The organism is Planctobacterium marinum (assembly GCF_020687805.1).
GTDB classification, from domain to species: domain Bacteria; phylum Pseudomonadota; class Gammaproteobacteria; order Enterobacterales; family Alteromonadaceae; genus Planctobacterium; species Planctobacterium marinum.
Genome location: NZ_JAJEWQ010000002.1, coordinates 757,590 through 815,260 on the forward strand (window position 1 = coordinate 757,590; position 57,671 = coordinate 815,260).

Genomic DNA, 57,671 nt, shown 5'->3' on the forward strand with positions numbered 1-57,671 from the left:
CGTTGCACGGCTGTAGAGGAGGTTGTCATGACTTTAAGGTGACATTTGTCATTTTCTGTCTAGACTTGAGTTCCAGAGATAAGCAAAGGAAAGGTTTTGTCAGAGATGCCCGGTAAAAGTGTTTGGTGTCTGATGTTGCTCTGTCTGTCAGCCGTCGCAATGGACAGCAAGCAGGTGCAGGATAAATCTGTGGTGATAGGCCTGGTGCAGGATGTGGATTACATTTTGCCCTATGAGGATATTATTGCCCGGGCCTGGCAAGATATCGGTTACGAGGTCCATTTTGAGCGATTACCGGGTGACCGCTCCCTGAGAATGAGCAATCGGGGGATACTGGATGGCGAACTGGTCAGAACCCAGATCATCGAAGCCTCGCACCCTAATCTGCTGAGGGTACCGGTGCTCATCGCCAAAGGCGAGTTGCTACTGTTTTGTCGCAAAACTGTGCCCTGCAACGGGGGCGCCTTACAAAACAAGCGCAATATCATTGGTGTGCGCAGTGGCAGTCTGACCGCTATAGAGTTTTTAAGCCAGCACGCCGCACAGTCCTTTTTGTTTTCGTCGCCTGATATAAAAAGTATGCTCAGTAACGATTCCCGGCTAAATTATGTGCTTACCGTAGGGGTGAGTGGCTATGGTAATTTAGATGGTATTACTGACCCGGTTAATCTCGCCAGTATCAGCCTTGTTGAATTTGACGCCTGGCATTATGTACACAAAAAACACGCTCACCTTACCGTCAGCCTGGCCGAATCCTTGAGACGGGCCAGGGCGACTTACCTGGTACCCAAATCCAGGCAGGATTTACCGGACTGATGCCCTAAAGACCGCCTAATTGCACGACATTGTCAGGTTGGGCTGGGCAGTGTGATTCTGTGTCTTCGGCTTCGGTTATAATGGTTTCTGGCATATAGCGCGCCCGCTTTTTGGCTTTGAGTTTCATCAGATCCACTAATATCAACCCGTCTACGCAATCGTTAAAATCAGGATCAACCCCAAATCCTAAAAACTGCGCCCCACCGGGCTCACACAGTTCAGAATATTGTTTATACAGGGTCGGGATTGCCATCCCCATGTTGGCGAGTAAGTGTTTCAGGGTCACGAAATCGGTTTTGTAGTCCGTTCCGGTAAAACTTCCCTGCAGATCTTTTGGCAGGCGATAGGGGTAATTGGAGCGGGCGATTTCTACTTCTGTACCAAAATGCAATTGGTAAAATTCAACCATCAGATCCTTTGCCGCTTGTGGAAAACTGTTGCTCAGACTAACCGGGCCAAACAGATAGCGGTACTGAGGGTAACGAGTCAAAAATGCACCGATACCATACCAAAGGTAGTCCAAAGAGCGTTTACCCCAATACTTGGGTTGCACAAAACTGCGACCTAATTCCAGACCCTGACGAAAATAAGGGTCCATGGCTTCGTTGTACTGAAACAAACTGGCGGAGTAGAGTCCCTTTAAACCTTTCTCTTGTTTGAGTTTTTGGGCATCGCCAAAGCGATAAGCTCCGACAATTTCCAGTTCGTCTTTGTCCCACAGTATCAGGTGGAAGTAATCGTTGTCATAATGGTCAGTGTCGCGGCGCTTATTACTGCCTTCACCAACTGCCCGAAAGGCAATTTCTCTCAGGCGTCCGACTTCCCTCAGGATGGGGGAACTGCCGGTATAACGGTACAGGTAGATCTCTTTGTGGTCTGCCGTGGTACCTAACAACTCGCATTCTTTTTTTATCGCTTTGGTTAACACCTGGCGATTTTCCGGGGCCGCAATTGCTTTTTGAGTTGCAAAAATTTCGGCCTTATTGGTGACCAGGCGATACAGGTGGCGCTTAAATAGTTTAGTGAGAATCCGGTTGTTCAGTCGTGCTTCACTGAATGATTCGTAGGGGATCAACTGGCCGATGCGCATAGGCAGGTGTTTATTGCGCTGTCGGAACATTTCATCCACTAACAGAAAGGTCGCTAATGGTTTGTATATCATGGATGTGGCGTAAAACAACCAGGAGTTCTTGCCTTCCAGGAAAATGGGCAAAACGGGGGCTTTAGCGGTTTTTGCCATGCGCACAAAACCGGTGTTCCATTTAGTATCCCGAATGCCCTGTGGACGTACTCGGGACACTTCGCCGGCAGGGAATACAATAATGGTTCCCTGATTTTTAAGATGCTCCTGAATGCGGGCTATGTTTTGTTTGGCGGTGCTTCCACCCATTACATTGACCGGAAACAACAATTCTTCCAGTGGTTTTACCGCCATTAACATCTCGTTGGCCAGTGCTTTAACGTCCGGGCGAATTTCACTCACCAGCTTAATCAATGCCAGACCGTCCAGAGAGCCGATCGGGTGGTTGGCGATTATCACCAACGGCCCGGAGCGGGGAATTCGCTCTTTTTCAGAATCCCGGGTGGAATAGGTAAAATTAAAGTGCTCAAGGGCCTGCTCAATGAACTCGATACCTTGTAAATGCGGATAGTTTACAGCAAATTCCTGGAATTCTTTTTCATGCATCAATCGTCTTAACAGGAAGCTGACAGGTTTAAATAGCAGGGGTTTCTGGGCCAGTTTAGGGGCGTGTTTATTCAGAATGTCATTAACCGAAAACATGTGATTGAGCGGGCCTCTTGGCGTTGATGTCATGAATCATTGCGGGTGATTGTATGACGGATTCATGAACAAAATACGAAGCAAAGATGGCCGTTTTGTTACAAACGGTTGAAAATGTGTAGCAGACAATCACCCGTTTAACGGGGCACTGTGGGGATTACCCCCGAACAGGCAGCTCAGGCCGCCTTTTGACCCTGGCGACCTTTCTGCAAATCTGAAATCGCATGCACGGTGGCTTCCTGGTTTGCGGTTTGAGTCCAGGTTATGAGTGCTATTTCGCCCTGTTTATTTTCTGTCAGAGCAGAGCAATTCTCTATCCAGTCACCATCGTTGTAGTAGGTTACGCCGTCCATTTCTACCACTTCAGGATGATGGATATGTCCACATACAACGCCATCCAGACCTAATTCCCGGGCGCGATTGGTACTGGCCACGCGGTAGCGTTCTATCGCTTCGTTGGCACCTGAAATTTTGGATTTGATATAGCCAGCTAAAGACCAGTACGGAAAACCCAACCAGGCTCTGGCTTTGTTGTACCAACGGTTTAAAAACAACAACAATTCGTAGCCCTTATCACCTATCCATGCGGTAACGGGCCCGAAACACACTTCGCTGTCGAAAATATCGCCATGCAGTAATAGCAGTTTTTTACCGTCGGCGGTGGTGTGAATGTATTCCCGGTGAATTTCAACATCACCGAAACACATACCATCATACTTTTGACAAGGCTCGTCGTGATTACCGGGAAGGTATATTACTTTCGTGCCGGAGCGGGACAGGTTTAACAGATAGTGAAACAACTCATTGTGAGCCTGCGGCCATAAAAACCGTTTGCTCATGGCCCACATATCAACAATGTCGCCCACCAGATACAGGGTTTCTATTTTACTGCGCTTCAGAAAGTCTAAGAGATAATCCGCTTTGCAGTCTTTGTATCCCAGGTGAATATCCGAGATCCAAACGGTTCTGAAGTGTTGTTGAGTGGTCATCTTGTCTCTGTCCCTTTGGCGCTATATTGGTAACCAATGGTAAAAAGCCGGAGTGACAGTTCGGTTAACGAGTAGTGAACATAGGATGACAGATTAGGGGGTATTATGACATTTACTTGAAGAATCGCAGTAGCGGCTGGTTAAGTAGTCCAAATGGCGATATTCTGAGCAAACCCCATGATGAAAAGCGCAAATTCTGGCGGCTAATCTTCTTCAAACCAGGATGAAATGTAACCGCCAAATCCGGTGTTTTTAATTACTTTGTAGCGCAGACAATTGTCATTTTCCCTGGCAAAACACACATGTAAGTGTTCGGTATCTTCATCCAGGCGGACAAATTTTGCATTGGAATCAAAAAGTACACCAGGCCCAAACAGACCATCCCAGTATGTTCCGACAGTCACCATATTGGCGTATTCATAAGTAATACGCTGTGGTTTGGGGAAGATAACCAGCAGAAACAGTATGATGCCTGCAACGATGAGCTTAACCTGCCTGGCATTGATACGAAATGCATTGTGTTGTGGTTTATTGATGTCTTTTTTCTTTTCCATCTGAAAAACGCCGGGATTTAAATACGCTTACAAGTCTTGAAGGGGCTAGGATACAACAACTTTGTGGCCTTTTGCGAAAGGATTTTAAGTCGAACCTGGTGCTGGTATTTTAAATTACCGGTATTGAGAAGTCCCTCGCAATACCGGTTTCTGTGATTATTTGAGCAATGCCGGGGCCGGGCGCGGGTCCACGTCACTGTTGGCCATCAGATAGGTAAATATCGCATAGGCCGTCTGGTTTTGTTGAATGTCTTCAGGCGCAATTTTGTCCAGCGTATCGTTGGGTGTGTGGTGGTAATCAAAATAGTGAGTACCATCCTGACGCAGAGACACAACCGGTACCCCTTTCGCAGGTAGCATGGAAATATCCGGGCCACCTGTAGCGGTATTAGTGCCTTCTTCGATACCCAGTGGCGCTAAATGCTGCATAAGCTCTTTCACAAAAGGCAGGGCTGCAGGAGCAAAGCGGGTGTCTAATTGATAAATCTGGCCGGCACCAAAATCAGATTCTGCGGCCACGATAATTTGCCCCAGTTCTTGTTCGTTGGCTTTGGCGTACTCTTTTGCACCAATCAGCCCAAATTCTTCATTGGCATAAAGCACTACTCTGATGGTGCGTTTCGTTGCCCCCAGGGTTTCTTTTATCAGGGTGGCCGCTGCAGTGACAATTCCCACACCTGCACCGTCGTCTAAAGCGCCGGTTCCTTCATCCCATGAGTCCAGGTGTGCGCCAATCAGTACTATTTCTTCTGGCTTTTCGGTACCGGTGATTTCCCCGATAACATTGTAGGAGGTCTGCCAACCGTGCTCTTTAGCCTGCACATTGAGGTGCATTTTAACAGGAGCTTCCTGGCTGAACATATACTCCAGTGTATCAGCATCGGCATTGGACAGGGCGCCTGCCGGAATTTTTTCCACATCCGGGCTGTACTGCATTGCTCCGGTGTGGGCAAAGCGACTTTGGTCGGTACCCACTGAACGGATAATCACCGCCTGAGCCTCTAACATGGCTGCTTCAATCGCGCCCCTGGAGCGACCAATCACGACCGGGCCGTAACCTTTACCCGCTCTATCTCGCTCCATGCGTTTGTTAATAAAAACGATATTGCCTTTTATCTCATCGACTGAGCGGGTTTTTAAATCTTCCAGCGAATCCACCATGATCACCTTAGCTGTGATGCCGGCTTCGGGAGTGGCAACAGACCCGCCTAAAGCGGTTACTACCAGTTTGTGTTCAAACGGCTTAATAATGTTGGCATCTGCGAGTCCTCGGGACCAGTTCCGCACCCGAACCGGTTGCTTGTAAACTTTGTCAAAGCCAAGGCTACGCAACTTATCTTCAGCCCAGAGCACGGCCTTTTTATCGCCTTCACTGCCCGCAATACGGGGGCCTACTTCACGTGTAAGAGAGGCGACAACTTCGTATGCCAGTTGGCTTTCCGAGGAGGCGTTTTTTAATGCTTCAATGTCGTTTTTGGTGTCAGCCCAGCAGGTAGCGCCGGACAATAAAATAGCGGTAGCTAACAGTTTTTTAAGCATAAGTATTTGATTTTTATAGTTCGCATTTGAGATTAACATCTTAACTGATTGCTATCAGGATGTCTTGAGAATACTTTGGGGGGAGAGGCGCAGAAAAAGGTGAATTGCAGATACAAAAAAAGCGTCTTGCGACGCCTTTTTTGTGAAACTTATGTGCTTACGCTAAAGCTTTGATCTGAGCAGTCAGACGGCTCTTAGTACGAGCTGCTTGATTCTTGTGGATCAAACCTTTAGTTGCCATACGGTCAAGAATAGGCGCAGCAGCAACAAATGCTTCCTGAGCGGCGTTCTTTTCACCTGCATCAATAGCAGCACGTACTCTTTTTATATAAGTACGCATCATAGAACGACGGCTTGCATTGTGCTGGCGGCTCTTTTCTGCCGTAATTGCACGTTTCTTAGCAGACTTGATGTTAGCCAAGATAACACTCCCAAAACGATTCAACTGTAAATTCGAGGGTGCGAATTCTGCCGAGTTTAGCCCCGAATGTCAAAGTATTTATTACATTTATTGTATAAAAAGTGAGTTTCGGGCTGCAGGCCCCGGTTTGTCCCAGGTTTTGCTCTGTAGATTAGCGATATATTCTGATGTCGGGCTTAATCTGGCTATTGCTTTTTGGATCGGTTGTTGTAAGTTTTAGCTGCATAAATTGCCAGTCTGTGGGCAAATTCGATGTTGACCGGACGGCACCCGTAGGCTGATTTAAGAAAACGGCCGGGTGGTGCGAGTCATTCCCAATTATTTTTAAAAAAATCCGGTACCTGTCAACCAAATAACCTGCGGTCCGTTTATCCTGATAGAGGCCGTAAAAAAGGAGTTCTGTAAGATGCGGAATGACAGCGTCGCTGGTTGTTTCGTCGTCTGAACAATCGCTATGACATCAGCTGCTACGATGTTCGACAATCACACAACAAGTGACCAGGAAGTGTTTGATTCGTTGGATGCTTTTCTCGCGTATATTGAAAAGCGGGCCTACCGGATGGCGTTACTGGCGGTTGGGCAGCATGCTGACGCCATTGATATATTGCAGGATGCCATGATGAAACTGGTGACCAATTACGGGGATCGTCCTGGCAATGAATGGCGACCACTGTTTTACCGGATCTTAAACAACCGCATCACTGACTGGCATCGCCAGCAAAAGTCCAGGAGCCGATTGTTTTTTTGGCGGACAACAAAAAATGAAGACGATAGCGATGAGCTCTGTGAGCAGGTGCCCGACGAAAAAATGGATGCACCGGCACAGGCGTTAAACAAAGTGATACAGCAACAAGATATGTTACAGACAATAGAAAAGTTACCTTTGAAGCAACAACAATGTTTTTTGTTACGCAGTTGGGAAGGTCTCTCTGTCGCGGAAACGGCCGATATCATGGGCTGTTCCCAGGGGAGTGTAAAAACACATTTTTTCAGAGCTGTGCAAAAGCTAAAAGCGGTACTGGAGGAGCAACATGACATCGTCATCTGAACAACAGATCAGCAAAAAGGCGGTAGCCGCGTTAGAGCAGGCCAATGAAACCCTGAGTGATGATGCGTTGGCGGATATCGCTCAGGCCCGGATGGCAGCCTTAAGTGCTGCCCGGTCCAGACAAGCCAGAGGCACGCGTTCCGCAGTTACAATACCTTTGTGGGAGCGTCTGCGTCGGGAAGTGCTGTTACACCAGTTTCGCTTTGTGGCGCCCGCAGCAGTTGCGGTCGTTGTGGCAGTACTAGTAAGCTATAACTCTTTTGATACCGTGCCCGTTCTGCCTGGCGATTTTCTGACAACAGATATGCCTTCCGAAGAACTGGCCATGCTGGAGGATTTGGAGTTTGCAAGCTGGTTGGCAGAACAACAGCAAGAGGGTCATCTTTAGTATGATGATGATGCTGCTGGCGGCCCCTTCATTGGCTGACAAAGATAAAACATCGGAAATCCCCGAGCTGTCGTTTCTGGAGTTTTTGGCAGAAATGGAAGTGCTGGAAGGCGAGCTTATGGCACCTGTTGATATGCTGACAAAAGGTGAAAACTCATTGCCCATAGGCGATATTAAAGCGGCGGATTATCACAGATTTATCAATCTGGTTGACGCCGAACTTAGCCAGCTAATGGAGGAGTCGGGCACTGAAACTACAACCAATACTGAACAGGAGGACAAGCCATGATGCGATTCACACTGTTAATTTGCCTGTTGTTTTGTCATTCGGTTAATGCGGTTGAGTGGCAGGACCTATCCAGACAGCAGCAGCAGGTACTGCAAAATGCGCAACAAAACTGGACTGATCTGTCTCAGGAGCACCGCCAAAAACTGATCTTGGGAGCGGATCGATGGCTGGCAATGGATAGTGGACAAAGGCAGCAAATCAAACAGCGTTTTGATACCTGGCAGGCGTTGAAGCCAGAACAACGCCAGCACCTGAAAGAGCAATTCCAGAAATTCAGACAATTGTCGCCGGAACAACGCCAGCAAATGCGGGGAGCTTTTGATAAATTTCAAAAATTGCCCAAAGAACAACGGGCTAAGATGCGGGAAAAATTTCAACAGGCGAAACAAAAAAATCAGAACCGGCGTGGCAACAAAGGTAAGCCCCGACGTAAACCTGATTAATGCATGACACCATACAGGCGAGTTTTAAATGGATAACCGAAATCAGATCAACTGGGGCATTATTGGCTGTGGCGAAGTCACCGAGGTGAAGAGTGGCCCGGCCTATAAGAAAACCCCCGGGTTTAAATTGGCAGCAGTGATGCGACGCAATGCCGAACTGGCAGAGGATTACGCCAAACGCCATCAGATTGAAAAGCACTATGCCTGCGCAGATGCATTAATCAATGACAGTGATATCGATGCTGTGTACATTGCCACGCCGCCGGACAGCCACAAACAATATGGGTTACAGGTCGCTGCTGCCGGTAAAATTTGCTGTATCGAAAAACCATTAGCCCCTTCTTATGCCGATTGTCAGACGATAGTTAGTGCCTTTGCTGCAGCAAAGCTGCCTTTGTTTGTGGCCTATTATCGTCGCACACTACCTCGTTTTAATCAGGTGAAAACCTTGCTCGACGATGGCGAAATTGGCCAGGTCAGGCATGTTAACTGGCATCTGAGTAAAGCCGCCAGCGAACTGGATCGCTCTGGTGGGTATAACTGGCGCACTGACAAACAGGTTGCACCCGGTGGCTATTTTGATGATTTGGCCAGCCATGGATTGGACCTGTTTGCTTACTTATTAGGAGAATATATCCAGGTCAAAGGTATCGCCAGAAATCAACAACAGTTCTATTCTGCATATGACGCTATATCAGCCTGTTGGTCACACGCTTCAGGTGCGACGGGTTCTGGTAGTTGGAATTTTGGCAGTGCGGCCCGCGAAGACAAGGTAACCCTGTATGGCAGTGCAGGTGAGATTCAGTTTTCAGTGTTTGACGAAGGGCCGGTTGTGTTGTTGAAAGGGGGCGAACGGCGGGAGTTTTGGATTGAACATCCGGAAAATATCCAGTTGCATCACGTTCAGAGTATGCAGCAGGCACTCGTCGGCGGTTTACCTCACCCTTCTACCGGAGAGTCGGCAGCCCATACCGGTTGGGTGATGGACCAGATTTTAGGAATCGAATAACCGAACCCCTATTTACTTTTGCGCTTACCGGGAAACAACTTAAACCAAAATGCCGCTGCAAGGGCAAAGCCGGGCAAAATAAACAGGCGCCAATAAACGGGGCATTACTGTTTCCCTGGTTAACACGATCTTCTCACAGGCAATAGCGCGGAATTTAGTTGTTTAGTTCAGTGATATGTAACAATTCGCCCACCGGTCCCCAAAGGAAAAATACCTTGCCCCATGACTCCTGAGAAATTTCAGATATTTGGGTTTTGTATGGCGTGTTGGCGCAAAGTGCGTAGGCCTGGTCGATATCGGAAACGCAAATTTGCAACATAAAATTGTCTGCCAGTTCGGCATTGTAAAAGCGCTGCAAAAAGAGCTGACATTCGCCGTTGCTTAAAAGGGTTAAGTCATCGCTGACATATTCTGACTGAAACCCAATGTCGGTATAAAAAGCCTGTGATTGCTCATAGTCTTTGCTGGGCACAAAAGCTTTAATATCAATTACCTGCATTGCGTTTCCTTGTTGTAATAATCAGTGTTTGGAAGGTGCACAGGCGCGGGTAATATCAGCAGGAGCCGTATCTAATTCAGATTTGGTGACTTTCAGATAACGGATAAAGCTGTATATAAACAGGCTAACCAATAGAACAACCTGCAGGTTGGACAGATTGAGATTGCCGAAGAATACCAGGTCATTAAGCAACAGGCCACAGATCAGTGACATGCTTGCAATAGCACCTGCTTTGGAGTTTCCGGACATTGCCATTTCCCTGGTTGATTTTATTACCTTGTCATATTATACCAATCCCACTAAATATTAAATCACTGAGTTGGTCAAATATGTAGCGGGATTGGTATTACCCTGGTAGCACGGCAGTTTTTAAGCGCAAGCGGTTTGTCGAACAGGCTCAGCGTAGCATCACATCAAACACCAAACCCAGGGAGCTCATATAAACAAAATAAATGGCCGCTGATTTTAGCAGTGTGTTCCGCCAGGACTCCTGAAACATAGTTTTAAATGCCTGCAAAACATACCAGACGAAATAGCCAGCCGGAAGTACTTGTAATAGCACAAAGATCAGGTGTCGTTGTTCTGCCGTTTCCAGCGTGGCTGTGATCAACAGTACGAGGTAGGCGACACAGTGCAGGTGGATAGCGAACACCAGGCAAGCCATGTAGTAACTATGGCGATACAACAGCTTTACATAAAGTGCGTAAATGGGCAGCAGCACAAACATAATACGGGAATAAAGTTCTGTGGTGGATTCCGGTCTGGCTTCCGTGCCACTATATAAGTGCAGAAACGACGAAAGCAACAAGAAGAACAGCAGACTGAACACCAGATACAGCCTTAATGGCGGGGTGTACTTCTGACGCTTACCCTGTTGATATTCATGAGCCGCCAGGCCCGGTTTAAGCAACAGGGTTTTCAGAGTAAGCATTAAACGGCCATCAATATCTAATAACTCGTGCAGTGATTCTCTCATGAACAACGGAAAGGGTTGACGATGGCTTTTAGTATTCTGGCCACACTCCGAACAAAAATTGTCGGTATCAGAAAGCGTTGTTTGGCAATTGGCGCAGGTTTTCATCGTTATTCTTATATTCTTAACTGAAAGCGTATACTGCTTATCTTAACGGTAGCGATGCCCGGTAAGCAAAATAATCACCAGGACTATCGCTTTGGACCCGAAGGATACAGAGTTTCAATGGTTGCCGGGATTCACTATGATAGCGAGCTCCCGGATTTAACAAGGTTTGATATGCACTGGATTGATTTAGAAAACTGGCCAAGAAAGCGACATTTTGAAATGTTTCAGGGGGTTGATATGCCCCATTTTAATGTTGTGGGGGAGTTAGATGTCAGCCACGCGCTGGCCTTTTGTAAAACTCACTCAATGTCCAGTTTCGCATTGATACTGTACTTAATTTCCCGCACTGCCAATGAAATGGACAACATGCGCTATCGCATTCGCGATGGCAAAGTCTGTTTGCACACCTCAGTGGACCCGGCGTTTACGGTGTTAGGCGATGATGAACTGTACTATCATTGTCGCACTCGCTATCGATCAGATTTGCTGGCTTTTTGTGAGGACGTCAGGCAGCAAATTGCGTTGTCAGTGAAAGATAAAGTGCTACATACTGAACCGGGTGTGGATGATGTGATATATCTTTCCTGTATTCCCTGGGTGGCGTTTAAAGGTATTAGTCATGCGATGCATATGAATCCGGTGGATTCGATTCCGCGCTATTATTGGGGCAAGTACGAATCTCACGGTGACAAAACCCTGATGCCTTTTGCTGTGCAGGTGCATCATGGTGTGGCTGATGGTTTGCACGTCGGTCGGCAGTTTCAGGCGATGCAGGCCTATCTGAATCAACCGGAACAACTTTTGACCTAACCGCCTGGCTATTCCCGCTGCGCAAATTGACAATCGGTGCTTATCTCTTAACCTTATGGATATGCACCATTATATTCATTGCCTATGATTCTCGGGCGTCGGGATTTCTGCAAGCGGCTTAGCCGTTGTGTTCAATCTATGGCACTTCCCGGTGTCAGCCTCTTTTCAGGCTTAAGCTTGTGGCTTTTATTGGCTGGCGTTTTGCTGCCTTTTAGCGCGCTTTCAGCATCAGTAATCTTGCCAACGGGGGAGCAGTATCGCTTAAACCTGGCCAACTACAGCGAATACAGGTTTGTGGATGACGCAGTCACCTACCCTGAAATGCAACAATCGGCAGCCTCTGGTTGGCAGGTACTACGGGGCAATTCCGCATCGTTTGGCTACAAACCCGGCAAAGCAGCATGGTTTCGTTTTAGTATTCAGTCCGATATCAGTGCCTTACCCTATCTGTTGTTTGATTATGCCATTCTGGATGATATTCAGGTGTTTATTGAACAGCCCGGGGATGCTCCGCCAGTCGTTAAATATTCTGGCGATCACCTGGCTCCGGCTTCACGGGAAGTGCAACATCGCAAACTGGTGGTGCCATTGACGCTCAATGCCGGACAAACCCAAATCTATGTGCGGGTAAAAACAGGCAGTAGTTACACCGTACCTATGTTGCTGACCGGCAAGGCGCATTTTAATGAAACGGAGTCCCTCAATAATATCCTGTTGTCCGGATTAACCAGGGGCGCTTTGTTTATGATCCTGCTGAATCTGTTTGGTGGGATCCGACTGCGGCACCCAGGTTATCTGTATTATGCGGCGTTTGCCACTGCATTTACCTTGTTTAACCTTACCATGCACGGCTATTTTCGCTACTACCTGTTGCCTGTCTGGCCGCACTTCAATGATATGTTGACGGTGGTCTGGGGGCAGCTGGGCGGAATGACCTATGCGTTGTTTCTGACCGTGTTTTTACCGCTGAAAAAGCGCTACCCGGTGGATTACAACATCTGTCAGGCCCACGCCGTATTGTGCGCTCTGTTAGTGCTGTTGTCTGTTGTCGGACTTTACAATCACATTCAGATAGTGACTCACTTACTGAACGCCACATTTGCTTTGTATTCTATGGTTTTAGCTATCAGGGCCTGGCGAGGTGGTGTAACGACCGCGGTGTATTTGGTATTGGGCTGGGTTTGTTTGATGGTGGGGGTCATTGCTAAAGCGATGACCGCGCTCGGTCTACTGGCTTACAGCGATATTCTGTTTCACAGTTTCGATGTGGGCATGACGCTCAACTTTACCTTGATAGCATTTGGCCTGGCATCACGCATTGTCGATATTCAGGAGCGTGAAAAAGTGGCCAGAGAGGAGGCCGACAGCGCGAAAACGCTGGCGATACTAAATATGGAACACTACCGTGCCTTATTTGAGTATGCGCCAATTCCCATGTTTAAAGTCAATGAACAGGATCATTTTATCGAAGCCAATAAGGCGTTTTTGAAGTTATTTGGTTACCCGTCACAACAGGCGCTGGTGACCGCCAAAGTGCAGAGCCGCTCGGTGTACTGCCGCCAGAAAGATTACCTGAAATTATTGTCAGATTTGCGCCATTACGGCGTGGCTGATGCTGAAATCAAAATTCGTTCAACTCAGGGAACCGAGCATTGGGTGCGGATCTCTGTGCGCAAAGTAACGGATTCTGATGTCATTATTTATGAAGGTGCCTGTATTGATGTTACCGCGCAGGTGGAACAGCAGGCATTTGAAATTGCCGCCCACAAGCGGGAGGTAAATCAACTGGAAGCGCTGGTGGCAGGTGTCGCCCATTATCTCAATACTCCGCTGGGTACAGCCAATACCGCTCAGTCAGTGGTGTCCGGTAAAACCACGGAAGTGGAACAGGACCTTTCTGCACAAAAACTCACCGCAGCCCGGTTGCGCAATTTTCTGGATGTTGTGCAACAAAGTGGTCAGGTGATTAAAAGCAGCCTGGATAAATCCATTAATGTGGTGGAGCGCTTTAAGGAACTGAACCCGGAAGAGCAGCAGGTGATCCGTACCCCCATTAAGGGAACTGAATTGCTAAAAACACTGAAAGCAACCTTACCGCAAGACATACAGGACAATGTGGCAATCCTGTTAGATGACACAACCGATAAGGTGCGTTTGTTACCGATAAAACCTCTGATAGACGTGCTTAAAAAACTCACGATCAATGCCTGGCATCACGGTGCTGCAACTGAAGTTTATATTGCAATCAATGAGGGCGCTGGTGGGCTGAATATCGTCGTTAAGGATAATGGCAAGGGTTTGTCAGAGGAAGTACGGGCGGAAGATTTGTTTGCCCCGTTTTATGCCAGAACACTGAGCCTGCAGGAGGTCAGTGGTCTGGATTTATTTGTGGTGAAAACCATAGTACAAAACCGTCTCAATGGTAAGGTGCAGGTGGACAAAGGGGCGTTGCCGGCACTGCATTTCCACCTTTGGTTGCCCGATCAAAGATAGACCCACTTATCATAGTAAAGCGCTTTCAGAATTGTTTCAGGCTCGCTATTATCATTGTGCTTTAAAACAACTAACTTAAATGGAATAACAATATGAAGCACATCAAATGCGGTTTTCCTGCGACTTTAAAGTTATGCGTATTTTCGTTGCTGGCCTTGTTTGTTAGTCTGGTCCAGGCGAGTTCAGAAGAGCTAAATTTCGCACTTTTAGAGAAAAAGGAAGACTTAAAGTCAGGCTATATTGATGTCTGGTATGATTCATCGAAGGACAAAACCTATTTAAAAGTCGCCAGGACGCTGGGGGATTTTATTTATCAAACCAGTTTACCTCATGGGCTTGGTTCCAATGATGTGGGACTGGACAGGGGGCAACTGGGACATACCCGCCTGGTGTCGCTGCAACCCTCGGGTAACAAAGTTCTGTTAATTCAGGAAAACACCGAATATCGCGCCACCTCTGACAATCCGGTTGAGGTTAAGGCTATCCAGGACTCGTTTGCCAATGCGATAATCTGGCAATTTCCGCTGGTGGATGAAAACCAAACTCACTGGTTATTGGACGCTTCTGAGTTTTTGTTGCGTGACACCCATGAAGTGGCTGACCGATTAAAGCAAACTAAACAAGGTAGTTTTAAGCTGGATGTATCGCGCTCCAGCGTTGACGCTGCCAGTTACAAATCATTTCCTCTGAATACCGAACTGGAAGCACGCCTGACATTCACCGGATCAGAACCAGGTGAATATGTCAGACAGGTGGCGATCGATGCCAAAAACGTTTCTTTGCGTATTCGTCACAGTTTCGTGGCGTTACCTGAGCCGGGTTATCAGCCTTTGCAGTATCATCCACAAAGTGGTTATTTCGCCTACTCATTCCAGGATTACGGTAAGCCTGTCAACGAGTCGCTGACACAACAATGGATACCGAGGCATCGCCTGGCGAAAAAGGACCCAGGCAGTGCTATGTCTGACGCTGTAAAACCAATTGTGTATTATCTGGATGCCGGGGTGCCGGAGCCGGTAAAAACCGCCTTGTTAGATGGCGCTCGTTGGTGGGCGGCCGCTTTTGAAGCCATCGGGTATAAAAATGCTTATCAGGTGAAGGTGTTGCCTGAAGACGCCGACCCAATGGATGTGCGCTATAACATTATTCAATGGGTTCACAGGGCCACCAGGGGCTGGTCTTATGGCGCCAGTATTATCGACCCCAGAACCGGTGAAATTATTAAAGGCCATGTGTCTCTGGGATCATTGCGCATTCGTCAGGATTACCTGATTGCGCAGGCCATGTTATCGCCCTTCGCGGGAGAAGCCACCGAAGATAGTCAGTTACAAAACCTGGCTATTAATCGCATCAAACAATTATCTGCTCACGAAGTTGGCCATACTCTGGGGTTAGCACACAATTTTGCCGCCAGTGCTTACGGGCGTGCGTCGGTGATGGATTACCCGCATCCGCTATTTGAATTGCGTGGTGGCACAATCCACGCGGAAAATGCATATACCGACTCTTTGGGTATCTGGGACAAACGGGCTATCGCCTACGCCTACACTGATTTTGGTTCCCGCGATGCTGCTCTGTTACGGGCGGCAATGTTGCAGGAGAATCAGCAAAAGGGATATTGGTTTATCTCTGATGCCGATTCACGTGATATCAGCGACGCTCATCCGCTGGCCAGTTTATGGGACAACGGCGACAATGCTGTGGAGGAACTGAATCGGGTTATCCGCTTGCGGGCGCAAGCACTAAAGAGGTTTGGCGAAGCGTCGCTCAGAGTGAATCGCGCCTATTCAGATTTAGAAGAGATATTAATTCCGCTGTATTATTTTCATCGCTATCAGACCATAGCGGCAGGGAAATATATTGGTGGCTATCAATATCACTACGCAATCAAAGGGCAGGGGCAACCTGGCAATTTACCCGCGAGTGCTGAACAACAAGAAAAGGCCATTGAGGCACTGTTAAAAACCCTGTCCCCTGACTTTCTGAATATCAGTGATGCTGCCGCAGCACTGATACTACCTAAAGTTCACAGTAGTTATCGCAGCAGAGAAAGTAATGATGGGGCGATGGGGGTGGTGTTCGACCGCTTTGCTCTGGCTCAAAAGGCGGTGCAACACACACTTAATATCTTGTTGGACGACGCTCGCCTGATGCGTCTGTCACAACAGGGCGCCGTTGATGGCAAGATACCTGCGGTACCGGAATTGCTGGTCGCAATCCACAAGAGTTTGTTTGATAAGCTGTACACGGGTATTAAAGCGGAGATTCAGGTGCAGAGTTTATCGCTGATCAACAGCAATTATCTCAATAAATTGCACAGTGCAAAAACGCCGCAAGTACTCAAAGAACAGTATTTTGTTGCACTGCAGCAAATTCAGCAGTCACTGCAACAATTACAGGGACGGCAGGATATCAGTAAGGCGCTGAAACGGCATATCGAGTTCGAATTATATCGGTTGCCAAAGGCAATTCATTCCGATAGCTGGCAACCTGCTGCCTTACCGGTAATGCCACCGGGATCGCCCATTTAAAATTGCAGCGGAAAACCGTTTGCCAGAGTTTTAACGATTGACAGTTTGGCTCTGGCTAACTATGGTTGGGCATATTAAAATAATTTACAACAAAGTGTTACAGAGGAATTCAGCGTGACAATTGAAATCAATCTGGAATTATCAGACGCAGATTTAGCTCATTTTAAACAGCTTATGCAGGAAGCTATCCAAAAAAATAGTGGCCTGTCGGAAGATGAAGTGCTTGAAAAAGCACAGGCAGTGGTCAGTCAAATGGAGCAGTCGAACCAGCCGGATTTTGTGAAGTCTCGTGTCAGTTCACTGGCGGATCTTATCGCCGCCGTGAAAGATGAAGAATGGCAAATGCCGGAAGACGAGAAGAAAGATATCTTAACGTCTTTAATTTACTTCAGCGAACCGCAGGATTTGGTACCAGATGATATTCCGGTACTGGGCTTTTTAGATGACGCCATCATGATCGAATTGGTCATTCAGGACATGTCATTGGATTTGCGTTCTTATCGCCAGTTCTGCAGCTTCAGAAGAACTGAAGAAAAGCGCCGTGGTGATGCAGCCAAAGTCGACAGAGATTCCTGGTTGGCAGGAACCCGTTCAGAAATTCGGGCTGCAATGCGCAAAGATCGCAAAGCGTCATCCAAACGCAGCTTCTTCCGACGCATTATGTAATAAAGAGCAAATTCTATTGAAAGGCGAGCTGTTGATGCTCGCCTTTTTTGTTGCTCATTTTGTTCGCCAACGCCTTTGCGGATCTTTGGTTTCCCGGATGACCGCTATTTTTTGATTTTTGCCACCGATGATTTGGATTTGACGCCAGGTTTCAGCAGCCAGTAAACGGCGGTCATTGTGATGCCAGGCCCGCTGATATAATTGTTTTATGTGGCTGATGGTGTCGGGATTGCGGTTGATTAATTCCCGGGCAAGAGTGTTTGCCTGACTCAACGGGTCGTCACTGACATGAGTCACCAAGCCGTGTTTCAGGGCATATTCACTGTCCACTTCTTTCGCCGTCATGGCCAGTTCCATGGCGTGATCAACTGCCATTATTTCGCGTAAAGCCAGGGTGCCGCCCATATCCGGAATAAGGCCCCATTTATTTTCCATGATGGCCAGGCTGGTTTCGGGGTGAGCAATTCTGAAATCACCGCCAAGAGCGATTTGCAGACCACCTCCCCAACAGCGGCCGTGTAACACCATAATTACCGGTACCGCTAAACGCCGCCAGTTGACACTGACTCGCTGAGCTAAGTTGGCTTGTCCGGGAAGCCATTTCCACAGCAACTTCATGGCGTTTTTCGGGTTTGCCAGCACACTCTTTACATCGATCCCACTGCAAAAATCAGCACCTGCACCTTGCACAATGATCACCCTGACGCCTTTGTTTTTGCGCAGTAATTTTGCGACTTTATCCAGCTCCTGAAACATGGCCATATCAATGGCATTTAGCTTGTCTGGCCGGTTTAGGGTGACTGTGGCTATCCCATCGTCAATTTGACAGGTTAGGCGGGTGTAATTTTCCATGGTGGTTTTCCTTAAAATATGTAGCCCAGATTCATGGACCAACTGTGGCTGTTGTCATCACTGCCAAAATCACGGCTGGCATCTACATCCAAAATCCAGTTTTCAGCAACACTCACAGCCACATAAACATTGATCAAACCGTAACTTTCTGACCCTGATGCTACCAGATTATTGCGATTGTGGTTGGGTTCTGAACGATTTCGACGGTTGGGTGCTCTTTGTTCGGTATTCTGGCTTTGCGTTTCTGAGTTGAATACCTGATTCCAACTCACATAGCTGCCATAACTGAGTTCGTAAACGTCATTTGGCCTGTTAAATCCGGTCAGGTTCAGTGCAATTGAGCCGATTGTGGCATTGCCAGGCGTGGTCGTGTGTGTCATTGCACGGTCCGGATCGTCAGGGCGGTCAGTTTGCTGTTGTTGCCAGTCACTGTAATGCAAACCGGCTGAACTGGTTAACTGCCAATTATCATTATTTACCCAGTGATAACTCACTCCCGAAGAGTGGGTTTTTGAGTGGATTTTTAGCGTAGAATCTGGACCTGGACCATTATCCAGGGTGGATTGTTTATCGTTGTATACACTGTATTGGTAATAGGCGCTCCATTGTTCCTGATAATAACTGACACCGGCTCCCCAGGCGTCTGCTTTGTAGCTGAGCCTGATAGGGGCATCAGGCTGTCGCGCGTCTTGCAACTGACCGATGTCCAGGCTGAGCGACCAGTCTTCGCTTAGGTCGTAATTGAGCAACAGGGAACCACCATCAGGTGACAGGAGATAACTGTTTTCGCCAACATATGCCCACTGTTCTTCTGAGTTGTAGCTCAGATAAAGGCTGCTGGCCTGAGACAAACAAGGCACAACAGAGAGTGCCCACAATAAGAGCGTATTTTGCTTGATGGTCATTATTGATGTTTTGTTTGTGTGACAAAGCGCGCTTGTTACTTACAGGTAAAAGAACCAAAACAGCGCACTGTGTCAGAAGCTTAACGGGTAATGAAACATAGTACTGGCGTGTTCTGATTGCAACCGGGTTTGTTCAGGAAAGAGAAGGGGATGGGCGGAAATGCTTACAAGCATTAAAATAAACAGGAGAGTGCAGAGGCACTCTCCACATTACTATAAAATAGCCTGGTTTAAACCACGGCATCTTCTTCCAGCTCTGCAATACAGGAGCGTATTGCCTGACGGGTGGCTTTGCGACTTTGTTGATGGGCTTCAAATTCATCTAAATTGATATCACCACTGCTGTCACTGTCCATATCGGTAAAGGACTCCGGCGCTTTTGACAGGGCATTATTCTGCGCTTCTTCCAGGGATATAAATCCATCTTCTGAAGTATCTGCCGCGTTAAAGCGATCTTGTGGTGAGTCAAAGCGACTTTCATCTGGTACGGTTATGGAGTCATCATCTTCGGCAAGTGTTGTCACACAGGCTACAATCTCAGCGGCGATATCAGAGTGATCCGGCGCTTCACCACGACGATTACTGGTGGCTTCTTCTAAGGACAGAAAACCATCTTCGTCACTATCTTTGCGATTAAATCGGTTTGCGACTCTTTCCTCCAGACTGGCGGTGAATTCATCCAGAGTCAGCAGTCCATCGCCGCTGCTATCCAGATGTTCAAAAACCTGCTCTGCTGAGCGTCCACGATCCCTGTCTCCGCCGTGAGGGCCGCGCTTTGCCTGAACAGCGGAGCTAAAAATGATAGATAACATAAGGCTTGTGGTGAAAATTGCCAATGGGCGTTTAATAACGAGTTTGGTCATTTCAGACTCCTTGAGTTTAATTAACTGCGATATGCATGCCTGATATTCAGGCAAATTTGCGTGTGTCATTACCTACAACGCAACCAGGGCTTTGACGTTGACACTGTCGAACAAAAAAATTTAAAACTTTTTCGCTGGCAATACTGAATAACCTGGCGAATAGGCGCATAATATGGTGAAAATCAGCCACTTAGCTTTCGTTCTCGCGTGTCAAAAAAGTTACTAAAATCCGGTGTTGTGGTCAGTGCCATGACCTTTATTTCCCGAGTCCTTGGTTTGCTCAGGGATATCGTGGTGGCCAACATCATGGGGGCGGGGTTGGCAGCGGATGTGTTTTTGTTCGCCAATAAGATACCGAACTTTTTACGCCGTTTGTTTGCTGAGGGAGCCTTTGCACAGGCGTTTGTGCCGGTACTGGCGGAAGTACAACATCAACAAGATTTAGATAAAACCCGGTTGTTTATCGCCCATATGGCAGGCACGCTGGGCACCATAGTGACCCTGGTAACCATTATTGGTGTTATTGCCTCGCCGGTCATTGTGGCATTGTTTGGTACCGGCTGGTTTCTGGATTATTACCACGACGGACCGGATGCCGCCAAATTTGAACTTGCTTCACAACTGTTAAAAATCACCTTTCCCTATCTCTGGTTTGTGACGCTGGTGGCCTTATCCGGTGCCGTACTCAATTCCCTGAATCGTTTTGCGGTGTCGGCGTTTACGCCGGTATTGTTAAACGTCGCCATCATAGCCTGTGCATTGTGGTTACATGATGGCTTTTCCCAACCGGCTTTTGCATTGGCCTGGGGGGTGTTTCTTGGCGGTGTGCTGCAGTTGTTATTTCAGTTGCCATTTCTGGCTAAAGCCGGTGTATTGGTGCGCCCTAAATGGGGCTGGCGAGATAATAGCGTGCAAAAGGTGCGTAAACTGATTATTCCCGCTTTATTTGGCGTATCCGTTGGGCAAATTAATTTGTTGCTGGATACCGTCATCGCCAGTTTTTTGGTAACCGGCTCTATCAGTTGGCTGTATTACTCTGACCGCCTGTTGGAATTTCCCCTGGGTTTATTTGGCATCGCCATCGCCACGGTGATCCTGCCAACCTTATCCCGCAATTTTGTGGCGGCTGAAAATCAGGCTTTCCAAAAGAATATGGATTGGGGAGTGCGTATGGTGTGTCTGCTGGGGCTTCCGGCTGCAGTCGGGCTGGCTGTATTAGCTGAGCCCATGTTAATGGTACTTTTTCAGCGAGGCGAGTTCACCGTAGAAGATGCCCATTTTGCTTCATTGAGCTTAACTGCCTATGCCACCGGACTGTTGAGTTTTATGCTGGTTAAGGTTTTGGCGCCTGGCTTTTATTCCCGGCAGGATACCAAAACACCGGTTAAATACGGTATCTGGTGTATGGTGGCCAATATGGCCTTTAATCTGGCCTTTGTACTGCCATTGGGGTACGAACTGGGCTTTATTGGACTGGCAATGGCCACATCGGCATCTGCGCTATTAAACGTTATTCTGCTGTATCAACGCTTACACAAAGACGCGGTGTTCCGAATATCTAAAAACACGCTCTGGTTTATTGTCAGGGTGGTGTTGGTGAGTGCCGTGATGGGATACAGCGTCTATCAACTGGATATTCCCATCAGTGAATGGGCGCTGTTAACCCTGGATGCCCGCATTCTGATGCTGACTCAATTACTGGCTGTTGCTGTTGCTGTTTATCTGGCAGGTTTGCTTTTGTTGGGCATCAGGCCGAAACACCTGATGCAGAAATAATAACAGTGCTTATTGTGGCTTTTTACGACGGGCTACGATGGCACGCACATCTTCCAGTAACTGCTGGCTGTCGAAAACAATGCCATCTTTGATGGTGTAACGAATGCCTTTAGTGCGAATGGGTTGATTTTCTCCGTTAAGTTTAAAATGCCCGGTGCCGTAAAGGACCTTGAAATTCTGTATCGGGTTTTCTTTTACGATGACCAGATCGGCCTTTTTGCCCACCACCACAGAGCCGATATCTTCCTCCATGCCCAGCGCCTGTGCACCATTCAAAGTGGCCGACTGAATAACCTCCAGTGGGTGAAAACCGGCTTCCTGCAACAGCTCTAACTCGCGAATATAACCAAAACCATAAATTTTGAAAATATACCCTGAGTCTGAACCGGTAGTCACCCGGCCTCCGTGGTTTTTGTAGTCGTTTAAAAACGTCATCCACAGGCGATAGTTATTTTTCCAGTTGATCTCGTTTTCTGTCGTCCAATCGAACCAGTAGGAGCCGTGCGCATAACGCGACGGTTGGAAGAATTCCCACAGGGTGGGCAACGTGTATTCGTCATGCCAGTCGGCATTCATTTCCCGCATCAGATCGCGGCTGGCTTCATAAATGGTCAGGGTAGGGTTTAAGGTGAAATCCAGTGCCAGCAGTTCATCTCTGACCTGATTCCAGGCGTCGCTGCCTGGTTCTGCTGCTTGCTGCCACAGTTGTCCGGCCTCTTCAAAGCGATGTTGTTCATTCTGGTAGTTATAGTCGTGAGGATAATGCTGAATAATTCGGTCTTTGAATAAGGCTTCGGGCAATCCATACCAATGCTCCATCGTGGTTAACCCCTGACGCGCCGAGTCTAATACATTGGTGCGCATAACATTGAGTTGCGCATGGTGCATAGCCGTGCCCAGTTCCTGTTGTTGGGCTTCTTCTAAGGCGGCCTGCATAATCTGTGGTGGTGCGCCAAAAAACTTGATGCCGGCCACGCCTTTACGTTTGGCGTTGATCACCCATTTTCGGGCATCTTCCGGGGTTTCGATGGCGCTGTCTGATTCCATGCCGAACCCCAGGTATGGCACGATACGGGGCGCGGTAATTTGATTCTTTTCAGCCTGCTTTACTTGCGGCATAACCCAGTCGAGACCATTGAATGAGCCAGGTTCGCGAATCGTGGTGATGCCGTGCGCCAGCCACAGTTTAAACACATATTCTGCTGGAATATCGTCGGCTGAACCACCAATATGGGCATGTAAATCAATAAAACCCGGCAAGACGTAGTAGCCTTCTAAATCCATTTCCTTGTCACCTGGTTGGGCGACGGGTCTTTTGGCGGAAACAATCGGTACATCCGGGTGACCAACTACCGCGATTTGCTTGATTCTGTCCTGTTCAATTACGATGTCCACCGGCCCGATAACCGGTGCGCCTTCGCCACTTACCAGATTTACACCGCGCAGAATTAATCGCTCCCAGGGGCCTTCGCCACGAACCCTGTCTGGTGCAGTTTCTCCCGGTGTACCGGCAGACAATTGCAGGCTTAAAACCAGGGATAGAGTAACGAATAAAAATGACTTAAAGTTCAGCATATTCTTGCCTGTTGCATACCTTTGAGACAAAGACTACCCGAACATTTTTGACAAATCATGAAAAATCGCGGATTTATCCGGTAAAACTGGCTGAAACTACCTGACAGGTTCGTTATAATCCGGTGATTTTTTGCATGAGCCGTGCTTAAACAAGGGGCTGGATTTGGAGTTTATCAGGGGCTTACACAATATACGTGAAGAACATCGCGGTTGTGTGCTCACAATAGGAAAGTTTGACGGCGTGCATTTGGGCCACGAAGCGGTCATCGGACAGCTGCTGGCGCGCTCACAGGAATTTCAACTTCCTTCTGTTGTGATGCTGTTTGAGCCTCAACCGGAAGAACTGTTTATGCCGGACAAAGCCCCGGCGAGACTGAGTCGATTACGGGACAAGTACCAGCGTCTGCAACAACTGGGGGTAGAACGCTTGCTTTGCATCAACTTTACCCCCATGTTTGCGGCACAAAGTGCTGAATATTTTGTAGAGCACTTACTGGTTAAGAAGCTGGGGGTTGCTTTTCTGGTGGTGGGTGATGATTTTCGCTTCGGCAAAGGCCGCACCGGAGACTTTGACTATCTGGTTCAGGCAGGCAAAACCTTTGGCTTTGATGTGATTAACACCGCGAGCCTTTGTCTGAATCAGGCCAGGGTCAGTTCTTCAGCCATCAGACAATTGCTCAGTGAAGATAAGCTGGACGAAGCCAAAGCCATGCTGGGACGCCCATTTTGCATTTCCGGGAAGGTAGTACACGGCGCTAAAAAAGGCCGCACCATCGGTTTTCCGACGGCAAATTTGTTATTGAAGCGTCATCGCTCGCCGGTACAGGGCGTTTATGCGGTTTCAGTGAGAATTAAAGGTGAGCGCTTTATGGGGGTTGCCAATGTTGGCAATCGACCCACGGTAAATGGTGAAAAACCACAGTTAGAAGTACATATATTTGACTATAAAGAGCAGCTTTATGGTCAGTTTATTGAGGTGGATCTGCACCATAAAATCAGACAAGAGCGAAAGTTTGCGTCATTTGACGATCTGAAAATTCAAATTCAGGCGGACGCAATCCAGGCCCGAGAGTGGCTGGAAAAACAGTGTTAATGGTTGCCGGACTGGCATAAACGAGTGGACTTAAGATTACATGACCGATTACAAACATACGCTTAATCTCCCTGATACGGAATTTCCGATGCGTGGTAACCTGGCTCAGCGCGAGCCAGTAATGTTAAAAGAATGGACCGAAAAGCAGCTGTATCACAAGATTCGCGCTGCTAAGAAGGGTAAGACGCCTTTTATTTTGCATGACGGTCCTCCCTATGCGAACGGCAACATTCATATCGGTCATGCCGTAAACAAAATTCTGAAAGACATCATCATTAAATCGAAAACCCTGTCGGATTTTGATTCGCCTTATGTACCAGGCTGGGATTGCCACGGTCTGCCCATTGAACTGATGGTTGAGAAAAAGGTAGGCAAGCCAGGTAAAAAAGTCTCGGCTGCTGAGTTTCGTGAAAAGTGCCGCGACTATGCCAATAAACAGGTGGAAGGTCAAAAAACGGATTTTGTGCGCATGGGCGTGCTGGGTGAGTGGGATAACCCCTATAAAACCATGGATTTTAAATCGGAAGCCGACATTATTCGCGTGTTGGCCAAAATCATCGAAGCTGGCCACCTGGAAAAAGGCTTTAAGCCAGTGCACTGGTGTACTGATTGTGGCTCCGCTTTAGCCGAGGCCGAAGTTGAGTATCAAAACAAAACATCACCCTCGATTGATGTGGCTTTTCCGGTAGTGGATGACGCTGCGTTTATTAAGCCGTTTGATTTAGCCGAAGGGCATCAGGGGGAAGGCGCCGTTTCAGTGGTTATCTGGACCACCACCCCATGGACCTTACCTGCCAACCAGGCAGTTTGCGTTAGCCCTAAACTGGAATACGAACTGGTTCAGATGGAAAAAGACGGTGTGAAACAGCGTTTACTGTTGGCCTCTGATCTGGTGAAAGACTGCATGGACCGTTTCGGTGCAGACAATTATCACGCATTGGGTTACTGCAAGGGTGCCAAGCTGGAGAATTTACAGCTACAACATCCGTTTTACGCGCGTCAGGTGCCGGTCATTTTGGGCGACCACGTCACCACAGATTCCGGTACCGGATGTGTGCACACAGCGCCTGGCCACGGTGTTGACGATTTTAATGTGGGTAAACACTACGACCTGGATGTGGTTAATCCGGTGGGTGCCAATGGCGTATATGTAGAAGGCACCGAAATCTTTGCCGGCGAACACGTATTTAAAGCCAACAGCCACGTGGTGGATGTGCTGACTGAGAAAGGCAATCTGTTGCACCATCACGCTTACGAGCACAGCTATCCGCATTGCTGGCGCCACAAGACACCGATTATATTCCGGGTCACACCTCAGTGGTTTGTTTCCATGGACAAAAATGGTTTGCGTCGCGACTCCTTGTCTGAAATCGCCAAAACCAAGTGGATCCCTGACTGGGGTCAGGGACGTATCGAAAGCATGGTGGAAGGACGTCCTGACTGGTGTATCTCCCGTCAGCGTACCTGGGGTGTACCCATCACACTGTTTATCCACAAAGATTCCGGCGAGTTGCACCCTGACTCTGTCGCGACCATCGAAAAAGTGGCGCTGGAAGTGGAAAAATCCGGTATCCAGGCCTGGTGGGATATCAAGTCTGAAGAGCTGATTGGTGTCGATGCCGAACAATACATTAAAGTGACAGACACGCTGGATGTCTGGTTTGACTCGGGGGTGACACATTACTTTGTCGTGGATCGTCGCGACGATATCCCGGCCTCTGCTGATTTATATCTGGAAGGTTCTGACCAACATCGCGGCTGGTTTATGTCTTCCCTGATGACTGGTGTTGCTGCCAAAGGTCAGGCACCTTATAAGGAAGTACTTACTCACGGTTTTACCGTTGATGAACAAGGCAGAAAGATGTCTAAATCATTGGGTAATACGGTGTCACCTCAGGATGTCATGAACAAGCTTGGCGCTGATATTCTGCGTTTGTGGGTGGCGTCCACCGATTACACCGGCGAGATTGCCGTATCGGATCAGATCTTAAAGCGCGCTGCTGACAGCTATCGCCGAATCCGTAATACCGCCCGTTTCTTACTGGCCAATATCAAAGGCTTTGAACCGGCAACAGATATGTTGCAGGCGGAAGAGATGGTGGCGTTGGACCGCTGGATCATCGAACGAGCTAAAACAGTACAAAAAGAAATTCTGGCAGCCTATGAAGAATATGATCTTATTGTCGTGTCGCAAAAGCTGATGCACTTCTGTTCAGTGGAACTGGGCAGCTTTTATCTGGATATCGTCAAAGACCGTCAATATACCGCGAAAGGTGATGGCGTTGCGCGTCGTTCCTGTCAGACGGCACTGTATCATATCGTGGAAGCGCTGGTGCGCTGGATGGCACCTATCATGAGTTTTACGGCTCAGGAAATCTGGCAAGCTCTGCCTGGCGAAAGAGACGAGTTTGTGCTGACGGATGTCTGGTATCAGGGCTTTGAAAATTACCAGGAGTCTGCTGAGTTTAACAACGCTTACTGGCAACAAATCCTGAAAATCAAAGCGGAAGTGAACCGTGCATTGGAACTGGCGAGAAAAGACAAAACCATTGGTAGTTCATTGGAAGCTAAGTTGACCTTGCACGTTACTGAAGCGCATTACGCGTCATTAAGTCGCCTGGAAAACGAGCTGCGTTTTGTTCTGATCACCTCATTGGCGGATGTGGTGCAGGTCAGCGAAAAACCAGAGGGCCTGAATGACAGTGAATTAGAAGGACTTTGGGTGAGTATCGAAGCTGCTCCCGGAACAAAGTGTGCCCGCTGCTGGCATATCCGGGAAGATGTGGGTAGTCATGAGGCTCATCCGGAGCTGTGTTCTCGCTGTGTTGATAACGTTGAAGGTGATGGTGAAGACAGACATTATGCCTAAGCTCTTTACCGAAACCGGATTGCGCTGGCTATGGGTGGCACTGGTCGCCCTGGCTTTGGATCAATTTACTAAACAGTGGGTGATCCGTGTATTTGATTTGTACGAATCAGTGCAGGTACTGCCCTTTTTCAATCTGACCTACGTACGTAATTACGGGGCGGCATTCAGTTTTTTAAGTGACGCAGGTGGCTGGCAACGATGGTTTTTTACGTTAATTGCACTGGTGGTGAGTTTAGTACTGCTGTGGTGGTTGATACAAAGTAAAAAACAGGAAGTGCTGTTACCGGTAGCCTATGCTTTGATATTGTCGGGCGCGATTGGCAATGTTGCTGATCGCCTGATTTATGGTTATGTCATCGACTTTTTAGATTTTTATTATCAGCAGTGGCATTACCCGGCGTTTAATATTGCCGATAGTGCGATTTTTATCGGCGCAGCTTTGCTGATTTATGATGCCTTTGGCAACAAAGAAAAATCGCAAAACACATCACAAGGTACGTTAAAAAATGACTGAGCAACAGGTGATTACAGATAACAGTGAAGTCATTTTGCATTTTGATCTGAAACTGGAAGATGGCTCGGCTGCCGACAGTACCAGAGTTAACAACAAACCTGCTAAACTGGTGATGGGCGATGGTAGCTTAACGCCTAACTTTGAATCTTGTCTGTTGGGGTTAAAAGCCGGTGATCAAAAAACCTTTACCTTACCCCCAGACGACGCCTTTGGCATGCCTAATCCGGATAACATCCATCATATGGATCGCAGTAAGTTTGGTCTGGATACACCGGCAGAAGAGGGCATGATTATTGGCTTTACTCAACCCGGTGGCATGGAAGTACCTGGTATTATTCGTTCAGTCGCCGGAGACTCAGTGACCGTGGACTTTAATCATCCATTGGCAGGTGAGACCGTGATTTTTTCGGTGGAAATTCTGGAGGTCAGGTAAATGCAAATCAAATTAGCTAATCCTCGGGGTTTTTGCGCCGGTGTTGACCGGGCGATAACGATAGTGGATAGGGCCCTGGAATTGTTTGAACCACCTATTTATGTGCGCCACGAAGTGGTTCACAACAAGTATGTGGTAAACAGTCTTCGCCAGCGTGGGGCGGTATTCGTGGATGAGTTGCATGAAGTACCGGATGATTGCATTGTGATTTTTTCCGCCCATGGCGTCTCACAACAAGTCAGACAAGAAGCAAACTCCCGAGGTCTGAAAGTATTTGATGCCACCTGTCCATTAGTGACGAAAGTACATCTGGAAGTCAGCCGGGCCAGTAAAAAGGGCACTGAATGTATACTGATTGGCCACCAGGGACACCCGGAGGTAGAGGGCACCATGGGCCAGTATGATAACCCGGAAGGCGGCATCTATCTGGTAGAGTCTGCCAAAGATGTGGCCAGTCTCAAGGTTAAAGATGAAGCAAATCTGTACTATTGTAGCCAGACGACCTTATCAGTAGACGATACTGCCGATGTGATAGATGCCCTGCGTGCCCGGTTTCCGAAAATTCATGGTCCGCGTAAAGATGACATTTGTTATGCTACGCAGAACCGTCAGGATGCGGTGAGAGAGTTAGCCAAAGACTGTGATTTGTTGCTGGTGGTGGGGGCTAAGAACAGCTCTAATTCTAACCGGCTGCGGGAATTGTCAGAAAAAATGGGCACCAAAGCCTTCTTAATTGATGATGCCGACGCTTTGCAGGAAGATTGGTTAAAAACCGCCTCCAACGTGGGAGTTACCGCGGGAGCCTCTGCGCCGGAGGTTTTGGTGCAGGGTGTCATTGAAAAAATCAAATCCTTAAGTTCCGCTTCTGTCACAGAAGTTTCCGGGCGGGAGGAAAATATTCAGTTTGCAGTACCCAAAGAACTGCAAATAAAACAGCTGTAACAAACTCTTCAGACTCTTCTTTCCAGGAGCGGTGTATGCCGCTCTGAATCGTTCAAATTCTAATCCATTACTGATAAATAGCTCACAAAAACAAGTGTTTCTTGTGGTTGAGGTGATTTTCTTGTGCTTTATTTATCATGGGGCAATAAACCTGAATTGATTTGGCGGTCAGCCCCGGCAAGGTTAACAACCAGGTCAGCAAAGTGATGACGATTAAATGAGAATGATTGAGTGTAGTAAGTCAAACCAGACAGGGGTCGGCATGGTGGAAGTGCTGGTCACGGTTTTTGTGCTGGCGATTGGCTTGTTGGGCATCGCCTCGCTGCAGTTTATTGGAACGTTTGCCAACAGTGATGCGCTGAACCGTTCTCAGGCTGTATTAATTACCCAACAACTGGCAGAGCGGTTGCGGGCAAACAGTAATATGTCGACGGTCAGCAACGGATTGGTGGTGGACGATACTTACTTTGAAGAAGAGATTTACAACTTCAATAATCTGTCCTGTTTACTGGAAGATACCTCTGAGTTTGATTGTTTTTGTTTGTCCATCCCGGACGCTATTCCCAACTGTAATGAAGACCAATGCAATGGCGCTGAATTTGCTCAGTTTGATGGTTATGAAATGAGTTGTGCCAGCGAGTCCAGCAATCCCAATATGGCGCTTGAACTCAGTTGTGAAGACAATGATGTCCTCGATGACGAAGCCTGTAGTGCCGGCTCCAGGCACAGCATTATACTGAAGTGGCCGGTACAAAACTGGTTGAATAAAGAAAGAAACACTAATGCGGACTGTAATGATGGCGAAAGCAGCAACTTTGATTGTGTGGTACTGGATTTGACCTTATGAGAGCCGTGTTTAGCCGCGCACAATCTGGTTTTTCCCTGGTGGAAGTGATGATTTCTTTGACCGTCGGATTGATTCTGACGGCAGGTGTGATCCAGATTGTAGTGAGCAGTCAGGTCACCGAGGGACTAAATAGGGCAATGGCGGAAGCGCAGGAGAATGGCCGCTATATCATGGGGCGATTGCGTAATGAACTGATCACTACAGGCCGATATGACACGCTCGATCCCGATTTAGATACCAGTGTTGATGTTGTGGAAGAAGCCGCTTTTTTGCAAAACCGGCCGGTGGTTTTAGCCGGTGATTTTAGCAATCGTGAAAGTCTGGGGTCTGTCCAGGGGAGCAGCGGTGGTAACGATACGCTGGTGATAGCAAAACAAGGATTGCGCGATTGTCGCGGGTATAAACTGGGATACGCAACAGATGCTGAATTTTTTGTGGTCAATGAGTATTTTGTCGAGGATGGCACCCTTAAGTGCAGAGGATTTGACGGACGGGTATTGCGTGGCCAGAAAGTGGCTTCGGGTAACAATGGCGATGCGGCCTTCACCTTACTGGATAACGTATTGAGTTTTCAGGTGGTGTATGGCATCAGCGCAAGCCCGGCAAATGGGGACGTTACAGGACAACCTTTGTCTTATATTACTGCAGACCAGCTGGATGCTCAGCGCACCGCCGGTGCTAATGTGGTTTCGTTGCGAATTGCCATCGTGGTTGAAGGGCAAGGCGACGTTAAGATTGATACTCCACCCACCTTTAAATTGTTAAACGAAGCATCTTTTACGCCCTCAGACCATGGCCTGTACAAGAAGTTTGAGGCGACGATTTCGTTGCGCAATATGAAGCATTATGTGAGGAATCGAAAAGCATGAATAACGCCGTTGGCAAACATCGCGGAGTGGCATTAGTGATCGCCCTGGTAATGCTGGTAAGCCTGACAATACTGGGGGTTACCGCCGTTACCAGCAGCCTGTTGCAAAGTAAAATGGCTGTCTCCATGGAATCGCAAAATATGGCGTTTGATGCGGCTGAGGCCGCCATCGCTGGCGTCGCTTTTGAATCTGAAGATGCCGTGTTATTGGGGGAAGATGTATTAACCGATCCAATTTCACAGGCACGACAAGGCACTGAATTTGATCCGGATGCTACCGATTTGAGTTGTTTTGACAATGAAAACTGGACCAACCGAATATTAACGGCAGACGGACTCACCGAAGGGGCGAATCACACCGCTTCGGGTAATTATAAGTCTTCCCCGGCAGTAGAAAGCTGGTCCAGAACCGCCTTTGTAACAGAACAATCCTGTCTGGGTTCCAGTAATGTTCAGGGGGGGAGGCAACATTAGTTGCCATGTATTTATTATTCGCGGATGTGGACAACTGAGCGGGGCAAGGTATGCGGTTGCCAACACTCAGATGGCCTCCACCTTCGCACCGGCAACTGAATAGTGGAGCTGTATTATGACTATTCGAAATTCTAAATGGTTTGCGTTTATTGGCTCAGCGATGTTGTCGCTATGTATTGGCTTTACAGCCTATTCCGACGATTTGGAAATCTACCTCGGAGTCGCTGATTCCCAGGTCACCTATAATCCAAACGTGTTGTTTATTATGGACACGTCCGGCAGCATGACAAGCAAGGATGGGGGCAGTGAAACCCGCATGCTGAGAGTGCAAAATGCACTGAGTGAAGTGCTCTCCTCTTCAACTAATGTCAATGCTGGCCTGATGCGCTTTTCTGACTGGGGTGGGCCGGTGCTTTATCCCATCAGAGATCTGGATGAGAGTGTCGAACCTGAATTGATATATAGCGTGCAAAGCTCCGGCGACGATGGCTACCAGTTCAATGGCTGGACAGATAGCACGGACGACAAGGTAAAACTGTCTGTCGGGACGGGAGATACCTTATCCGGTTTTCGCTTTACAGAAGTGCAATTACCGCAAGGCGCCACCATTACCTCTGCATATTTGAGTTTTACATCCGATGGCTATGATACCGAAACCACCGAATTTGAGATCAAAGGCGAATTAATCGCAGATTCACCGGCCATCCAGTCAGCTTCCAATAATTTATCGGATCGCACCCAAACCGCAGCCAGTGTTAGCTGGAACTTAGATAATGAATTCCCGGTGTCTGGGGAATCTGTTGATACCCCGGACATTACTTCTGTGATTCAGGAAATTGTAAACCAGGCAAGCTGGTGTGGTGGCAATGCACTGACCTTACTAATCGAAGGTACCAGTGCCGATGCGGGTAGTGCCCGGGATGTGGTTTCAGCCGATGAAGGGGATGGAACGGGCGCACAACTGATTATTGAATATGATTCTGATTCGGCAACCGGGTGCGTTGCCGGCTCATTGACCTACCAAATTCAGTCACAATCAGAAAATGCTGAAGAAGCAACTAACGGTTATCAGTCTACCGGAAGCGAATTAACCTTTAGTGCCAGCAGTAACAATTATATCGGCCTGAGATTCAATGAAGTGGCAATTCCTCAGGGAGCCACCATCACCAATGCCTATTTAAACTTTACCGCTTATCGCAATCGCTCGACCAATGGCTCCGGATTTACCATTAGTGCCGCCAATGAAGCGAACCCTGATGATTTTAGTAGTTATCCGCGTCATTTATTGCGAGATAAGTCAAAAACTACGGGTGTCAGTTGGAGCAATATTTCCAATTGGAGTAAAAACAGCACCTATCAGTCACCTGATATATCGTCTGTGGTGCAACAGGTGGTGGATCGCGGGGATTGGTCCTCGGGTAACAATATGATGCTCATTATGTCCAATATCTCCGGCAATCGGGGGGCCTATACCTATTCAGGCAAACCTTCAGGTGCACCGCAACTGGTTATTGAGTTTCAGGGCAATGCCGAACCCGGGTCGGCGGCGACAGTGCGCTCTCATTTATTAAACAAGGTGAGTGAGCTATCGGCCAATGGCTACACCCCAATAGTGGACACACTGTACGAAGCGGCTAACTATTATGGTGGACTGGATGTGTATTATGGCCTGGCCAGAGGTACATCCGGCGTCAGCAGTTCGGTGAGAAGAAGCACCAGGGTAAGTCACCGGTTATCCTATACCGGATCTGACTCGGTAAAACCTTATGGCTGCCCGGAAGACGATTTATCCGATTCTGATTGTATAAACGAATACATTCCGGATGATGCAACTTACATTTCGCCGGTTACAGATCTGCAATGCCAGACCAATAACCACATAGTTTTGCTGTCTGATGGTGAAGCAAATAATAATCATAGTGAAGACGAAATTGAGGCCCTGTTAGGCATCAATTGTTCAGGTAGCGGTGGCGAAAAGTGCGGTTTAGATTTGGTTCGCAATATCAGCGACTCTTCTGACTCTGTTATCAATACTAAAGTCACCACACACACGATTGGTTTTGCTGCTAATGCCACAGCTAATAGTTTTTTAAATCAATTGGCGGTGCAAAGTGGCGGTGGGTTTTACACGGCAGATAACTCTGATGATCTGGTGACGGCGTTTCAGACAATTATAAAATCAGTGAAAGATGTTAATGCCACCTTCGTCTCCCCTGGGGTCGCAGTGAATCAGCTAAACCGACTGACTCATAAAGACGAACTCTACTTTGCATTGTTTAAACCTTCCGAAGGTACGCTCTGGCCTGGAAACCTGAAAAAATACCGTCTCAGTGGTGATACCGTCTACGACAGCAATGGCGCTGTCGCGATTGATGAAGGTTCGGGCTTTTTTGACGAAAATGCACAGAGTTATTGGTCCACTACGGTTGATGGCAATGATGTACGTCAGGGGGGCGCGGCCAGTGCCCTTGATTTGGTGAGAAATGTCTACTTCTTTGAAGGGACTGGCAGCATTATCAGTACCACAAATCGTTTGCACGAAGATAACAGCAGTATCACCACGGCAAATCTGGCGATTGAATCCGAAGCTGACCCGGAAGGCCTGCGTGACATTGTATTGCAATGGGCCAGAGGCGTCGATTTAAAAGACGAGGATGGCGATGGTTCTACTTCAGACTCTCGTCAGCAAATGGGAGATCCGATTCATTCACAACCGGTTATCGTCAATTACAGTGCCACTGACAGTGCTGTATTTGTTGCCACTAATCACGGCTTTTTACACTCTTTTGATCCGGACACCGGGGAGCAAAATTTTGCAGTTATCCCCAAAGAACTGCTGGCAAACTTGCATGATATCTATGAAGACGCTTCCAGCTATACCCACATTTACGGATTAGACGGTGATATGGTGACAAGAACCGTCAATAGTTCCACTACTTATTTGTATGTTGGTATGCGTCGGGGCGGCAATAACTACTACGCTTTTGATGTATCCAGTAAAAATGCGCCTTCATTAGTGTTCAAGATTGAAGGCGGAAGCACGGGTTTTGAGAAACTGGGACAAAGCTGGTCGCGACCTGTTGTCAGCAAGGTGAAAATCGGTGCATCCACCAAAAATGTGCTGATTTTTGGCGGTGGCTATGATGAAGATCAGGACAGCAAACAGGTGCGCAGTGACGATAACACGGGGAATGCTGTATACATTGTGGATGCCGATACCGGGGCACTGCTCTGGACAGTCAGCAGCAGTGACGCCGATTTTGAATTAGCAGAAATGACTTACAGCATCCCTTCCAGGGTAGCGGTTATCGACAGAGATGGTGATGATCTGGCGGATCATTTATATGTCACCGATATGGGCGGTCAGGTATTCAGGCTGGACATCTATAACGGTGAGTCTGGCAATGATTTTATGAAAGGTAGTGTCATTGCCAATATCGGGGGCAATAGCGCTGCCGAAGCCAGACGCTTTTATTACAGTGCGGATGTGTCAGAAATCAGTTTAGCGAACGAGCACTATTACGCCGTCGCCTTTGGTACCGGCTACCGCGCGCACCCATTAGACACCACGATTCAGGACCGGTTTTATATGGTTAAGGACAAGGGCGTATTTCTCATCGGAGATGACGGTTTATTTACCTTCCCGGAAGCTGCGTATACGGAAGCCGACTTATACGATGCAACCGATCACCTGTTAACTTCAACCGATGATGCTGAGCGGGAAATAGAAGTAAGTGAATTTTCTGAAAAGCAAGGGTGGTTTATTCGCCTGGGTTCCGGTGGTGAGAAAGTACTGGCGGCACCACTGATTTTAAATTACCGCCTGTTTTTTACAACTTATTTGCCGGCCACCGTATCAGAAAGCGCCTGTGCGCCGCCAACCGGCACCAGCCGGGCTTATGTCGTGGAATTGACAACCGGCAATGCCATACTGGACAAAGATGGCGACGGCATCCTGGAACACGAAGACCGTTATGCGGATTTGGCGCAAACCGGTATTGCACCAGATTCTAAAATTCTGATTGAGGACGTCTTAACTCCGACAATTTGTCTTGGTACGGAATGTACGTCTATAGTTGATGATGAAGACAGTGATTGTGGCTCTGACTTTGAGTGTTTGGCTGAAAACATCTACGGCAGCTACGAGCGGTTGCGTCGGGGCAGCTGGAAGACGGAAAATGAGCAACAATAAATTACTGATACTATGGCGTTAACAGAGTGACATCATGTCGAAATTACGTGCCGGATTTTCATTAACTGAATTATTAATCACCATAGCGATAATGGGGATTTTGGTATCTGTAGGCTATCCGGCCTACACCAGTTATATTGCGTCAGCTGCCAGAGCCAGTGCACAGTCAGACTTAATGGCCGTAGCTGCGGGAATGGAACGCTTCAAAGCCTCCAATTTTACATACAGTGGCGCTGCCCAGGGCGGCGGAGATACAGGTTCGCCGGCCTTTTTTAACGACTGGTCACCGTCCAGTGAGCCGGAGGTTAATAAAAAGTACGAGTTAGATATTGCCTCTGTTTCTGCGTCGGGAACCAGTTATGTGTTAACAGCCACACCGGTAACAGGCACTGCCTCAGCGGGGGATGGCACTTTGTATTATTACAGTGATGGTCGCAAGGCCTGGGACAGCAACGCTAACGGCAGTATTTCCAGTTCTGAATATTGCTGGGTGTGCTAACGGGGTAGCAAGTTTAACGATATTATTAGTTACGAAGTGCAACTGAGCGCCGTACCACTGTTATCCTCATGTACGCCATTGTCGTCACTGTCTTCGCTTAGCTTAACCCGCCCTTGTAAACTAATAGTCAGTGCCCGGGCATATTCAGCTGCATTGTCCTGATGACACAATAACAAAGTCGCAGGTGAGGCCACTGAGCCATTACTTTGAAAACTGATGGTACCGTTGGGGCCTGTCAGGTTGAAATTTTCAAGAATGTTACCGGCACCGGCCAGGATATCTTCATCATTGCCTCTGGTGCCATTGCCGTCGTAATCCGGGAACACCATTTTCGGATCATCCCAGTCGGCAGAGCAACTGGAAAAGTTGCTGGTGGGGCATAAAATGGCGGTGGTTTGATCATTAATTGCTGCATGTCGGGCATAGCGAATCGCAGCGCTTAATTCATTTATTTGCGACGTTACCTGGGTTCTGATGAGCATGGCTTGCATTGAAGGCATGCCGACCGTCATGATCAAAAACAGAATCGCCATACTGATCATCAGTTCTATCAGTGTGATACCTGATTGTGATTTCGTGGTTGTGTAACGCCCGGACTTCAACGAAAACCTATTTACCCAGAACAGACATTTATCAATAATGGCAATCTTTTAGATGATCGCAACCTATATTTAGGATTGTTGTGATATGTTTAACATAATTAGCGTGTGTTGCCGTTCCCAGGAGAAAGTGGATGAAAAAAATTGAAGCGATAATCAAACCCTTTAAGTTAGATGATGTCCGTGAAGCTTTAGCTGAAACCGGCGTGGAAGGTCTGACCGTAACAGAGGTAAAAGGCTTTGGTCGTCAGAAAGGACACAGCGAACTCTATCGCGGCGCGGAGTACCAGGTGGATTTTATGCCAAAGGTTAAAATCGACGTAGTCGTGACGGATGATATTGTAGACCAGGCGGTAGAGGCGATTATCAATACTGCGCAAACCGGTAAGATTGGCGACGGCAAAATCTTTGTCTATGACGTTGAACGGGTTGTGCGCATCCGTACCAGTGAAGAAAATGAAGAAGCGATCTAGCTAAAAAGGTCAATGAGTTGTTGCTCAAATGTTAAGGGTTGCCCGAAAAAAATACGGATTGGTCTTACTTTGAGCAAACAAACCGAAATATAATAAAAAATTCATATTTACGGTTGCTAAGCGTTAATGCCTATGTATAATACGCACCACGTTGAAGCAGGGCACTACGCCAAGCTTTCAAAAGGTTTCAGGCGCGGGATGGAGCAGCCTGGTAGCTCGTCGGGCTCATAACCCGAAGGTCGGTGGTTCAAATCCGCCTCCCGCAACCAAATTTTAGGGTTGGATTATTGTTCAATCTTAAATAAAATAAAAGGACTTGGGTCCAAAAATAAAAAACCCCGCTAGACCGGGGTTTTTTATTATCTTCACTCAGGGAAATTCAGTTTGAACGGATTTTTTACAGCTGAATGAGTTAGTAATCAGGATTTTTTAGCGGGGCTTTAAGCCCTGTTTTCATTTTTGGAGAACAAATTGTCTCAATTTCAAGATAAATTGAATGCTTTAATAGAGCCGGCGGTAGAGGCTGCAGGTTTTGAACTAATAGGTGTTGAATTTGTTCGGGCTGGTAAACACTCTACATTAAGAGTGTATATCGACCATCCAGATGGAATTACAGTTGATGACTGTGCAGAGGTAAGTTATCAGGTTAGTTCAGTGATGGATGTTGAAGATCCTATCAGCACTGAATACAACCTCGAAGTATCTTCACCCGGCATGGACAGACCCTTGTTCAAACCCGCGCATTACCAGGCGGTGGTTGGACAAGTTGTTTCTCTCAGGTTACGTATCCCACAAGGTAACCGCAGAAACTTTAAAGGTGAAGTACTTGGCGTTGCCGATGATAAGTTGACCATTCAGGTTGATAATGAGCAGTTTGAATTAGTCATCAGCAATATTGAAAAAGGAAATTTGGTCCCTCAATTTTAAGTGGCTCAAATAACAATAATTAATCATTAGTGATAAGGCGGCGGAAATGAATAAAGAAATTCTGTTAGTGGCAGAGGCTGTATCGAATGAAAAACAGGTGCCAAGAGAGAAGATCTTTGAAGCGCTTGAGTTCGCGATTGCAAGTGCAACCAAGAAAAAGAATGAAGGTGAAATTGAAGTACGGGTTAGCATAAACCGTAGCACCGGTGATTTTGATACGTTTCGTAGATGGTTAGTTATTGAAGATGATCAGCCACAGGAAAACCCTTACGCAGAGATTACGGTTTCCGCAGCTCAAATTGATGAGCCAGAAATTAAAGTGGGTGATTTTGTTGAAGAACAAATAGAGTCCATTGCTTTTGACCGTATCACGACACAAACAGCTAAGCAGGTTATCGTACAAAAGGTACGCGAAGCTGAACGTGCACAAATGATTGATGAATATCGCGACCGGGTGGGTGATTTGATTACCGGTGCGGTGAAAAAAGTAAATCGCGACAATATTATTGTTGATTTGGGTAACAACGCTGAGGGTGTTATGTATCGCGAAGATATGTTGCCCAGAGAAACTTTCAGACCAGGCGATCGCGTTCGTGGTTTGTTGTACGACATTCGCCCTGAAGCAAAAGGCGCGCAGTTGTTTATCAGTCGTACTCATCCAGACATGCTGGTTGAACTTTTCCGCATTGAAGTACCTGAAATCGCTGAAGAAACCTTAGAAGTCCGCTCTGCAGCTCGCGATGCGGGTTCCAGAGCTAAAATCGCGGTTAAGACCAACGACAAGCGTTTAGATCCGGTTGGAGCCTGTGTTGGGATGCGCGGGTCCCGGGTACAGGCAGTGTCCGGCGAACTGGGTGGCGAGCGAGTTGATATCGTATTGTGGGATGAAAATCCGGCGCAGTTTGTAATCAATGCTATGGCACCTGCTGAAGTGGCATCGATTGTAGTTGATGAAGATGCCCATTCAATGGATGTCGCAGTAGAGAGCGATCACCTGGCGCAGGCCATTGGTAAAAATGGTCAGAACGTTCGTCTTGCCAGTCAGTTGACTGGTTGGGAACTGAATGTCATGACGACGGAAGAATTAGCAGCCAAACACGAAGAAGAAAACGCCGAAGTGCTTACCGTGTTTATGGAAGGGCTGGATATCGACGAAGAGTTTGCTTCTGTTCTGGTAGATGAAGGATTTACCTCGTTAGAAGAAGTGGCCTATGTTCCGGTTAGTGAACTGCTGGAAATTGATGGCCTGGATGAAGATATCGTTGAAGAGTTGCGCGAGCGTGCAAAGGCCGCGTTAACCACAAAAGCTTTGGCAAATGAAGAGTCACTGGAGAAGTCTGAACCAACAGAAGAATTGTTGAACCTGGAAGGAATGGACAGACATGTTGCATTTGTATTAGCCAGTCGGGGCATTACGGACCTGGAAGAACTGGCTGAGCAGGGTATCGATGATATCAGTGATATAGAAGAGTTGTCCGATGAAGATGCTGGAAAGCTCATCATGGCGGCCAGAAATATCGTTTGGTTCAACGAAGAATAAAATCAGCACAGGAGCACAAATCAACATGCCAGAAGTCCAGATAGAAAAATTAGCTGATGATGTCGGTATTTCGGTAGAGAAATTGCTGCAACAATTTGCTGATGCAGGTATTCCTAAGCAGCCACAAGACAATGTGACTGAATCAGAAAAAGCCGCGTTACTTGATCATTTAAGTAAACAACACGGTGGCTCAGCCAATGCTGCACCAAAGAAAATGACGTTGCAGCGCAAAACTACCAGTACTTTAACCGCCGGGAAATCCCGACAGGTTAAAGTGGAAGTGCGTAAAAAGCGCACCTACGTTAAACGCAGTGACGTTGAAGAAGCGCGCATTGCCGAAGAAGAAGCCCGTCTAAAAGCAGAGCAGGAAGAAAAGGCGCGTTTAGAAGCCGAAGAAGCCGCTCGTAAAGCCGCTGAAGAAAAAGCACGTTTAGAAACCGAGCGCAAAGCTGCTGAAGAAAAGCGCAAGGCGGAACAAAAAGCGGCGGAAGAAAAGCGTAAAGCGGAGCAGGCAGCAGCCGATGAGCAAGCCGATGCAGAGCTGTCTGATGAAGAAAAAGCAGAACGCGCCAAAGCCCGTGAAGAAGCTGAGAAGCTGAAAGCCCAACAGGAAGAAGAAGCCAAGCGTAAGCTTGAGCAGGAAGCTGCGAAAGCCGCTGAAGAAGCCAAAAAGTTAGCGGAACAGAACCGCAAACGTTGGGAAGAAGAAGAGCGTAAGCGCAAAGAAGAAGAAGCGGCAGAAGTGCATTTGCACAGTAACCGCTACGCGCAAGAAGCCGAAGATCAAGAAGACATGGCGCTTGAGAAAAGCTCCAGACGTCGGATGCATAAGAAGAAAAAAGCTTCTGACAAATTAAAACAAGGATTCAATATGCCCGCACAACCGGTTAACCGGGTTGTTCGTTTAGGTGAGACCATCACCGTTGGCGAACTGGCCAGTAAAATGGCTAAGAAAGCCACTGAAGTCATCAAAGTGATGATGAAAATGGGTGAGATGGTAACCATTAATCAGGTATTGGACCGAGACACTGCGGTTCTGGTACTTGAAGAACTTGAGCAAAAATATGAGTTGGTAAACGACAATGCATTAGAAGATGAATTGTTGGCCAACATCGCAGAAGGTGAAGTCGCAGGTCGCGCACCTGTTGTGACTATCATGGGACACGTTGACCATGGTAAAACCTCGCTTCTGGATTACATTCGCAAGGCTAAGATTGCCGAAGGCGAAGCAGGTGGTATTACCCAGCACATTGGTGCATATAGCGTAGAAACTGAAAACGGTGAGATCACCTTCCTGGATACACCGGGACACGCAGCATTTACAGCAATGCGTGCGCGTGGTGCTACAGCGACGGATATCGTAATCCTGGTTGTTGCTGCCGACGATGGTGTAATGCCTCAGACTAAAGAAGCTGTGCAGCACTCGCGCGCTGCAGGCGTACCGCTGATTGTTGCGGTAAACAAAATGGATAAAGAAGCGGCCGATCCGGACCGTGTGAAAACCGAACTGTCACAATTAGAAGTTATTTCTGAAGAGTGGGGTGGTGAGCACCAGTTCGTTAATGTCTCTGCCAAAACGGGTATGGGTGTTGATGAATTACTGGATGCAATACTGTTACAGGCCGAAGTACTGGATCTGAAAGCGATCCCCACGGGTGCAGCCAAGGGTATCGTTATTGAATCGCGTCTTGATAAAGGCCGTGGACCGGTAGCCTCAGTCTTGGTTCAGCAAGGTGAACTGCGTACCGGTGACATTCTGCTGTGTGGTAATGAGTACGGTCGTGTCAGAGCGATGCGTGACGAAAACGGCAATGAAGTTAAAGTTGCTGGTCCGTCTAAACCGGTTGAGATTCTGGGTCTGTCCGGAGTTCCGCAGGCTGGTGAAGATGCCATGGTGGTACCGGATGATCGCAAAGCGCGTGAAATTGCCAATAAGCGTCACACTAAACAGCGTGATTTAAAACTGGCCAAGCAACAAAAAGCGAAACTGGAAAACATGTTTGCCAACATGGAAGCCGGTGACGTTAAAGAACTAAATGTGGTTATGAAAGCTGACGTACAGGGTTCAGTGGAAGCGATTTCCGATTCCTTAACTAAGCTGTCTACCGATGAAGTTCGCGTTAACATTATCGGTAGTGGTGTCGGTGGTATCACGGAGACAGATGCCACACTGGCTGCTGCATCGAATGCAATCGTGGTTGGTTTTAACGTTCGTGCTGATTCAACTGCGCGCAAAGTGCTTGAAACCGAAGATGTTGACCTGCGTTATTACAGCGTTATTTATGACCTGATTGACGAAGTTAAAGCGGCGATGAGCGGCATGTTAGCCCCTGAGTTCAGACAGGAAATCATTGGTCTGGCTGAAGTACGTGACGTGTTTAAGTCACCAAAACTGGGTGCTATCGCAGGTTGTATGGTCGTTGAAGGTAACGTTAAGCGCAGTAACCCAATCCGTGTATTACGTGATAATGTTGTCATCTATGAAGGTGAGTTGGAGTCATTGCGTCGCTTTAAAGACGATGTGGCTGAAGTTCGTAACGGCATGGAATGTGGTATTGGTGTTAAGAACTACAACGACGTTAAAGTTGGCGACCAAATCGAAGTATTCGAAACAGTAGAGGTTAAGCGCGAGCTTTAATCTGCGCCAAATACAGGACGCTGAGCAAGGGCTTTTCATTGCTTGCTAACGTCAATGCACAACAATAATGAAAACGGAGGCGCTTGCCTCCGTTTGTGTCTGGATAATGAAATTATTATGGCAAAAGAATTTTCAAGAACCGACAGAGTGGGGCAACAAATCCATAAAGAGGTTGCCAGCATTCTGCAAAACGAGTTTAAAAATCGCGATCCCAGAGTCGGATTTATTACCGTTTCTGGCGCGGATGTTTCCCGTGACCTGGCGCACGCGAAAATCTTCGTAACCTTCTTCACTGATGATGAACAAAAGATCAAAGAAGATTTAGCGATCTTAGAAGAGAATAAAGGGTTTGTACGCAGTTTGCTGGCTAAACGCATACGCATGCGTTCGGTACCGGCACTGCACTTTATGCGCGATGTGTCTATTACCGAGGGGATGCGCATCTCTAACATTGTGACGCAAACCGTCAAAGCCGATGCCGAAAAGGCAAAGAATTCAGGTCGAGATCCTGAACAAGACGAAGAGCAATAAGCGCAATGGGTAGACGCAAATCAGGCCGTAAAATCGACGGCGTGATATTGGTGGATAAGCCTTTAGGGGCTTCTTCAAATCAAATATTGCAAAAAGTACGCTGGATCTTTAATGCCAACAAGGCCGGACATACCGGCGCCTTAGACCCATTGGCCAGTGGTATGTTGCCGGTTTGTTTTGGTAATTCTACAAAGTTTGCACAATATTCCCTGGACGCTGACAAAACCTATCAAGTTACGGCGAAATTGGGTATCAGAACCACGACCTCAGATGCTGACGGTGAAGTGGTTTCTGAACAACCGGTGGATGTCAGCAAGGCGCAACTGGACGAGGCGTTAAACCTGTTCAGAGGCGATATTAAGCAAGTACCTTCTATGTTTTCGGCGCTAAAACACGAAGGTAAACCGCTCTACTATTATGCCCGACAAGGCATCACGATAGAGCGCCCGGCCCGTGCTATTACAATATACAAGCTGACCTTGGACGAATTTACCGGCACTGAGGTGAGCATGACAGTGCACTGTAGTAAAGGCACCTATATACGTTCTTTAGTGGACGATTTGGGGCAGGAGCTGGGGTGCGGTGCGTATGTAACCCGGTTACACCGCACCGATGTGGCCGGTTATTCTGGTCTACCTATGTTTACACCTGAGTACCTTGAAAGCCTTAAAGGCGAGGATAACTTTGCCGCACTGGACGCGCTGAAACTGCCGGTGGATGCCCCCATTGTGCATTTACCTCAGGTGCAAATATCAGAAGCTGATGCTGCACGCTTTTTACATGGCCAACCGATAACCTGTGAGCAAGCTGAAACCTCGGATGTGCGGGTATACAACGAGAGTCAATTTCTCGGAGTTGCGCAGGTTGATAATGGAAAATTACAACCTAAGCGACTGGTTTCTTAGGTTCTGCAAGTTTATGCTGGGCGGGCCTTGCGTTGTGGCTGAAAATCGCTATAATCCCCGCTCTTTTCGACTTGACTGAATTAGTGATCGGCGAGTCTTAATCAATTGGAGAATATTATGTCACTAAGTAAAAATGAAACTGCGAACATTATCGCTGAATACGGTGTAAAAGAAGGTGATACTGGTTCACCAGAAGTACAGGTTGCGTTGTTAACTCACAACATCAACAAGCTACAATCTCACTTCAGCGATCACAAAAAAGACCACCACTCTCGTCGTGGTTTGTTGCGCATGGTTAGTCAGCGCCGTAAATTGCTTGACTACCTGAAAGGCAAAAATCAAGAGCGTTATAAGTCTCTGATCGGTCGTTTAGGTCTGCGTCGCTAATATCGATGTTTCCGAAGAAAAGCTGGTTTTTACCAGCTTTTTTTTCGTCCGCGGAAAGTGGGTCATTTCAGAAAAGCTGCAAAACGCTTGCGCAAATGTTCTATCCCCAATTGCTGCATCAGCTCAATATTTCGTTCCGGAATAGCTTCCGGATTGCGATAGGTTTTTAGTACCGCGTCAATGCTGGACTCTCTGATGATATGAATAATCGGAAAGGGGGCTTTGTTGGTGAAATTGCTGGCATCGTCCGGGTCTTCTCCGGCAAATACATATTCCGGATGAAAACTGGCCAATTGATAGGTGCCGCTATAACCTGCTTCTTCTAACTGAATTTCACAGTATTCAAGCGCATCCAGATAACGATTAAAGTCTCTTAAATCTTGTGGGAAAACCAGTAACGTGGTTTCTATAGTCTCATTACTATCAAGCTGTTTGCAGGCTTGCAACACCTCATTGGCTATTTTCGGCAGTTTATTACCTGAAACACCCAGAAGCGCAACTTTGTTGGCGATATAAGGTTTTTTAGCAAATGGACATAAATTGAGGCCGATAATGATGTCTTCAATCCAGCGCAACACTGCGCCGGATTCCGCTTCTGATAATGGGGTGAGCATTATTCGGTGCGATAGTTTACGTAGGCTTCCAGAGTATTTTCAATCAAACTGGCTACCGTCATGGGACCAACACCGCCCGGTACCGGTGTAATCCAGCCCGCCCGTTCTCTGGCACTGTCAAATTCAACATCACCCACCAAACGGCCGTCGTCAACGCGGTTAATGCCCACGTCGATAACGATGGCACCAGGTTTAATCCAGCTACCAGGAATAAATTCGGGTTTGCCGACAGCGACCACTAAAATATCCGCCGTAGCGACATGGCTTTTTAAGTCTTTGGTAAACTTGTGACACACAGTAGTGGTGCATCCAGCCAGCAACAATTCCAGCGACATGGGACGGCCAACAATATTTGATGCACCCACGATAACGGCATTTAAACCCTTTACCGGCTTTTTGGTGGAATCAATCAGCGACATAATGCCTTTGGGGGTACATGGGCGCAGCGCTGGCATACGTTGCGCCAGACGACCGATATTGTATGGGTGAAAACCATCCACGTCTTTATTGGGATGGATGCGCTCCAGAATCAGATTTGCGTCTAAGCCTGCTGGCAAGGGAAGTTGCACTAAAATGCCGTCAACGTCTTTGTCTTCGTTCAGTTTATCAATGGTATTGAGCAGTTCTTCCTGCGTGGTATCTGACGGCAAATCATATGACTTCTCAACAAAGCCCACTTCGGCACAGGCTTTGCGTTTATTCTGAACATATACTTGTGAGGCTGGATCTGCACCTACCAGCACTACTGCAAGGCCAGGTGCACGTTTGTTTGCCGAAACTATGGCATCAACCTGGGTGGCGACTTTCTGTCGAATGTGTTTTGCGTGAAGTTTTCCATCGATTAATTGAGCGGACATATTTTTTGATATACTAATGAGATTGCAATGCAGTTTATTTTCTCATGATCGCTTGCTGTTAAGCAATCTTTCATCCGGGCAAAAATCAATTGGGCCTAAGTGTGGGGCCAACCTGAATCAGTAAGGGAACAAGGTGGATATTAATTACGCTGAAATATTTGGCTATTGCGCTTCTGCGGTTATTGCGTTTTCATTGACCCGCAGTTCCATTGTGCAATTGCGTTGGATCAATCTGTTCGGCGCATCCTCAATGTGTTTGTACGGGGTAATCATCAACGCTTACCCGGTGGTAGTGCTGAACGCGTTTATCACACTGACCAATATTTTTTATATACGCAAATTTGTGTATCACACAAATCACGACTTCACGATTTTAAGAACACAATCCAGATCCCACTACATGAGCTTTTTTCTGGATTATCATCGCAATGAAATTAATCAGTTTTTCCCCAAGTTCTTTAAACGCCTGGAAGACGATAATCGCGAGTTTTATGTCTTACTGGACGGAACTCAGGTGGTGGGAGTACTCTCCGGCATTAAAAATCAGGCACAGGCACCCACCGGTATTGTTGTTGATTTTGATTTTGTTGTGCCACAATATCGGGATTGTCGGTTAGGAGTGTTTGCTTTAGGTGCCGAACAGGGCCTCAAAAAACTCACCGGATATGAGTTAATCGGGGCAAAGGCAGACAGTGTCGAACACGAACGATATTTAGAAACGCTCAATTTTAAACCTGCCGGAAAAGGGATCTGGACCTACGAGGGAATGATTCACTAGGTTGAATATGCAACCTGGTTTGTGCGGGATTTGTCCGAAATGACGCTTTTTTCAGCATGTAAAAAAAACCTGATAAAAAGTGTTTGACTGGTGGGGGGCAAATCAGTAATATGCGCCCCCCGTAGCAAGGCAGATATTGCTGGCTACGTCAGGATACGGTGAGTAGCGCAGCTTGGTAGCGCACTTGGTTTGGGTCCAAGGGGTCGCAGGTTCAAATCCTGTCTCACCGACCACTCCTGAGAAGTGACCGTGCGTCCGTAGCTCAGCTGGATAGAGCAACGGCCTTCTAAGCCGTGGGTCGCAGGTTCGAATCCTGCCGGACGCGCCATTCAGTGTTGCTTCGGCGAAATAGTAAAAGTCCAAATGGTGGGCGTAGCTCAGTTGGTAGAGCCCCGGATTGTGATTCCGGTTGTCGTGGGTTCAAGTCCCATCGTCCACCCCATTTGGCTTCCTGTCGTCTGTTAAAAATTCCTAATATTTCGGTGAGTAGCGCAGCTTGGTAGCGCACTTGGTTTGGGTCCAAGGGGTCGCAGGTTCAAATCCTGTCTCACCGACCATTTCCAAAACGGAAACCCGCACGCTTAAGTCAGATTTAGACACCACTGGATGGTCGAATCCGCAGCAATAAAGTCTCAGCTTTATAATTTCTCCTGTTTAGTCTCGACTATCAACCAGACTGCCGCTATAATATCGCGTCTTTTTTATCAGGTGACGCGCCAGATCGTGTAAAAGCTAACTCGGGAGCCCGTTTCCCAAGCGACTTACCTTCACTTAAACGGTTATTCGTAAAGTTGAGTTATCTGGCCTAAATTACAATTAAATGTGCGTTCAGGCACTATAGAGGTAGAAGAATGCAAGTATCAGTCGAGGCAAAGGAAGGTTTAGAACGCCGTCTCACTATTACTGTTCCTGCAGATACAATCGATTCTGCAGTTAAATCCCGTTTGCAACAATTAGCAAAGACTCAAAGAATTAATGGCTTCCGTCCTGGTAAAGTGCCGGTTTCTGTTATTAAAAAGCGTTTTGGCACGGCTGTTCGTCAGGAAATCGCTGGCGAAGTGATGCAGCGCAATTTTTATCAGGCAGTTATGCAGGAAAAATTGAATCCTGCCGGCATGCCTGCTTTTGAAATGAAGTCCGACAAAGACGGTGAAGATCTGGAATTTGTGGCTTCTTTTGAAGTTTACCCGGAATTCGAAGTAAAGAATCTTGATGCCATCAAAGTTGAGAAAACGGTTGTTGAAATCAACGATGAAGACGTTGACACTATGATGGACACGCTGCGCAAGCAACATGCTAATTGGGTTGAATCTCAGGATGCTGCTGCGGCTGACTCTCGCGTAGTTGTTGACTTTGTTGGTACGATTGACGGCGAAGAATTTGAAGGTGGCAAGTCTGAAGATTTCGTCCTGGAGATGGGCAAATCTCGCATGATTCCTGGTTTCGAAGACCCAATCGTTGGCAAAAAAGCCGGTGAAGAATTGGTTGCAGAAGTGACGTTCCCTGAAGAATATCACGCTGAAAACCTGAAAGGTAAAGACGCTAAATTTGCGATTACTGTGAAAAAAGTTGAAGTTCAGGAATTACCTGAGATTAATGAAGAATTCGCTAAATTATTCGGTGTAGAAGACGGTAGTGTTGACGCTTTGCGTGCTGAAGTTACCCGCAACATGAAGCGTGAACTGGACCAAACTTTGCGCTCTCAATTAAAAGAGCAGGTGATCACCGGTTTGATTGAAAACAATCAGGTGGATTTACCTGAAGCATTGATCAAGCAGGAAATTGGCGCACTTAAGCAGCAAGCAATGCAACGCTTTGGTAATAATGGTAACGCGCAGAACATGCCTGAACTACCTGATGACCTGTTTGCAGACAACGCGAAGAAGCGCGTATCTGTGGGTCTGATTCTGGGTGAAGTGATCAAGTCTAAAGAGTTAAAAGTTGACCAGGCTAAAGTTGACGCCCTGATTGAAACCAATGCTTCTGCGTATGAAGATCCGCAAGAAGTAATTGAGTATTACAAAACCAATCAGGAATTAATGCAACAAATGCAGAATCTGGCACTTGAAGATCAGGCAATTGACATTATCTTAGAAGAAGCGAATGTCACCGAAGTTGCTAAAAAGTTTGACGAAGTGATGAATAAAACAGCATAACCGTTTTATTGTTTGACTTTCTGTTTAGCAAACTGCATAAATGCTCGGTACTTACCGAGCATTTTTATTTTGAGAACCAAAAAAAATATGATCTATACTCCGCAAAATTCATTAAATCTACAAAACTCCTCTGTCGACAATGCACTTGTTCCCATGGTAGTTGAGCAAACTGCTAAAGGTGAGCGTTCTTACGATATCTATTCTCGACTGCTTAAAGAAAACGTCATCTTCCTGGTGGGTCAGGTAGAAGACCACATGGCAAATTTAATCGTAGCGCAGTTGTTGTTCCTGGAAGCGGAGAATCCGGAAAAAGATATTTATCTATACATTAATTCTCCGGGTGGCTCTGTCACTGCCGGTATGGCAATTTACGACACCATGAATTTTATTAAACCCGATGTGAGCACTGTTTGTATTGGACAGGCCGCGAGCATGGGCGCATTTTTGTTATCGGGTGGTGCTAAGGGTAAGCGTTATTGCCTGAATAACTCCCGGGTAATGATTCATCAACCGTTGAGCGGTTTCCAGGGCCAGGCTTCTGACATTGAAATACATGCCAAAGAAACACTGTCCATCAAAGAGAAGTTAAACCGCTTATTGGCTGATCATACCGGCCAGGACTATGAAACGGTTGTGAGAGATACCGATCGCGATAATTTTATGTCCGCCAAACAAGCCAAGGATTATGGTATTGTTGACCAGGTATTATCCAGTCGTGATGATGTATTAAAAACCAAAGAATAAGCTAAACTTTAGGTGGGGATGAATCATAATTGTAAATAATCCCCCATTTGTGGTAAATGTTAGGAATTAGACTCTAATACACTAGAGGCGTGGTAAATGAGTGATCAACAAAGTGGTGAAGGCGACAATAAATTACTTTATTGCTCCTTTTGTGGCAAAAGTCAGCATGAAGTAAGAAAGTTAATTGCCGGACCATCTGTTTTTATATGTGATGAATGCGTTGAGCTTTGCAATGATATTATTCGGGAAGAAATAAAAGAGATTTCACCCAAGAAAAAGCAAGACGCTTTACCCAAACCTCAGGAAATTCACAGTCACCTTGATGACTATGTGATTGGGCAGGAATACGCGAAAAAGGTCCTGTCTGTTGCTGTTTACAATCACTACAAACGATTGAGAAATGGCGATGTTCACGATGGGGTTGAACTGGGTAAAAGTAATATTTTGCTGATCGGTCCTACTGGTAGCGGTAAAACACTGCTGGCAGAGACCTTGGCGAGATTGTTAGATGTACCATTTACAATGGCCGACGCCACCACACTAACCGAGGCTGGTTATGTGGGGGAGGATGTGGAAAACATCATTCAAAAGCTATTGCAGAAATGTGATTATGACGTAGAAAAGGCGCAACGCGGTATTGTGTATATCGATGAAATCGACAAGATTTCTCGTAAATCAGATAATCCGTCGATTACCCGCGATGTATCCGGTGAAGGTGTGCAACAGGCGTTGCTGAAACTGATTGAAGGTACGGTTGCCTCGGTGCCGCCACAAGGCGGGCGCAAGCACCCACAACAAGAGTTTTTGCAGGTTGATACCTCAAAGATCCTGTTTATATGTGGTGGTGCGTTTGCAGGCCTGGATAAAATCATCGAACAGCGAGCCAATACCGGAACAGGCATTGGATTTGGTGCGCAGGTAAAAAGTGCTGACAACAGCCGCTCAGTGAGTGATTTGTTTCAGCAGGTAGAGCCTGAAGATTTGGTTAAATATGGGTTAATTCCTGAGTTTATCGGTCGTCTGCCGGTGGTGACCAGCCTGGAAGAATTAAACGAAGAAGCTTTAATTCAAATCCTTAAAGAACCTAAAAATGCTCTGACTAAGCAGTATGGCGCTTTATTCTCTCTGGAGAATGTTGAATTAGAGTTCAGGGATGATGCACTGAACGCTATTGCCAAAAAAGCCATGGTGCGCAAAACAGGTGCCCGAGGTTTACGCTCTATTGTCGAGGGCGTTTTACTGGATACGATGTACGAACTGCCATCGTTAAAAGATGTCAGCAAAGTGGTAATCGACGACAGTGTCATAAAAGGAGAATCGAAACCGATACTGATTTATGACAACACCGCCGATAAAAAGGCCGCTTCAGAATAATAAAAAGGCTCTTAAGAGCCTTTATTATTTTTATTCGAGGGCTCCACAAATCAGTATTTGATCTTTCTCTTTCGAGCCCCATATTCATACAAAAATGTAAACGAGTTAATCAGCATGAGTGAACAGCGAGAAAATCGCATTGAAATGCCGGTACTGGCGTTGCGAGATGTGGTGGTCTACCCCCACATGGTTATTCCCCTATTTGTCGGCAGAGAAATGTCGATCCGTTGTTTAGAAGCGGCAATGGATAATGATAAGCAAATCTTTCTGGTGGCGCAAAAAGATGCCGCAGTAGATGACCCTAAAGAAGAGGATATCTATTCGGTTGGTACCATTGCTACCATTTTACAGCTTTTAAAGTTACCAGACGGTACCGTGAAGGTTCTGGTAGAAGGAACAGTACGGGGCAAAATCGCTGAGTATCTGCAAACTGACGATTATTTCGTAGCCAGTGTGGAAACCGCGCACAGTGCGTCTTTGTCTGAATCCGAGCAGGAAGTATTGATACGTTCCGCGGTGTCGCAGTTTGAAGGCTATGTCAAACTCAACAAGAAGATCCCACCTGAAGTACTGACTTCGCTGAACGGCATTGAAGATGCCGCGCGTCTGGCTGACACCATGGCGGCTCACATGCCACTTAAACTGGCCGAAAAGCAAAAAGTGCTGGAGATGAACGATGTCGCAGAGCGGCTCGAATATCTGATGGCGCTGATGGAAGGTGAGATCGACCTGTTGCAGGTGGAAAAGAAGATCCGCACCCGGGTTAAAAAGCAGATGGAAAAAAGCCAGCGTGAGTACTATCTGAATGAGCAAATGAAAGCCATTCAGAAAGAACTGGGTGAGCTGGATGAAGCACCTGATGAATTTGAAGCGCTAAACAAAAAAATCGCTGACGCCAAAATGCCGGAAGAGGCCAAAGAAAAAGCAACATCTGAGTTGAATAAACTGAAGATGATGTCACCCATGTCAGCGGAAGCTACTGTGGTCAGAAGTTACATTGACTGGTTGATCAATGTCCCTTGGTATAAACGCAGTAAAGTGAAAAAAGATTTAAACAATGCGCAAAAGATTCTGGATGAGGACCATTATGGTCTGGGGAAAGTAAAAGAGCGCATCATCGAATATTTAGCCGTGCAACAACGGGTCCGTAAGCTCAAGGGGCCTATTTTGTGCTTAGTGGGACCTCCCGGTGTAGGTAAAACCTCCCTGGGGCAATCTATCGCTAAAGCAGCGGGGCGGAAGTACGTACGCATGGCCTTAGGTGGGGTCAGAGACGAAGCAGAAATTCGCGGCCATCGCCGAACTTACATCGGCTCCTTACCTGGCAAACTGATTCAGAAAATGGCCAAGGTGGAAGTTAAAAACCCGCTATTTTTGTTGGATGAGATTGACAAAATGTCATCTGACATGCGCGGTGACCCGGCGTCAGCGCTGTTGGAGGTACTGGATCCGGAACAGAACAACAGTTTCAGTGATCACTACCTTGAAGTGGATTACGACTTATCCGACGTTATGTTTGTTGCCACGTCAAACAGTATGAATATACCTGGTCCATTGCTGGACCGGATGGAAGTGATTCGTCTGTCGGGCTACACCGAAGATGAAAAACTTAACATTGCGCAGCGGCACTTAGTGAAAAAACAAATGTCTCGCAATGGCCTAAAACAGGGCGAGCTGGAAATCGAAGAGTCAGCGATCATTGGTGTCATTCGCTATTACACCCGCGAGGCTGGTGTCAGGGCGCTGGAGCGTGAAATATCCAAGATTTGCCGCAAAGCAGTTAAACAGATCTTATTGAACAAAAAAGCCGATAAAGTTGTGGTGAATCAGGACAACCTGAAAGAGTACCTGGGTGTACAACGCCACGATTATGGCAAAGCGGACAAAAATAATCAGATTGGCCAGGTTACCGGATTGGCCTGGACACAGGTCGGCGGGGACTTGCTTACGATTGAAGCAACCTCAGTACCTGGAAAAGGTAAAACAACCTTTACCGGCTCGCTGGGCGATGTCATGCAGGAATCGATACAAACTGCCATGACGGTAGTGCGCAGCCGCGCTGATAAATTGCGCATTAATCCAGAGTTTCACGAAAAAAGAGATATCCATGTGCATGTGCCTGAAGGCGCTACGCCTAAAGATGGTCCAAGTGCGGGTATTGCTATGTGCACGGCACTGGTATCCAGTCTGACCGGTAACCCGGTGAAATGCGACGTTGCCATGACCGGGGAAATCACATTGCGTGGTGAAGTGCTGGCAATTGGCGGACTCAAGGAAAAATTATTAGCCGCACACCGCGGTGGAATCAAGGTCGTAGTTATACCTAAGGATAACGAGCGAGACTTGGAAGAGATCCCTGAGAATGTTAAAAGAGACCTGTCAATTCATCCTGTACAGTGGATTGACGAAGTTTTGAACCTTGCTCTGGAAGAGAACCCGCAAGGTTTTGAACCTGTTCAGGCTAATATTGCTTAAAAAATAAACACATATGCAATTTTTTGAGATAAAAGCACATTTAAGGCTTCCCAATCCGTAAACTGGTGGTAGCCTTTTGATGTGTCCCGCTAGAACCCTTGCCACGCAAGGGGTGGCGGTAAATCGTTAATTTTGAAAAAATTGTTAAACATCGCTTGAAGTTCGTGTTCAAGCTTGTTATAACGGTTCCGCAACAACAAATGCGGAACAATAAATAATAACAATTGAAGGGGATGATATTGTGAACAAGTCTCAACTTATCGACGCGATTGCAGAGAACGCTGACATTTCTAAAGCCGCTGCTGGCAGAGCTTTAGACGCTTTCACTGACGCTGTAACAGAGGCTCTTAAAAACGACGACCAGGTTGCTTTAGTTGGCTTTGGTACTTTCTCAGTTCGTGAACGCTCTGCTCGCAGTGGCCGTAACCCACAAACTGGTGAGACTATTCAAATCTCTGCTGCTAAGGTTCCTTCTTTCAAAGCTGGTAAAGCATTGAAAGATGCATGTAACTAAGAGCAACTTATTTGAATAATTAAAAAGGGCGATAACTCGCCCTTTTTTGATCCTAAAATTGAATCTTCTTTCGTCCGTGAACTCACTCTGTAACTCCTGCCTGTCAAAAGTCCAAAATTAATCCTATTTCTGGTGTGCAAATCGGCCTGGTGTTGCGGTATAATCCCGCGCGAAATTGATTTTGAGGTGATGAAGAGAAAGCCTAATGTTGGAAAAAATAAGAGAAGGGGCCACGGGAATAACGGCCAAAATTATTCTCGGTATTATCATTCTGAGTTTTATATTTGCAGGTGTTGGTGGCTACATCAACTCCAGCGCGGATAGTGCAGCGGCAACGGTCAATGGCGAAGAGATTAGTGCTTCTACCTTTGAGAAAGCCTATCAGTCTGAACGTGGCAGAATGGAAGCTCAGTTGGGTGACACATTCACGCAACTGACGGCCAATAGTGAATATTTAAAATCGTTTCGGGAAGGTGTTTTACAACGCCTGATAAACGATAAACTGATGGATCAGAAAGTCAGAGAGCTGGGCATTCGTATCAGTGATGCCGAACTGCGTGAAACGATTGTCAGTATGCCTGAATTTGCCGTGGGTGGTGAGTTCAACAACGATCGCTATCAGGCATTGCTTATACAAGCAGGGTACACTCCCGCTGATTTCAGAGACTATTTACGCGGTCAAATGGCGCGTCAGCAATTAGGCATCGCATTAGGTCAGTCTGATTTTGCGTTAGGCTCTGAAGCAGAAATGTTTTTGAAAATTCAAAACGAAACCCGAGACACGCGATTTTTTGAAGTGGACGCCACCTTGTTCGAATCTGAAGTTACGGTGACGGATCAGGATATCAATGACCATTATCAGGCAAACATTGCCCAGTATGATACCGAAGAAAAGGTGGACCTGGCTTACGTAGAAGTACAGGTTAGTGATTTTCTGGCAGAAGCCGTGGTAGATGACGCAGATGTAGCGCTGTATTACGAAGAAAACCTGAACAATTATAAAACCGAAGAAGAGCGCCGTGCTTCTCATATTCTGGTGGAATTTGGTGAAGATGAACAAGCCAGCGAAGAGCGCGCCAATGCGCTACTAACAAGACTGAACGACGGTGAAGACTTTGCAGAGCTGGCAAAAGCAGAGTCCGATGACAGTTTCAGCGGTGAAAACGGCGGTGACCTGGACTGGATTAGTCGTGGTGATACAGATGAAGCTTTCGAAACCGCAGTGTTTGAACTGGCCGCAGAAGGCGATATTACCGGGGTTGTGCGCAGTGAATTTGGTTTTCACATCATCAAACTTACCGGTCTGAAAGCGGAATCAGTGGAAGAACTGGAAAACGTACGGGCTGAAATAGAAGCACAATTAAAGCAAGAAGCCGCTCTGGGGCAATATTTAGCAGTACAACAAACTATGTCGCAATTGGCATTTGAAATGCCTGATTCTCTTGAAGAGGTGGCAGCTGCCGGAAATGTTGAAGTTAAGCGATTGACAGGCGTTACTCGCGACCAGGCACCAGTACCTTTTGATAATGCGCTGTTACAAAGCAAAGCGTTTTCTGATGAGATGCTGGAAGATCGTTTAAACAGCGACATTATTGAATTGAATGACGAGCACTTTGTGGTCTTTCGGGTTACCGGACACGAGACGGAGAGAACGTTGCCACTGGCAGAGGTGCGTGACGATATCGTTGCGACATTGACGGCTCAGAAGGCTCAGGAACTGGCAATGCAGTGGGCAGATTCGGTTATTGAAAGCCTCAGCTCCGAGCAAGACGTTGATGCGCTGTTAGCTGAGAAAAGTGTCAGCTGGTCAGAAGAGCAGGCAGTGGAACGTTATTCTGGCTCGCTAAATAGCTCGCTGAGTTCAGAGTTGTTTAAACTGGGTGAAATTGGCGCCGCCAGAGCTGTTGAACTGAACAACGGCAATGTCGGTGTGGTGCAATTGCGCGCAATTAATCAGCCGGAAGCCTTGGATAGTGCCGAGCTGCAGGCGATTCAACAGCGATTGAGTTCTGACTACGGGCAGTCCGGATTTACCGCTTTGATGGATGCACTAAATGCTAACGCAGAAGTGAAAACTGTTACGCAATAAGTCTTGCCTTGGGGAAGCTGTGCAATTCAGCTTCCCTAATCCTCTTCGTTTACTTTCGCTAATCTAAAAGCTTACTGAGTACCAATGATTGATGGGCGGTGAGTAATTTTTTCATGTAATCACTTTTCGGCCAGTTGAATACCACATCGGTTTTCCCGGATTCGATTACCTTGCCATTTTGTAATACCAGCACGCGATCACTGATATGGCGCACAATCCCTAAATTGTGGGATATAAAGATGTAGCTCAGGCCCAGCTCCCGTTGCAAGCGCATAAGCAGGTTTACCATTTGTGACCGTACTGAAGGATCTAACGCGGCAAAAGGCTCGTCTGCTACAATGACTTGTGGGTTTAGGATTAAGGCTCGTGCCAGAACAACCCGTTGTCGTTGACCGTCTGAGAGCATATGGCGATAGAAGTGTGCATGTTCTCGGAGTAAGCCCACCTGTCGCAATGTGGTTGAGATTTTCTCTTTTCTCTCCCTGGCATCCAGGTTGGTATTCAACTTTAGTGGCTCGTCCAGAATTGTGCCCACGGTCAATGCCGGATTTAATGATTCTTTGGAATGCTGAAATATCATCCGGATATTCAGGCTGCGTTGTTTTAGATTTCTGTGTCTTAGTTTTTGCCCATTTAGCAATAATTGACCTGAGCTGGGGGTAACAACACCCGCGAGCAGATTCGCCAGCGTGCTTTTCCCTGAACCGTTGTCGCCGATAATGGCCAGTGTTTCTCCGGCATTTAATTCGAAGTTGATGGGACCGATGACAAACTTCTCAGCTTTTTGCCACCAATTTTTCCTTACTTTACGTTTGAACTTTAAGTTCTTTACGGTTAATAGCGCGGTCATTTTAATGGCCTGTGCAATGGAAAGTGGCAACTGTAATAATGATTGTGTATGTGTCGCGGAGCCGGGATCTTGACGCACTCTTTTTGCGCTCTTGGACAACGTGGCCCCAATCTGCATCCTATTGGTAAGTGTTGTAAGGTGGGAATTGTGCCATCCAGCGCTGACAGGTTTGATTTGGGTAGTAAGTCTTTACTAAAACTTGGCGCGCTATCCAGCAGGGCCTTGGTATAGGGATGCAAAGGCCTTTTGCGCAAGTTAGTCATTCGGCCACTTTCCACAGTCTGTCCGCAGTACAATACCGTCATAGAGTGGCACATAGAAGAAATCGCCAGTAGATCGTGACTGACAAACAAGATGCTGAGGTTGCGGTTTTGATTTAGCCGGGACAGTAGTTTCAGGATCTGGCTTTTAATTGTTGTTTCCATACCCATGGTGGGTTCATCGGCGATCAGTAGCTTAGGTTCTGACACCAGCGCCATTGCTATCATAAACTTCTGGCAAACATCATCTGAAATCTGATGTGGGAAACTGGACAAGCACAGCTCATGGTTTTTAATACCCACCTTATGTAGTTGTCTGGACACTATCTGTTTGCGTTTTTCCTGACGTTGCCAGAACCAGCCTTTGCCCACTAAATGATCCGGAATGTTCTCTTCCAGTTGTTCCCCTAAAGAAGCGGTTGGGTCTAACGAACTCACCGGGTTTTGAAAGATAACGGCAATATCATCTTTGGTGATCTTGCGGCGCTGCTCTTTAGACATTGCGAGCAGATCCGAGCCTTTCCAGTTCAGCCGGTCGGCCGTCAGAGTCCAGCTGTCATTGATTGCGCCAACGATTGATTTAACAATCAGGCTTTTTCCTGAGCCGGATTCTCCCACTAAAGCGCGAATTTCACTTTCATCAATGGTCAGGTTGACCTTATCAAGCGCTTTTACCCGGCCACCCGCGGTATCAATTTCCAGGGTAAGGTTTTTGATGTCTAACAGCGGCATTAGTATTTCAACCTGTTTCTGAGGGCTGAGCGCAAGCCATCACCCACAACATTGATGGAGATTATGGCAATAAATATTGCGGCACCGGGTGCTGCGATACTCCAGGGAGCGATATAGGCGATATCCAGTCCCTCAGAGAGCATGGCACCCAATTCTGCGTAGGGGGA

52 protein-coding genes, 5 tRNA genes and 1 pseudogene (1 of these 58 only partly in view) are annotated in these 57,671 nt (G+C 47.1%); 40 read left to right on the plus strand and 18 right to left on the minus strand.

Annotation, left to right across the window (positions count from 1 at the left end; translation table 11 throughout):
- Positions 1-96: 96 nt before the first annotated feature.
- Positions 97-816 carry a hypothetical protein gene (locus LJ740_RS08705; protein WP_229528683.1) on the plus strand — a complete coding sequence of 240 codons (720 nt, stop codon included), beginning with the start codon at positions 97-99 and terminating at the stop codon, positions 814-816.
- A gap of 4 nt (positions 817-820) precedes the next feature.
- Here LJ740_RS08705 and LJ740_RS08710 read toward each other — a convergent pair whose 3' ends face one another.
- From LJ740_RS08710 to rpsT, 5 genes are all read right to left on the minus strand, one after another.
- A complete protein-coding gene (locus tag LJ740_RS08710; protein ID WP_229528904.1) occupies positions 821-2,599 on the minus strand; it encodes a GNAT family N-acyltransferase in 1,779 nt (592 codons plus the stop codon).
- A gap of 176 nt (positions 2,600-2,775) precedes the next feature.
- Positions 2,776-3,588 (minus strand): UDP-2,3-diacylglucosamine diphosphatase, encoded by an 813-nt coding sequence (locus tag LJ740_RS08715; protein ID WP_229528684.1) that lies wholly within the window; start codon positions 3,586-3,588, stop codon positions 2,776-2,778.
- A gap of 203 nt (positions 3,589-3,791) precedes the next feature.
- Positions 3,792-4,142 (minus strand): hypothetical protein, encoded by a 351-nt coding sequence (locus tag LJ740_RS08720; RefSeq protein WP_229528685.1) that lies wholly within the window; start codon positions 4,140-4,142, stop codon positions 3,792-3,794.
- Between the two features lie 156 nt (positions 4,143-4,298).
- Positions 4,299-5,681: a M20/M25/M40 family metallo-hydrolase gene (locus LJ740_RS08725; RefSeq protein ID WP_229528686.1), complete on the minus strand. Its 1,383-nt coding sequence runs from the start codon at positions 5,679-5,681 to the stop codon at positions 4,299-4,301.
- A 157-nt stretch (positions 5,682-5,838) separates the two neighbouring features.
- Positions 5,839-6,102: a 30S ribosomal protein S20 gene (gene rpsT, locus LJ740_RS08730; RefSeq protein ID WP_229528687.1), complete on the minus strand. Its 264-nt coding sequence runs from the start codon at positions 6,100-6,102 to the stop codon at positions 5,839-5,841.
- Between the two features lie 454 nt (positions 6,103-6,556).
- Between rpsT and LJ740_RS08735 the strand changes: the two genes are divergently transcribed.
- Genes LJ740_RS08735 through LJ740_RS08755 form a run of 5 tightly spaced genes read left to right on the plus strand, consistent with a single transcriptional unit; the run spans position 6,557 to position 9,279 of the window.
- Positions 6,557-7,150: an RNA polymerase sigma factor gene (locus LJ740_RS08735; protein ID WP_229528688.1), complete on the plus strand. Its 594-nt coding sequence runs from the start codon at positions 6,557-6,559 to the stop codon at positions 7,148-7,150.
- Positions 7,134-7,538: a hypothetical protein gene (locus LJ740_RS08740; protein ID WP_229528689.1), complete on the plus strand. Its 405-nt coding sequence runs from the start codon at positions 7,134-7,136 to the stop codon at positions 7,536-7,538. The genes LJ740_RS08735 and LJ740_RS08740 overlap by 17 nt, the downstream gene beginning before the upstream one ends.
- Before the next feature lies 1 nt (position 7,539).
- A complete protein-coding gene (locus LJ740_RS08745) occupies positions 7,540-7,827 on the plus strand; it encodes a hypothetical protein (protein WP_229528690.1) in 288 nt (95 codons plus the stop codon).
- Positions 7,824-8,270: a DUF3106 domain-containing protein gene (locus LJ740_RS08750; RefSeq protein WP_229528691.1), complete on the plus strand. Its 447-nt coding sequence runs from the start codon at positions 7,824-7,826 to the stop codon at positions 8,268-8,270. Before LJ740_RS08745 ends, LJ740_RS08750 begins: the two co-directional genes overlap by 4 nt.
- Before the next feature lie 28 nt (positions 8,271-8,298).
- Positions 8,299-9,279: a Gfo/Idh/MocA family protein gene (locus LJ740_RS08755; protein ID WP_229528692.1), complete on the plus strand. Its 981-nt coding sequence runs from the start codon at positions 8,299-8,301 to the stop codon at positions 9,277-9,279.
- 154 nt (positions 9,280-9,433) lie between these two features.
- On the opposite strand, the gene LJ740_RS08760 is transcribed toward LJ740_RS08755, so the two are convergent.
- The 3 genes from LJ740_RS08760 to LJ740_RS23490 all read right to left on the minus strand — a co-directional run bounded on the left by LJ740_RS08760 (position 9,434) and on the right by LJ740_RS23490 (position 10,859).
- The gene (locus LJ740_RS08760; RefSeq protein ID WP_229528693.1) at positions 9,434-9,778 is read right to left on the minus strand and encodes a VOC family protein; all 345 of its coding nucleotides are present in this window, start codon (positions 9,776-9,778) and stop codon (positions 9,434-9,436) included.
- A gap of 21 nt (positions 9,779-9,799) precedes the next feature.
- Entirely contained in the window at positions 9,800-10,027 is a 228-nt protein-coding gene (locus tag LJ740_RS08765) for a hypothetical protein (protein WP_229528694.1), read from the minus strand.
- Between the two features lie 148 nt (positions 10,028-10,175).
- A complete protein-coding gene (locus LJ740_RS23490; protein WP_229528695.1) occupies positions 10,176-10,859 on the minus strand; it encodes a zinc ribbon domain-containing protein in 684 nt (227 codons plus the stop codon).
- Between the two features lie 54 nt (positions 10,860-10,913).
- Here LJ740_RS23490 and LJ740_RS08775 point away from each other — a divergent pair, with 54 nt between their 5' ends.
- The 4 genes from LJ740_RS08775 to LJ740_RS08790 all read left to right on the plus strand — a co-directional run bounded on the left by LJ740_RS08775 (position 10,914) and on the right by LJ740_RS08790 (position 17,359).
- Entirely contained in the window at positions 10,914-11,669 is a 756-nt protein-coding gene (locus tag LJ740_RS08775; RefSeq protein WP_229528696.1) for a chloramphenicol acetyltransferase, read from the plus strand.
- A 138-nt stretch (positions 11,670-11,807) separates the two neighbouring features.
- On the plus strand, positions 11,808-14,162 hold the full coding sequence (locus LJ740_RS08780) for a 7TM diverse intracellular signaling domain-containing protein (protein WP_229528697.1): 2,355 nt from the start codon (positions 11,808-11,810) through the stop codon (positions 14,160-14,162).
- Positions 14,163-14,254: 92 nt separating this feature from the next.
- Positions 14,255-16,693 (plus strand): zinc-dependent metalloprotease, encoded by a 2,439-nt coding sequence (locus LJ740_RS08785; RefSeq protein ID WP_229528698.1) that lies wholly within the window; start codon positions 14,255-14,257, stop codon positions 16,691-16,693.
- 114 nt (positions 16,694-16,807) lie between these two features.
- The gene (locus tag LJ740_RS08790; RefSeq protein ID WP_229528699.1) at positions 16,808-17,359 is read left to right on the plus strand and encodes a YkvA family protein; all 552 of its coding nucleotides are present in this window, start codon (positions 16,808-16,810) and stop codon (positions 17,357-17,359) included.
- A gap of 54 nt (positions 17,360-17,413) precedes the next feature.
- Here LJ740_RS08790 and LJ740_RS08795 read toward each other — a convergent pair whose 3' ends face one another.
- From LJ740_RS08795 to LJ740_RS08805, 3 genes are all read right to left on the minus strand, one after another.
- Positions 17,414-18,211: a crotonase/enoyl-CoA hydratase family protein gene (locus LJ740_RS08795; protein WP_229528700.1), complete on the minus strand. Its 798-nt coding sequence runs from the start codon at positions 18,209-18,211 to the stop codon at positions 17,414-17,416.
- 11 nt (positions 18,212-18,222) lie between these two features.
- Positions 18,223-19,116: an autotransporter outer membrane beta-barrel domain-containing protein gene (locus LJ740_RS08800; RefSeq protein ID WP_229528701.1), complete on the minus strand. Its 894-nt coding sequence runs from the start codon at positions 19,114-19,116 to the stop codon at positions 18,223-18,225.
- Between the two features lie 230 nt (positions 19,117-19,346).
- Positions 19,347-19,979 (minus strand): EF-hand domain-containing protein, encoded by a 633-nt coding sequence (locus tag LJ740_RS08805; RefSeq protein ID WP_229528702.1) that lies wholly within the window; start codon positions 19,977-19,979, stop codon positions 19,347-19,349.
- 207 nt (positions 19,980-20,186) lie between these two features.
- On the opposite strand from LJ740_RS08805, the gene murJ reads away from it, so the two are divergent.
- Complete coding sequence (gene murJ / locus LJ740_RS08810) at positions 20,187-21,755, plus strand: murein biosynthesis integral membrane protein MurJ (RefSeq protein WP_229528703.1); 1,569 nt, start codon at positions 20,187-20,189, stop codon at positions 21,753-21,755.
- Positions 21,756-21,764: 9 nt separating this feature from the next.
- Here the strand turns inward: murJ and LJ740_RS08815 are convergent, their stop codons facing one another.
- Positions 21,765-23,330 (minus strand): amidohydrolase family protein, encoded by a 1,566-nt coding sequence (locus tag LJ740_RS08815; RefSeq protein ID WP_229528704.1) that lies wholly within the window; start codon positions 23,328-23,330, stop codon positions 21,765-21,767.
- A 163-nt stretch (positions 23,331-23,493) separates the two neighbouring features.
- Between LJ740_RS08815 and ribF the strand changes: the two genes are divergently transcribed.
- The 10 genes and pseudogenes from ribF to LJ740_RS08865 all read left to right on the plus strand — a co-directional run bounded on the left by ribF (position 23,494) and on the right by LJ740_RS08865 (position 36,061).
- Positions 23,494-24,423, plus strand: coding sequence for a bifunctional riboflavin kinase/FAD synthetase (gene ribF, locus LJ740_RS08820; protein ID WP_229528705.1), 930 nt, complete (start codon positions 23,494-23,496; stop codon positions 24,421-24,423).
- A 40-nt stretch (positions 24,424-24,463) separates the two neighbouring features.
- The gene (gene ileS, locus LJ740_RS08825) at positions 24,464-27,292 is read left to right on the plus strand and encodes an isoleucine--tRNA ligase (RefSeq protein ID WP_229528706.1); all 2,829 of its coding nucleotides are present in this window, start codon (positions 24,464-24,466) and stop codon (positions 27,290-27,292) included.
- The gene (gene lspA, locus LJ740_RS08830) at positions 27,285-27,806 is read left to right on the plus strand and encodes a signal peptidase II (RefSeq protein ID WP_229528707.1); all 522 of its coding nucleotides are present in this window, start codon (positions 27,285-27,287) and stop codon (positions 27,804-27,806) included. Before ileS ends, lspA begins: the two co-directional genes overlap by 8 nt.
- Complete coding sequence (gene fkpB / locus LJ740_RS08835; RefSeq protein ID WP_229528708.1) at positions 27,799-28,239, plus strand: FKBP-type peptidyl-prolyl cis-trans isomerase; 441 nt, start codon at positions 27,799-27,801, stop codon at positions 28,237-28,239. The genes lspA and fkpB overlap by 8 nt, the downstream gene beginning before the upstream one ends.
- Positions 28,240-29,181, plus strand: coding sequence for a 4-hydroxy-3-methylbut-2-enyl diphosphate reductase (gene ispH / locus LJ740_RS08840; RefSeq protein WP_229528709.1), 942 nt, complete (start codon positions 28,240-28,242; stop codon positions 29,179-29,181).
- 223 nt (positions 29,182-29,404) lie between these two features.
- Positions 29,405-30,028 (plus strand): type IV pilus modification protein PilV, encoded by a 624-nt coding sequence (gene pilV, locus LJ740_RS08845; RefSeq protein WP_324255606.1) that lies wholly within the window; start codon positions 29,405-29,407, stop codon positions 30,026-30,028.
- The gene (locus LJ740_RS08850) at positions 30,025-30,897 is read left to right on the plus strand and encodes a PilW family protein (RefSeq protein WP_229528711.1); all 873 of its coding nucleotides are present in this window, start codon (positions 30,025-30,027) and stop codon (positions 30,895-30,897) included. The genes pilV and LJ740_RS08850 overlap by 4 nt, the downstream gene beginning before the upstream one ends.
- Positions 30,894-31,473, plus strand: a pseudogene (locus LJ740_RS08855) (pilus assembly PilX family protein). The gene LJ740_RS08850 and the pseudogene LJ740_RS08855 overlap by 4 nt, the downstream one beginning before the upstream one ends.
- 12 nt (positions 31,474-31,485) lie before the next feature.
- Positions 31,486-35,562, plus strand: a complete 4,077-nt coding sequence (locus tag LJ740_RS08860) for a VWA domain-containing protein (protein ID WP_229528712.1) — start codon at positions 31,486-31,488, stop codon at positions 35,560-35,562.
- Between the two features lie 34 nt (positions 35,563-35,596).
- Positions 35,597-36,061, plus strand: coding sequence for a type IV pilin protein (locus LJ740_RS08865; RefSeq protein ID WP_229528713.1), 465 nt, complete (start codon positions 35,597-35,599; stop codon positions 36,059-36,061).
- Between the two features lie 29 nt (positions 36,062-36,090).
- Here the strand turns inward: LJ740_RS08865 and LJ740_RS08870 are convergent, their stop codons facing one another.
- The gene (locus tag LJ740_RS08870) at positions 36,091-36,663 is read right to left on the minus strand and encodes a GspH/FimT family pseudopilin (RefSeq protein ID WP_229528714.1); all 573 of its coding nucleotides are present in this window, start codon (positions 36,661-36,663) and stop codon (positions 36,091-36,093) included.
- Between the two features lie 131 nt (positions 36,664-36,794).
- On the opposite strand from LJ740_RS08870, the gene glnB reads away from it, so the two are divergent.
- From glnB to rpsO, 8 genes are all read left to right on the plus strand, one after another.
- On the plus strand, positions 36,795-37,133 hold the full coding sequence (gene glnB, locus LJ740_RS08875; protein ID WP_229528715.1) for a nitrogen regulatory protein P-II: 339 nt from the start codon (positions 36,795-36,797) through the stop codon (positions 37,131-37,133).
- 192 nt (positions 37,134-37,325) lie between these two features.
- Positions 37,326-37,402 (plus strand) — tRNA-Met (locus LJ740_RS08880).
- A 202-nt stretch (positions 37,403-37,604) separates the two neighbouring features.
- A complete protein-coding gene (gene rimP, locus LJ740_RS08885; protein WP_229528716.1) occupies positions 37,605-38,060 on the plus strand; it encodes a ribosome maturation factor RimP in 456 nt (151 codons plus the stop codon).
- Positions 38,061-38,106: 46 nt separating this feature from the next.
- The gene (nusA, locus tag LJ740_RS08890; protein ID WP_229528717.1) at positions 38,107-39,600 is read left to right on the plus strand and encodes a transcription termination factor NusA; all 1,494 of its coding nucleotides are present in this window, start codon (positions 38,107-38,109) and stop codon (positions 39,598-39,600) included.
- A 25-nt stretch (positions 39,601-39,625) separates the two neighbouring features.
- Positions 39,626-42,238: a translation initiation factor IF-2 gene (gene infB / locus LJ740_RS08895; RefSeq protein ID WP_229528905.1), complete on the plus strand. Its 2,613-nt coding sequence runs from the start codon at positions 39,626-39,628 to the stop codon at positions 42,236-42,238.
- Positions 42,239-42,355: 117 nt separating this feature from the next.
- Positions 42,356-42,769, plus strand: coding sequence for a 30S ribosome-binding factor RbfA (rbfA, locus tag LJ740_RS08900; protein WP_229528718.1), 414 nt, complete (start codon positions 42,356-42,358; stop codon positions 42,767-42,769).
- A 5-nt stretch (positions 42,770-42,774) separates the two neighbouring features.
- Positions 42,775-43,674: a tRNA pseudouridine(55) synthase TruB gene (truB, locus tag LJ740_RS08905; RefSeq protein ID WP_229528719.1), complete on the plus strand. Its 900-nt coding sequence runs from the start codon at positions 42,775-42,777 to the stop codon at positions 43,672-43,674.
- Positions 43,675-43,791: 117 nt separating this feature from the next.
- Positions 43,792-44,061 carry a 30S ribosomal protein S15 gene (gene rpsO / locus LJ740_RS08910; RefSeq protein WP_229528720.1) on the plus strand — a complete coding sequence of 90 codons (270 nt, stop codon included), beginning with the start codon at positions 43,792-43,794 and terminating at the stop codon, positions 44,059-44,061.
- A gap of 62 nt (positions 44,062-44,123) precedes the next feature.
- Here rpsO and LJ740_RS08915 read toward each other — a convergent pair whose 3' ends face one another.
- Together LJ740_RS08915 and folD are read right to left on the minus strand one after the other, a co-directional pair.
- Positions 44,124-44,675 carry a DUF1415 domain-containing protein gene (locus LJ740_RS08915; protein ID WP_229528721.1) on the minus strand — a complete coding sequence of 184 codons (552 nt, stop codon included), beginning with the start codon at positions 44,673-44,675 and terminating at the stop codon, positions 44,124-44,126.
- Positions 44,675-45,532 (minus strand): bifunctional methylenetetrahydrofolate dehydrogenase/methenyltetrahydrofolate cyclohydrolase FolD, encoded by an 858-nt coding sequence (gene folD / locus LJ740_RS08920; protein WP_229528722.1) that lies wholly within the window; start codon positions 45,530-45,532, stop codon positions 44,675-44,677. Before folD ends, LJ740_RS08915 begins: the two co-directional genes overlap by 1 nt.
- Before the next feature lie 133 nt (positions 45,533-45,665).
- Here folD and LJ740_RS08925 point away from each other — a divergent pair, with 133 nt between their 5' ends.
- The 11 genes from LJ740_RS08925 (at position 45,666) to LJ740_RS08975 (ending at position 55,662) form a co-directional block, all read left to right on the plus strand.
- Positions 45,666-46,310, plus strand: coding sequence for a hypothetical protein (locus LJ740_RS08925; RefSeq protein WP_229528723.1), 645 nt, complete (start codon positions 45,666-45,668; stop codon positions 46,308-46,310).
- A 156-nt stretch (positions 46,311-46,466) separates the two neighbouring features.
- A tRNA-Pro gene (locus tag LJ740_RS08930) sits at positions 46,467-46,543 on the plus strand.
- Between the two features lie 18 nt (positions 46,544-46,561).
- Positions 46,562-46,638 (plus strand) — tRNA-Arg (locus tag LJ740_RS08935).
- Between the two features lie 38 nt (positions 46,639-46,676).
- Positions 46,677-46,752, plus strand: a tRNA-His gene (locus tag LJ740_RS08940).
- A 38-nt stretch (positions 46,753-46,790) separates the two neighbouring features.
- A tRNA-Pro gene (locus LJ740_RS08945) sits at positions 46,791-46,867 on the plus strand.
- 294 nt (positions 46,868-47,161) lie between these two features.
- On the plus strand, positions 47,162-48,466 hold the full coding sequence (tig, locus tag LJ740_RS08950) for a trigger factor (protein ID WP_229528724.1): 1,305 nt from the start codon (positions 47,162-47,164) through the stop codon (positions 48,464-48,466).
- Positions 48,467-48,553: 87 nt separating this feature from the next.
- Positions 48,554-49,210 (plus strand): ATP-dependent Clp endopeptidase proteolytic subunit ClpP, encoded by a 657-nt coding sequence (clpP, locus tag LJ740_RS08955; protein ID WP_229528725.1) that lies wholly within the window; start codon positions 48,554-48,556, stop codon positions 49,208-49,210.
- Between the two features lie 96 nt (positions 49,211-49,306).
- Positions 49,307-50,584: an ATP-dependent protease ATP-binding subunit ClpX gene (gene clpX / locus LJ740_RS08960; RefSeq protein WP_229528726.1), complete on the plus strand. Its 1,278-nt coding sequence runs from the start codon at positions 49,307-49,309 to the stop codon at positions 50,582-50,584.
- Positions 50,585-50,698: 114 nt separating this feature from the next.
- Positions 50,699-53,059, plus strand: coding sequence for an endopeptidase La (lon, locus tag LJ740_RS08965; RefSeq protein ID WP_229528727.1), 2,361 nt, complete (start codon positions 50,699-50,701; stop codon positions 53,057-53,059).
- A 241-nt stretch (positions 53,060-53,300) separates the two neighbouring features.
- Positions 53,301-53,573, plus strand: a complete 273-nt coding sequence (locus LJ740_RS08970; RefSeq protein ID WP_229528728.1) for an HU family DNA-binding protein — start codon at positions 53,301-53,303, stop codon at positions 53,571-53,573.
- Positions 53,574-53,778: 205 nt separating this feature from the next.
- The gene (locus LJ740_RS08975) at positions 53,779-55,662 is read left to right on the plus strand and encodes a SurA N-terminal domain-containing protein (protein ID WP_229528729.1); all 1,884 of its coding nucleotides are present in this window, start codon (positions 53,779-53,781) and stop codon (positions 55,660-55,662) included.
- 58 nt (positions 55,663-55,720) lie between these two features.
- Here LJ740_RS08975 and LJ740_RS08980 read toward each other — a convergent pair whose 3' ends face one another.
- The 3 genes in view from LJ740_RS08980 to LJ740_RS08990 are tightly spaced (each overlapping or abutting the next) and all read right to left on the minus strand, a layout consistent with a single transcriptional unit that may run on beyond the window.
- A complete protein-coding gene (locus LJ740_RS08980) occupies positions 55,721-56,512 on the minus strand; it encodes a peptide ABC transporter ATP-binding protein (protein WP_229528730.1) in 792 nt (263 codons plus the stop codon).
- A complete protein-coding gene (locus LJ740_RS08985) occupies positions 56,509-57,504 on the minus strand; it encodes a peptide ABC transporter ATP-binding protein (protein WP_229528731.1) in 996 nt (331 codons plus the stop codon). Before LJ740_RS08985 ends, LJ740_RS08980 begins: the two co-directional genes overlap by 4 nt.
- Positions 57,504-57,671: the final stretch of an ABC transporter permease subunit gene (locus LJ740_RS08990; protein WP_229528732.1), read on the minus strand. 726 nt of this gene lie beyond the right edge of the window; the window shows 168 of its 894 coding nt (coding positions 727-894); its start codon lies off the right edge, out of view; its stop codon occupies positions 57,504-57,506. Before LJ740_RS08990 ends, LJ740_RS08985 begins: the two co-directional genes overlap by 1 nt.

What these genes read in the sequence shown, in the direction of transcription:
- LJ740_RS08775 (WP_229528696.1), top strand. Translation starts at nt 10,914, where the DNA reads ATGCCCGGTAAGCAAAATAATCACCAGGACTATCGCTTTGGACCCGAA.
- LJ740_RS08715 (WP_229528684.1), bottom strand. Translation starts at nt 3,588, where the DNA reads ATGACCACTCAACAACACTTCAGAACCGTTTGGATCTCGGATATTCAC.
- LJ740_RS08975 (WP_229528729.1), top strand. Translation starts at nt 53,779, where the DNA reads ATGTTGGAAAAAATAAGAGAAGGGGCCACGGGAATAACGGCCAAAATT.
- rpsO (WP_229528720.1), top strand. Translation starts at nt 43,792, where the DNA reads ATGTCACTAAGTAAAAATGAAACTGCGAACATTATCGCTGAATACGGT.
- infB (WP_229528905.1), top strand. Translation starts at nt 39,626, where the DNA reads ATGCCAGAAGTCCAGATAGAAAAATTAGCTGATGATGTCGGTATTTCG.
- LJ740_RS08710 (WP_229528904.1), bottom strand. Translation starts at nt 2,599, where the DNA reads ATGTTTTCGGTTAATGACATTCTGAATAAACACGCCCCTAAACTGGCC.
- tig (WP_229528724.1), top strand. Translation starts at nt 47,162, where the DNA reads ATGCAAGTATCAGTCGAGGCAAAGGAAGGTTTAGAACGCCGTCTCACT.
- LJ740_RS08795 (WP_229528700.1), bottom strand. Translation starts at nt 18,211, where the DNA reads ATGGAAAATTACACCCGCCTAACCTGTCAAATTGACGATGGGATAGCC.
- folD (WP_229528722.1), bottom strand. Translation starts at nt 45,532, where the DNA reads ATGTCCGCTCAATTAATCGATGGAAAACTTCACGCAAAACACATTCGA.
- LJ740_RS08865 (WP_229528713.1), top strand. Translation starts at nt 35,597, where the DNA reads ATGTCGAAATTACGTGCCGGATTTTCATTAACTGAATTATTAATCACC.
- lon (WP_229528727.1), top strand. Translation starts at nt 50,699, where the DNA reads ATGAGTGAACAGCGAGAAAATCGCATTGAAATGCCGGTACTGGCGTTG.
- LJ740_RS08860 (WP_229528712.1), top strand. Translation starts at nt 31,486, where the DNA reads ATGACTATTCGAAATTCTAAATGGTTTGCGTTTATTGGCTCAGCGATG.
- LJ740_RS08720 (WP_229528685.1), bottom strand. Translation starts at nt 4,142, where the DNA reads ATGGAAAAGAAAAAAGACATCAATAAACCACAACACAATGCATTTCGT.
- LJ740_RS08760 (WP_229528693.1), bottom strand. Translation starts at nt 9,778, where the DNA reads ATGCAGGTAATTGATATTAAAGCTTTTGTGCCCAGCAAAGACTATGAG.
- LJ740_RS08815 (WP_229528704.1), bottom strand. Translation starts at nt 23,330, where the DNA reads ATGCTGAACTTTAAGTCATTTTTATTCGTTACTCTATCCCTGGTTTTA.
- LJ740_RS08725 (WP_229528686.1), bottom strand. Translation starts at nt 5,681, where the DNA reads ATGCTTAAAAAACTGTTAGCTACCGCTATTTTATTGTCCGGCGCTACC.
- LJ740_RS08765 (WP_229528694.1), bottom strand. Translation starts at nt 10,027, where the DNA reads ATGTCCGGAAACTCCAAAGCAGGTGCTATTGCAAGCATGTCACTGATC.
- rbfA (WP_229528718.1), top strand. Translation starts at nt 42,356, where the DNA reads ATGGCAAAAGAATTTTCAAGAACCGACAGAGTGGGGCAACAAATCCAT.
- LJ740_RS08850 (WP_229528711.1), top strand. Translation starts at nt 30,025, where the DNA reads ATGAGAGCCGTGTTTAGCCGCGCACAATCTGGTTTTTCCCTGGTGGAA.
- LJ740_RS08915 (WP_229528721.1), bottom strand. Translation starts at nt 44,675, where the DNA reads ATGCTCACCCCATTATCAGAAGCGGAATCCGGCGCAGTGTTGCGCTGG.
- LJ740_RS08805 (WP_229528702.1), bottom strand. Translation starts at nt 19,979, where the DNA reads ATGACCAAACTCGTTATTAAACGCCCATTGGCAATTTTCACCACAAGC.
- LJ740_RS08780 (WP_229528697.1), top strand. Translation starts at nt 11,808, where the DNA reads ATGGCACTTCCCGGTGTCAGCCTCTTTTCAGGCTTAAGCTTGTGGCTT.
- nusA (WP_229528717.1), top strand. Translation starts at nt 38,107, where the DNA reads ATGAATAAAGAAATTCTGTTAGTGGCAGAGGCTGTATCGAATGAAAAA.
- truB (WP_229528719.1), top strand. Translation starts at nt 42,775, where the DNA reads ATGGGTAGACGCAAATCAGGCCGTAAAATCGACGGCGTGATATTGGTG.
- LJ740_RS23490 (WP_229528695.1), bottom strand. Translation starts at nt 10,859, where the DNA reads ATGAAAACCTGCGCCAATTGCCAAACAACGCTTTCTGATACCGACAAT.
- glnB (WP_229528715.1), top strand. Translation starts at nt 36,795, where the DNA reads ATGAAAAAAATTGAAGCGATAATCAAACCCTTTAAGTTAGATGATGTC.
- clpP (WP_229528725.1), top strand. Translation starts at nt 48,554, where the DNA reads ATGATCTATACTCCGCAAAATTCATTAAATCTACAAAACTCCTCTGTC.
- pilV (WP_324255606.1), top strand. Translation starts at nt 29,405, where the DNA reads ATGATTGAGTGTAGTAAGTCAAACCAGACAGGGGTCGGCATGGTGGAA.
- LJ740_RS08745 (WP_229528690.1), top strand. Translation starts at nt 7,540, where the DNA reads ATGATGATGATGCTGCTGGCGGCCCCTTCATTGGCTGACAAAGATAAA.
- lspA (WP_229528707.1), top strand. Translation starts at nt 27,285, where the DNA reads ATGCCTAAGCTCTTTACCGAAACCGGATTGCGCTGGCTATGGGTGGCA.
- LJ740_RS08750 (WP_229528691.1), top strand. Translation starts at nt 7,824, where the DNA reads ATGATGCGATTCACACTGTTAATTTGCCTGTTGTTTTGTCATTCGGTT.
- fkpB (WP_229528708.1), top strand. Translation starts at nt 27,799, where the DNA reads ATGACTGAGCAACAGGTGATTACAGATAACAGTGAAGTCATTTTGCAT.
- LJ740_RS08755 (WP_229528692.1), top strand. Translation starts at nt 8,299, where the DNA reads ATGGATAACCGAAATCAGATCAACTGGGGCATTATTGGCTGTGGCGAA.
- LJ740_RS08740 (WP_229528689.1), top strand. Translation starts at nt 7,134, where the DNA reads ATGACATCGTCATCTGAACAACAGATCAGCAAAAAGGCGGTAGCCGCG.
- LJ740_RS08785 (WP_229528698.1), top strand. Translation starts at nt 14,255, where the DNA reads ATGAAGCACATCAAATGCGGTTTTCCTGCGACTTTAAAGTTATGCGTA.
- ispH (WP_229528709.1), top strand. Translation starts at nt 28,240, where the DNA reads ATGCAAATCAAATTAGCTAATCCTCGGGGTTTTTGCGCCGGTGTTGAC.
- LJ740_RS08985 (WP_229528731.1), bottom strand. Translation starts at nt 57,504, where the DNA reads ATGCCGCTGTTAGACATCAAAAACCTTACCCTGGAAATTGATACCGCG.
- clpX (WP_229528726.1), top strand. Translation starts at nt 49,307, where the DNA reads ATGAGTGATCAACAAAGTGGTGAAGGCGACAATAAATTACTTTATTGC.
- LJ740_RS08800 (WP_229528701.1), bottom strand. Translation starts at nt 19,116, where the DNA reads ATGACCATCAAGCAAAATACGCTCTTATTGTGGGCACTCTCTGTTGTG.
- LJ740_RS08980 (WP_229528730.1), bottom strand. Translation starts at nt 56,512, where the DNA reads ATGACCGCGCTATTAACCGTAAAGAACTTAAAGTTCAAACGTAAAGTA.
- LJ740_RS08735 (WP_229528688.1), top strand. Translation starts at nt 6,557, where the DNA reads ATGACATCAGCTGCTACGATGTTCGACAATCACACAACAAGTGACCAG.
- ileS (WP_229528706.1), top strand. Translation starts at nt 24,464, where the DNA reads ATGACCGATTACAAACATACGCTTAATCTCCCTGATACGGAATTTCCG.